General features: G+C 58.6%; 42 protein-coding genes and 1 pseudogene. 21 read left to right on the top strand and 22 right to left on the bottom strand.

Annotated elements, in window-relative coordinates; all coding sequences use genetic code 11:
* Both PY650_RS29735 and msrB read right to left on the bottom strand, forming a co-directional pair.
* Positions 1–165: peptide-methionine (S)-S-oxide reductase (locus PY650_RS29735; RefSeq protein WP_285883356.1), on the bottom strand; the 165-nt coding region annotated here is incomplete at its 3' end.
* Complete coding sequence (gene msrB, locus PY650_RS29730) at positions 162–611, bottom strand: peptide-methionine (R)-S-oxide reductase MsrB (protein ID WP_285883354.1); 450 nt, start codon at positions 609–611, stop codon at positions 162–164. The genes PY650_RS29735 and msrB, both read right to left, overlap by 4 nt.
* A 1,084-nt stretch (positions 612–1,695) precedes the next feature.
* On the opposite strand from msrB, the gene PY650_RS29725 reads away from it, so the two are divergent.
* Positions 1,696–1,953: a hypothetical protein gene (locus PY650_RS29725; protein ID WP_285883352.1), complete on the top strand. Its 258-nt coding sequence runs from the start codon at positions 1,696–1,698 to the stop codon at positions 1,951–1,953.
* A gap of 709 nt (positions 1,954–2,662) precedes the next feature.
* Entirely contained in the window at positions 2,663–3,685 is a 1,023-nt protein-coding gene (locus PY650_RS29720; RefSeq protein ID WP_285883350.1) for a helix-turn-helix transcriptional regulator, read from the top strand.
* Between the two features lie 414 nt (positions 3,686–4,099).
* Here PY650_RS29720 and PY650_RS29715 read toward each other — a convergent pair whose 3' ends face one another.
* From PY650_RS29715 to PY650_RS29670, 10 genes are all read right to left on the bottom strand, one after another.
* Positions 4,100–4,240, bottom strand: coding sequence for a DUF2474 domain-containing protein (locus PY650_RS29715; protein WP_285883348.1), 141 nt, complete (start codon positions 4,238–4,240; stop codon positions 4,100–4,102).
* On the bottom strand, positions 4,240–5,250 hold the full coding sequence (gene cydB / locus PY650_RS29710) for a cytochrome d ubiquinol oxidase subunit II (RefSeq protein ID WP_285883346.1): 1,011 nt from the start codon (positions 5,248–5,250) through the stop codon (positions 4,240–4,242). Before cydB ends, PY650_RS29715 begins: the two co-directional genes overlap by 1 nt.
* Positions 5,251–5,263: 13 nt before the next feature.
* Positions 5,264–6,688 (bottom strand): cytochrome ubiquinol oxidase subunit I, encoded by a 1,425-nt coding sequence (locus PY650_RS29705; protein ID WP_285883344.1) that lies wholly within the window; start codon positions 6,686–6,688, stop codon positions 5,264–5,266.
* 238 nt (positions 6,689–6,926) lie between these two features.
* Positions 6,927–7,328, bottom strand: coding sequence for an SPW repeat domain-containing protein (locus PY650_RS29700; protein WP_285883342.1), 402 nt, complete (start codon positions 7,326–7,328; stop codon positions 6,927–6,929).
* Positions 7,329–7,693: 365 nt separating this feature from the next.
* Entirely contained in the window at positions 7,694–8,071 is a 378-nt protein-coding gene (locus PY650_RS29695; protein ID WP_285883340.1) for an ACT domain-containing protein, read from the bottom strand.
* Positions 8,072–8,181: 110 nt separating this feature from the next.
* Positions 8,182–8,388 (bottom strand): hypothetical protein, encoded by a 207-nt coding sequence (locus PY650_RS29690; protein ID WP_285883338.1) that lies wholly within the window; start codon positions 8,386–8,388, stop codon positions 8,182–8,184.
* 321 nt (positions 8,389–8,709) lie between these two features.
* Positions 8,710–9,150 (bottom strand): pseudoazurin, encoded by a 441-nt coding sequence (locus PY650_RS29685; protein ID WP_285883336.1) that lies wholly within the window; start codon positions 9,148–9,150, stop codon positions 8,710–8,712.
* 158 nt (positions 9,151–9,308) lie between these two features.
* Positions 9,309–10,706, bottom strand: coding sequence for a glutathione-disulfide reductase (gene gorA, locus PY650_RS29680; RefSeq protein WP_285883335.1), 1,398 nt, complete (start codon positions 10,704–10,706; stop codon positions 9,309–9,311).
* Between the two features lie 231 nt (positions 10,707–10,937).
* Complete coding sequence (locus tag PY650_RS29675; RefSeq protein ID WP_285883333.1) at positions 10,938–11,261, bottom strand: hypothetical protein; 324 nt, start codon at positions 11,259–11,261, stop codon at positions 10,938–10,940.
* Between the two features lie 183 nt (positions 11,262–11,444).
* Complete coding sequence (locus PY650_RS29670) at positions 11,445–11,978, bottom strand: DUF1993 domain-containing protein (protein WP_285883331.1); 534 nt, start codon at positions 11,976–11,978, stop codon at positions 11,445–11,447.
* 510 nt (positions 11,979–12,488) lie between these two features.
* Here PY650_RS29670 and tkt point away from each other — a divergent pair.
* Positions 12,489–14,534, top strand: a complete 2,046-nt coding sequence (gene tkt, locus PY650_RS29665) for a transketolase (RefSeq protein ID WP_285883329.1) — start codon at positions 12,489–12,491, stop codon at positions 14,532–14,534.
* Between the two features lie 282 nt (positions 14,535–14,816).
* Here the strand turns inward: tkt and PY650_RS29660 are convergent, their stop codons facing one another.
* From PY650_RS29660 to PY650_RS29650, 3 genes are all read right to left on the bottom strand, one after another.
* Positions 14,817–15,446, bottom strand: a complete 630-nt coding sequence (locus PY650_RS29660; RefSeq protein ID WP_285883327.1) for a methylated-DNA--[protein]-cysteine S-methyltransferase — start codon at positions 15,444–15,446, stop codon at positions 14,817–14,819.
* A 197-nt stretch (positions 15,447–15,643) separates the two neighbouring features.
* On the bottom strand, positions 15,644–16,087 hold the full coding sequence (locus PY650_RS29655; RefSeq protein ID WP_285883325.1) for a hypothetical protein: 444 nt from the start codon (positions 16,085–16,087) through the stop codon (positions 15,644–15,646).
* Between the two features lie 213 nt (positions 16,088–16,300).
* Complete coding sequence (locus tag PY650_RS29650; protein ID WP_285883323.1) at positions 16,301–16,834, bottom strand: peroxiredoxin-like family protein; 534 nt, start codon at positions 16,832–16,834, stop codon at positions 16,301–16,303.
* 774 nt (positions 16,835–17,608) lie between these two features.
* On the opposite strand from PY650_RS29650, the gene PY650_RS29645 reads away from it, so the two are divergent.
* From PY650_RS29645 to PY650_RS29630, 4 genes are all read left to right on the top strand, one after another.
* Positions 17,609–18,526: an NADP-dependent oxidoreductase gene (locus PY650_RS29645; RefSeq protein ID WP_285883321.1), complete on the top strand. Its 918-nt coding sequence runs from the start codon at positions 17,609–17,611 to the stop codon at positions 18,524–18,526.
* Between the two features lie 92 nt (positions 18,527–18,618).
* Positions 18,619–19,896: an ergothioneine biosynthesis protein EgtB gene (egtB, locus tag PY650_RS29640; RefSeq protein WP_285883319.1), complete on the top strand. Its 1,278-nt coding sequence runs from the start codon at positions 18,619–18,621 to the stop codon at positions 19,894–19,896.
* A 48-nt stretch (positions 19,897–19,944) separates the two neighbouring features.
* Positions 19,945–20,973 carry a transaldolase gene (locus tag PY650_RS29635; RefSeq protein WP_285883318.1) on the top strand — a complete coding sequence of 343 codons (1,029 nt, stop codon included), beginning with the start codon at positions 19,945–19,947 and terminating at the stop codon, positions 20,971–20,973.
* A 103-nt stretch (positions 20,974–21,076) separates the two neighbouring features.
* Entirely contained in the window at positions 21,077–21,358 is a 282-nt protein-coding gene (locus PY650_RS29630; RefSeq protein WP_285883316.1) for a DUF427 domain-containing protein, read from the top strand.
* 123 nt (positions 21,359–21,481) lie between these two features.
* On the opposite strand, the gene PY650_RS29625 is transcribed toward PY650_RS29630, so the two are convergent.
* Positions 21,482–22,429 (bottom strand): helix-turn-helix transcriptional regulator, encoded by a 948-nt coding sequence (locus PY650_RS29625; RefSeq protein ID WP_285883315.1) that lies wholly within the window; start codon positions 22,427–22,429, stop codon positions 21,482–21,484.
* 910 nt (positions 22,430–23,339) lie between these two features.
* On the opposite strand from PY650_RS29625, the gene PY650_RS29620 reads away from it, so the two are divergent.
* The 6 genes and pseudogenes from PY650_RS29620 to PY650_RS29595 all read left to right on the top strand — a co-directional run bounded on the left by PY650_RS29620 (position 23,340) and on the right by PY650_RS29595 (position 27,237).
* The gene (locus PY650_RS29620) at positions 23,340–23,873 is read left to right on the top strand and encodes a DUF1993 family protein (protein ID WP_285883314.1); all 534 of its coding nucleotides are present in this window, start codon (positions 23,340–23,342) and stop codon (positions 23,871–23,873) included.
* Positions 23,874–24,283: 410 nt separating this feature from the next.
* Positions 24,284–25,039 (top strand): SDR family oxidoreductase, encoded by a 756-nt coding sequence (locus PY650_RS29615; protein WP_285883313.1) that lies wholly within the window; start codon positions 24,284–24,286, stop codon positions 25,037–25,039.
* An 83-nt stretch (positions 25,040–25,122) separates the two neighbouring features.
* Complete coding sequence (locus PY650_RS29610; RefSeq protein ID WP_285883311.1) at positions 25,123–25,542, top strand: cupin domain-containing protein; 420 nt, start codon at positions 25,123–25,125, stop codon at positions 25,540–25,542.
* Positions 25,543–25,561: 19 nt separating this feature from the next.
* Positions 25,562–26,018 (top strand): annotated as a pseudogene (locus tag PY650_RS29605) (carboxymuconolactone decarboxylase family protein).
* A 245-nt stretch (positions 26,019–26,263) separates the two neighbouring features.
* The gene (locus tag PY650_RS29600) at positions 26,264–26,719 is read left to right on the top strand and encodes a pyridoxamine 5'-phosphate oxidase family protein (protein WP_285883310.1); all 456 of its coding nucleotides are present in this window, start codon (positions 26,264–26,266) and stop codon (positions 26,717–26,719) included.
* 62 nt (positions 26,720–26,781) lie between these two features.
* The gene (locus PY650_RS29595; RefSeq protein WP_285883309.1) at positions 26,782–27,237 is read left to right on the top strand and encodes a DUF3788 domain-containing protein; all 456 of its coding nucleotides are present in this window, start codon (positions 26,782–26,784) and stop codon (positions 27,235–27,237) included.
* Between the two features lie 33 nt (positions 27,238–27,270).
* Here the strand turns inward: PY650_RS29595 and PY650_RS29590 are convergent, their stop codons facing one another.
* Positions 27,271–27,600 carry a hypothetical protein gene (locus tag PY650_RS29590; RefSeq protein WP_285883308.1) on the bottom strand — a complete coding sequence of 110 codons (330 nt, stop codon included), beginning with the start codon at positions 27,598–27,600 and terminating at the stop codon, positions 27,271–27,273.
* Between the two features lie 121 nt (positions 27,601–27,721).
* Between PY650_RS29590 and PY650_RS29585 the strand changes: the two genes are divergently transcribed.
* From PY650_RS29585 to PY650_RS29575, 3 genes are all read left to right on the top strand, one after another.
* Positions 27,722–28,921, top strand: a complete 1,200-nt coding sequence (locus tag PY650_RS29585; protein ID WP_285883307.1) for an efflux RND transporter periplasmic adaptor subunit — start codon at positions 27,722–27,724, stop codon at positions 28,919–28,921.
* On the top strand, positions 28,918–32,100 hold the full coding sequence (locus tag PY650_RS29580; protein ID WP_285883306.1) for an efflux RND transporter permease subunit: 3,183 nt from the start codon (positions 28,918–28,920) through the stop codon (positions 32,098–32,100). The genes PY650_RS29585 and PY650_RS29580 overlap by 4 nt, the downstream gene beginning before the upstream one ends.
* A gap of 605 nt (positions 32,101–32,705) precedes the next feature.
* A complete protein-coding gene (locus PY650_RS29575; RefSeq protein ID WP_285883305.1) occupies positions 32,706–32,984 on the top strand; it encodes an LbetaH domain-containing protein in 279 nt (92 codons plus the stop codon).
* 154 nt (positions 32,985–33,138) lie between these two features.
* Here PY650_RS29575 and PY650_RS29570 read toward each other — a convergent pair whose 3' ends face one another.
* On the bottom strand, positions 33,139–34,230 hold the full coding sequence (locus tag PY650_RS29570; protein WP_285883304.1) for a two-component system sensor histidine kinase NtrB: 1,092 nt from the start codon (positions 34,228–34,230) through the stop codon (positions 33,139–33,141).
* A 528-nt stretch (positions 34,231–34,758) separates the two neighbouring features.
* On the opposite strand from PY650_RS29570, the gene PY650_RS29565 reads away from it, so the two are divergent.
* From PY650_RS29565 to PY650_RS29550, 4 genes are all read left to right on the top strand, one after another.
* Positions 34,759–35,343 carry a cytochrome P460 family protein gene (locus tag PY650_RS29565; RefSeq protein WP_285883303.1) on the top strand — a complete coding sequence of 195 codons (585 nt, stop codon included), beginning with the start codon at positions 34,759–34,761 and terminating at the stop codon, positions 35,341–35,343.
* Between the two features lie 233 nt (positions 35,344–35,576).
* The gene (locus PY650_RS29560; RefSeq protein WP_285883302.1) at positions 35,577–36,206 is read left to right on the top strand and encodes an FMN-dependent NADH-azoreductase; all 630 of its coding nucleotides are present in this window, start codon (positions 35,577–35,579) and stop codon (positions 36,204–36,206) included.
* Positions 36,207–36,384: 178 nt separating this feature from the next.
* Positions 36,385–36,840 carry a (2Fe-2S)-binding protein gene (locus tag PY650_RS29555; RefSeq protein WP_285883300.1) on the top strand — a complete coding sequence of 152 codons (456 nt, stop codon included), beginning with the start codon at positions 36,385–36,387 and terminating at the stop codon, positions 36,838–36,840.
* Between the two features lie 4 nt (positions 36,841–36,844).
* On the top strand, positions 36,845–39,052 hold the full coding sequence (locus tag PY650_RS29550; RefSeq protein ID WP_285883299.1) for a xanthine dehydrogenase family protein molybdopterin-binding subunit: 2,208 nt from the start codon (positions 36,845–36,847) through the stop codon (positions 39,050–39,052).
* A 277-nt stretch (positions 39,053–39,329) separates the two neighbouring features.
* Here the strand turns inward: PY650_RS29550 and PY650_RS29545 are convergent, their stop codons facing one another.
* The 4 genes from PY650_RS29545 to PY650_RS29530 form a co-directional block, all read right to left on the bottom strand.
* A complete protein-coding gene (locus tag PY650_RS29545; RefSeq protein WP_285883298.1) occupies positions 39,330–39,941 on the bottom strand; it encodes a peroxiredoxin-like family protein in 612 nt (203 codons plus the stop codon).
* Between the two features lie 159 nt (positions 39,942–40,100).
* The gene (locus PY650_RS29540) at positions 40,101–40,616 is read right to left on the bottom strand and encodes a Dps family protein (protein ID WP_285883297.1); all 516 of its coding nucleotides are present in this window, start codon (positions 40,614–40,616) and stop codon (positions 40,101–40,103) included.
* A gap of 107 nt (positions 40,617–40,723) precedes the next feature.
* Positions 40,724–41,593, bottom strand: a complete 870-nt coding sequence (locus tag PY650_RS29535) for an ATP-binding protein (protein WP_285883296.1) — start codon at positions 41,591–41,593, stop codon at positions 40,724–40,726.
* 213 nt (positions 41,594–41,806) lie between these two features.
* Positions 41,807–42,592, bottom strand: coding sequence for an AraC family transcriptional regulator (locus tag PY650_RS29530; RefSeq protein ID WP_285883295.1), 786 nt, complete (start codon positions 42,590–42,592; stop codon positions 41,807–41,809).
* A 557-nt stretch (positions 42,593–43,149) separates the two neighbouring features.
* Here PY650_RS29530 and PY650_RS29525 point away from each other — a divergent pair.
* Positions 43,150–43,506, top strand: a 357-nt coding sequence (locus PY650_RS29525; protein ID WP_285883294.1) for a LysR family transcriptional regulator, incomplete at its 3' end; no start/stop codon positions are given.

Raw genomic sequence — 43,506 nt, 5'->3', positions numbered from 1 at the left:
GATCTCGATCGCTTCCGCATGGGTGCCATGATTGCGATAAGTCGCATTGCGAACCTCGCCGCCGGTATAGCCGACGCGGGTCGAGATGACGCCGTTATAGCGGCGGATGAGGTCCTGCATGCCCCAAAAACAACCGCCGGCGAGAACTGCACGTTCCGTAGTCATCGGATATCCTCCACTTGGCCGAGATAGGCACCATAACCTTCAGCCTCCATCTTGTCGCGATGCACGAAGCGAAGGGAGGCAGAGTTGATGCAATAGCGCAGGCCGCCGCGATCCATCGGTCCGTCGGGAAAAACATGCCCCAGATGGCTGTCGCCATGGGTGGAGCGCACTTCGGTGCGCAGCATGCCGTGCGAGAGGTCGGTGAGCTCGTTGATGTTCGCGGTTTCGATCGGCTTGGTGAAGCTCGGCCAGCCGCACCCCGAGTCAAACTTGTCGGAAGAGGCAAACAGCGGCTCGCCCGATACGATATCGACATAGATGCCCGGCTGCTTGTTGTTGAGATATTCGCCCGTGCCTGGACGCTCGGTACCGCTTTGCTGCGTCACGCGGAACTGCTCCGGCGTTAGGCGAGATAGGCCATCGGGATTTTTCGCGTAAACTTTCATGTGCTGTCCTCCGTTCGTGCCTATGAGATAAGGCTGCAGTCGCTGCCGGTCCAATGACGGGCGGGAATTGAATCAATGATAAACAGCGGAGCGATACGATGGCCCGATTAGCCTTTGCTGAACGCAGTAATGAAGGAGCGTTATGGGGCGCCGCTTACCGGAAAGGCAAAACAGCCATCGGAGCCTGTTAAACGGCGAGTGAAGAATCACGACGGAGCGATACGGAAGGCCAGCCAAATTAGAGTTTTAGCGAAAGCGGATACTCGGCAATGCCGGCTCAGTGCCTTCTTCGTTCGGGCTGTGGTTGCTATCGCTTGTGTCTTTGCACCCGGGTTCGTCACCCCAGGTACGGCGATTTCCAAAATGATCGCAGGAGATCAATGTTATGGCCTTACGTCCGAAATAAGCTTCCGGACAGCTCTTATGATCACGTTTCCTGGCGATAAGATTTAGGCATTCACTCCATAACCGCCCGGTATTTCACGCCGTTACAGAAGGCGCCTATAAGCTCACCCAATCACTATGAGCGTAAGGAGAGCTTCTATGTCTGACCTCACAATATCTGAGATTCTTAATGATCCAATGATTCACGTCATGCTCAATGCCGATGGGATATCTCGAAATGCGTTCGCCCAATTCCTGGAAAGCGCTGCTCGTGTTCTTGCACGACGGAACGAAACTCGAGGGGCCCGCCTGCCGAACCGGCACCGTCGCGCAGCTCACATCTGAGTTGCGATGCTAAACACCCTCTTTGGATCGTCAAATCCAAAGCATCCCGCCCGCAGCTTATAATCTGAGCAAAGCATCGTCGCCGTCTGCATCGATCCGGACGCCATCCGGTCGAGGCCTGCCTTCAGCAGTTGGTACTTAATTGTGGACCTTTTACGGTTTCGTCAGCCATGGGGAAGTCCATCAAAAGTTGAACGCGACCAAACACGGATCGCGATTGCCGGCGCCGCAATCGCGTTGAGAAGGTAGAATATTCGTTGGTTAACGGGAGCTTTTTCTGCGATTATCTAAGTGCCCGTCGAGACAGGAACCGGCCGATGTCCTCCGGGTTACCCGTCAACGAAAGGAGCCGACCATGCCGTTTCCATCACCACAATCCCATGATTTGCAGCGGCGCTCCCAGGAATTGAAGGTGGCGGCCAGATACGCCCTGGAAGAAGTCATCGCGTCAGCGAACGAAGCGGGGTGGGGCACTGGAGAGGTACTCGGTGCCATGGTCGAGGCGGCCCACTCTCTGGAGGACGCCAACAGTGCAGACCCGGATCCTGCTGATGATCCGCCAATCGGCGATGCAGTTCGCGAACAGATCGGGCACGGTGAGCAATTCGACTGAAGTGCGGTGCCGGTAAGACACGCACCAACGCATATCGCGATTGACAATGCGAGAGCTCGTTGCTCGTGACAAAAAAGCGAGGCAATCCGAAGGATTGTTTTGCGTCGAGATCGGCGCATGCGATCCGGTTTCAGTCTATCGCCTCCTGCATGAAGAAGCCTACGCCATAACGAGACTCTCGGAGATCTCATTGCGAAATCAAAATTGACGCAGCCGATATAAACAGGTCCTATGGCTTTAAGGGTGGCCGTGAAAGTCGAATGTCTGTTCGCCGAAGGCTCCTTCAAAACAGGATCGTGCTGACGAAGCTGGTGACTGCTAACTCCATCGCGCTCTCGCCAGTCCGTGCCAGCTACCGGCAACTTCCCTAACTGACTGGACCGAAAAGCGCTTCCCCGGCTAGGAAATCCGCGTTGAACTCCACGAGAATATGCCTGCCGACGGCAATCTGATGGAGCTGCTAATCCTGATGATATGCTGCGACGCTCGTCTGCCCGACGTAGCGTCGTAATCCTCACGTCGATTATGCCCACCAAGATCGGCGGCTGATCGGACGTACTGTGCGCCTCTTAGTATATCATGATATAAAGTTAATCTGGCCTCACGCAATTAATATGTGTCGTTCGGCGTCTGGCCTGAATTCGCCAGGCCTTATAGGACCACCACAGTCATGCGGAACATTTCGAAAGCGGTTTCAAGGCAGACACGCGTGGAACAGAAGGTTTTTCCGCCCACGGGCTCCAATGTCAAATTGTCTACAACTGACCTCAACAATTTGATGCAGGCTATCGACATCGACGTCATCGCGCTGATTGAGGTTCTGCTGCCGCGGGGCCATCGAGTCGCAATGGGGAAGATTGATGCATCCGCGATCCACTACAACTTGAGCGGCGTGGGACACATATCTATCAACGGCGGACCACAAATCCCGATAAGCCCTCATTTGCTCATCATTGTGCCGCCAAACGCTCCGTTTGCGATCGAGGTCGACGGAGGAAATGGGACGCCGAAGCTCATTTCGAGAGATTGCTGGACGCACCAAAATGGCATCCTTCGCGTGGCGGTGCCTAGCGAGCAGCCGGAAATTATTCAGATATGCGGCTATTTTACTGCGCTCTTTGGTCAGTCTGTGAGGCTGTTCGGAGATCTCCGCGAACCGGTTATCGAGCAGTTCGAACCAAGGGACAAGATTGATCTGAAGCTTCGCGAGGCCATGGAGGAGCTGCTACAGCAAGAAGTAGGCGTCGGAGCCATGACATCATCGCTGCTCAAGCAAATCCTTGTCTCATTGTTGCGACGTTCGCTCAGGTCATCCCAACAATGGACCGAGCGCTTCTCGATACTTGCCGACAGGCAGATCACCCGTGCTTTTGCGGATATGGTGGCGCGGCCCGGAGCCGCCCATTCAATTCAAAGCCTGGCACAGAGTGCAGGATTGAGCCGTTCTGCGTTCATGGCGCGATTCTCAAACATCTTTGGGCATTCCCCGATGGTCATCTTGCGAGACTTGAGAATGCGCCAGGCTGCGATCGATCTGACAACGACGACGATGCAAGTCGACGTCATTGCTCACAATGCAGGATACGAAAGCCGTTCAAGCTTTGTGCGAGCTTTCCGACAGGCATACGGACGAGATCCGAGGGATTATCGCCGGATAGCCAACGAGGAGAATGCCGAGCAAGGCATCAGAGATGCCGAGGTTTGCTCGGACCGAGAGCGCAGCCGCCGGTGACGACGCGGCGCCCGCTTTTGTTAGCAATTGGTTACATACTTTCCGCGATCTCAGCCCGTTTTAAGGTATTAAGTCTGCGCGGGCGACTTGCCCCGAGGTATTCCGCAGGACGCTCCACATCCTTGGTCACGACTTCGCATCGGTGCCGACTAGACCAGACGCCGCAACCATTCAGATATTTCTCCAGTTCTTGGGCAGATCAGCGCTCGTCGACGGCATTGATTTTCCACTTTTTCGCTCTCCCAAATCCCTGAATCTGCGGCCTACTATTCAGCGCCTAAGGGCGAGGAGCCGTGCGGAGAGTCCTGGAGAATGATTTGTACCTGCACTGGTTGATGAGCGCCTCACGGAATGAAGGACAATGAAAAATCCTTTCGCGAGGAGATAGGAGATGATCGATTAATCGGCAGGTCTTTAAACCGTCAATCCGCTAAAACTCATCAGCAGGCGGACGACCCCAGCGACTATCGCGAGCGCGAATACGCTCGCGGCCCAGATCACGACAAGCCACCCCAGCCTTCGCAGCCTGTTCCCGCGGCTTGTGACGGGAAGCATCAGTGGTACCCCTCGCCCGGCTTCACCTTGCCGCGGAAAACGTAATAGGACCAGGCGGTATAGGCGAGGATGAAGGGAATGATGAAGAGCGCGCCGACGAGCGTAAAGCCCATGCTCTGCGGCGGAGCGGCCGCATCCCAGATCGAGACCGATGGCGGAATGATGTTTGGCCAGAGGCTGATCGCCAGGCCGCTATAGCCCATGAACAGCATGAAGAGCGCCAGCACGAAGGGTCCAGCATGTGTCGTCTCGCGCTGGAGGCTCCTGACGATCGCGTAGGTCGCCAGCAACACCAGGATCGGGACGGGTGCGAAGAAGATCATGTTCGGGAGCGCAAACCAGCGGTCCGCAACTGCGGTATGAGCAAACGGCGTCCAGAGGCTGACGATGATAATGACAGCGAGAAGCGCAAGCGTCACTGGCCGGGCGAGTTCTTTCATGCGCCGCTGCAGTGTGCCTTCCGTCTTCATGACGAGCCAGGTCGAACCGAGCAGTGCATAGGAGACGAGCAGGCCAAGGCCCGTGAACAGGCTGAAGGGCGTCAGCCAGTCGAACAGCCCACCGGAATAGGCGCCGTTCGTGACCTCGAAACCGTTGATGAAGGCGCCCAGTGCCACGCCTTGCGAGAAGGCGGCGACATAAGAGCCCCAGGCGAACGCCTTGTCCCAGAAGGACTTGTGCGCTTCATCCGCCTTGAAGCGGAATTCGAAGGCGACGCCACGCCAGATCAGGCCGACGAGCATCAGCACCAGCGGCAGGTAGAGCGCGCTGAGGATCACAGAATAGGCGAGCGGAAACGCGGCGAACAGTGCCGCCCCGCCTAGCACCAGCCAGGTCTCGTTGCCGTCCCAGACCGGTGCGACGGTATTGACCATCGTGTCCCGATCCTCTCGGTTCGAAACGAAAGGAAAAAGGATGCCAATGCCGAGATCGAAACCGTCCATGATGACATACATCATCAGGCCGAAGCCTATGATGATGGCCCAGATGAGGGGAAGATCAATGCCCATAGCCTCAGGCCTCCTAGTGCCCGGAAAGATCGACGGACGGATCGATGTCGTCGGGAGCAGCCGACAGCGGCCGCGCCGGCCGGAGCGACTGCCCTTTGTCTTGCGGCGGATGATCGTCGAAGGGCTGCGGTCCCATGGCCACCAGTTTCAGCATGTAGCTGATGCCCGTGCCGAAGACGGCGAAATATACGACGATGAAGACGATCAAAGTGGTGGAGAGCGCCAAAGCCGAGTGGTTCGAAACCGCGTCCTTCGTGCGCATTACCCCATAGACGATCCAGGGTTGACGGCCGATCTCCGTCGTCAGCCATCCGGCGAGGATGGCGACCAGCCCGGCCGGACCCATCAGGGTAGCGAACCGCAGGAACAGCCTCGAGCCGTAAAGCCCACCGCGCCAGCGCAGATAGAGGCTCCAGACGCCAAGAAGGAGCATCAGCAGCCCAAGCCCGACCATCAACCGGAAGGTCCAGAAGACGACGGTCGAGTTTGGCCGATCCTCTGGTGCGAATTCCTTTAGACCGGGAATATGGCCATTGATGTCATGGGTCAGGATCAGGCTGCCGAGATAGGGGATCTCGATTGCGTAGCGCGTCGTTTCCACCGTCATATCGGGGACGCCGAAAAGGGTCAGCTGCACGCTCTCGCCGGGTACGTTTTCCCAATGGCCCTCAACCGCGGCGATCTTGGCAGGCTGATATTTGAGTGTATTCAAGCCATGCTGATCGCCGACAAGGATCTGGATTGGCGCCACGATGAGCACCATCCACATCGCCATCGACAGCATGGTGCGCACCGCCGGCGTCGCCCGACCACGCAGCAGATGCCAGGCGCCTGAAGCACCGACGAAGAGCGCGGTCGCGAGATAGGCGGCGATCGTCATATGCGCCAGGCGATAAGGGAAGGAAGGATTGAAGATCACCTTCAGCCAGTCGACCGGCACGACGCGTCCACCGATCACCTCATATCCCTGAGGCGTCTGCATCCAGCTATTGGAGGCAAGGATCCAGGTGGCCGAGATCAGCGTACCTATCGCCACCATGATTGTCGCGAAGAAGTGCAGGCCGGGGCCGACCTTGTTCCAGCCAAACAGCATGACGCCGAGGAAGCCCGCCTCGAGGAAGAAAGCCGTCAACACCTCGTAGGTCAGAAGCGGCCCCGTGATACTGCCGGCGAACGCCGAGAAATAGCTCCAGTTGGTGCCGAACTGGTAGGCCATGACCAGGCCTGAGACGACGCCCATCGCGAAGTTGACGGCGAAGATCTTCGACCAGAAGTGATACAGGTCGCGATAAACCGCCTCCTGCCTCCACAGCCACAGGCCCTCGAGCACCACCAGATAGCTGGCGAGCCCGATGGTGATCGCTGGAAAGATGATGTGAAAGGAAATTGTGAAACCAAACTGGATCCGCGCTAGCTCAAGCGCCGTTAACCCAAACATGAAGCTTCTCCTTCGATGGCGACCACCCTCGTCGTGGAGGAGGCGCCGTGTCATGTGCGAGAGGTCACGAAGCAGACCTTAAAGAAACGTTCTGCTCGCCCTTGTCGCCGCTCCCGCGGTTCGAAAGACTGAGAAATAGACCAACCGTTCCGGCGCTGCGAAGCGGCTCGCCGACACTACCAAAGCAGAAATGTCTCGGCGAGCTCTTCACAGTCGCCGGAAGCGGAGCAGCTGCAGTTCAGATCGCTTCGCGGGTGCTGATTGCACCATGCTCCGAGATCGATTCCTCAGAGGCGTTCAATACAGAAGTAGTAATGAGAACGGCGACGCCGAGGACGCCGTAGTACCAAGCGTCTATGCCAGTGAAATCAAACACGAAAACTGCCGCGAGGAATGCGATTCCGACGGCTCGGTCGATCCAAAGGTGGACTGGGTAGGGAATTATCTTCATAAGGCCGGTCGGGTGGTCGGTCAGCATCGGCAATATCAACGCCGCAACGCCTGAGACTACGGAAAGCCACATCGCAATCGGACTGTCGTGACCAAGCGTCAAAACAAACGGCGCAACTAACAGGATAATCGCTACAGGATAGTCGATGAGAAAGGCATGAACGGACTTGGTGATGAATCGGAACGACATGGCGGGTCCTCCAGGTGCGGTTGATGGGTCTTGATCGAATTCGCATCGCTGAAACGTCAATAGCGTCGACGCGGATCAGGCTAGCCCTACGAGCCAGACATATTGGATGCGGCACCCGTTGAGACTAATCTCCGGCTGAATCGATTAAAAATACCCTCTCGTTATCGATTTCATTCCGCCATCGCGCCCATGCGCCATTAATCGGCGGCGGACACCTGGCCATGCGACATCCGCAGATGCATCGCGGCCAGCGATCTCAAACGACGTTCGGCAACGGGACGCATCCTCGAAGACGCGACTTTGATCTTTCTCGGCAGGACAGCCTTCGAAGTAGCCGACATCGCACTTGGGAAAGGCGTGATCAGTCACGCGACGCGATGCCCGGCGGCACTCAGGGCATCAACCGCGACCGCGGCATCGCGGCTGCGCACCAGAAAATAGTTGCCGTTCAAAGTTGAAACCGCGAGCACGCCTATGCCGTTCTCCGACACCGGCGTCACCACCGAGAGAACGCCCGTCTCGCCGCTCACAAACGGATCGAGCACTTTGAAACAGGCCCAAGCACCTTCGCTTGTCACGCCCGCGGGCACGCGTTCCCTCAAACATATCACTGACAATTCATCTTCGCCACGGCTTATGTTGACGAAGCCCTCGCCGTCGCACCAGTAGGGGATCGGCGTGAGCACAGGAAGCCGGGCTATCGTGTATTCGCCAAACAGTTTCTTCAGCTCGACGGTAGTCACATCAAAATCCTCTTGTCGCCTAGCCGGCATAGGCCGTTCCCCCGCCACGCCAGGCCGATCAATGTTCATATTCAAGCAGACATGCTGCAAGTTCGATTGACCGCGCACGGTTATGCAAGCGGAGGGCCGACTCCGCTTTCCAATTCAAGGAGTAACAAGGTCAGGCGGGCGATTTCATCCTCGTGTTCAGCCACCTGACGCGCGGCGAGCGCCTCGGCCTGCTTGGCCGGCGCCGATTGCCTCGCCCGTCGCAACCCATCTCGCGCAATGGCGATTCGCTCCTCGATTTCATTTATTGCATCGGTGACGTCGCTCATTGCCGCTCCTTCGGTTGACTTACTACGTTTCAGACTGGCTGCGATGACCCGGCTTCTTCGTGAATGGGCACGTGCTATCGGTTTCATTCCCCGAAGCGGACATCCACAAAGTCTGTCTCGAAATATTCTCATCGCTATCAATCTGTGTGTGCCATCGCGCTGGAACGCGGATGTTTCGGTGCTACTCCGGTGACCGGTGTCCAGTGAGCAAGAGGCATGGCCTCCATACCCACATGCCGACACGCAGAGGCGAGGCGGCTGTGTCACCGTCCGACATCGCGGCGCGCACCGGCGTCAGAGCTCAGGCAGCAGCCGCGAACGTCATTGCATCTGCGAAACAAGGGTATCCATTCGTTTTTTGGCCAAGGGAGGCATTTTTGCCTGCTGGGCCGCCGCCGCGTTCACCGGTGTGTTGCCGACCTCGATCAGACCGACCATGCCCATTCCGAAATGGGGCACACAGCGATAGCCGTACAGGCCGGGCTGCTGAAAAGTGACATCCACGGCGTGGGAAATGGTGCCCTTCAGCGGCGACGCACCTTCCGGAAGCATGCCGGGTATCGTGTCGACATTGTGTCCTTTGTCGACCGGCATAAAATGCACCGTGTCCCCCGACTGGATATGTAGGAAGGCCGGCTCGAACGTCATCGCCTGTCCGTCACTGCCCTTGTTCAACATTTTAACCTCGTATTCAGCCGCCGGGGCTTCCGCGGGAATGAGGATCGAGAGCGCCATAAGCACAGTGACACTGAGGTTTTTCATTTTCGGTTCCTTCGTTATTCGGGGTGGATCAATATGACTTGCCGGGCGGCTGAAGCGTTACCGGATCGATCGGAATGCCGTAGCCTGATGGACGAAACCATGCATCGGTCGCCGATCTCACGACTGATCCGAGAGAGCCATGTCGACGGCTCTGTCGACTATCGGCGATCATACCGGACCGTCGGCGTCTGCAGTGCGAGTAGTTCCTCGGCGAATGTGGGATGCACCGCCATAGTCGACATGAAGTCGGCCCACGTCGCGCCGCTCTCCAATGCGATCGACAGGACCTGGATCAGTTCGCTTGCACCTTCAGCGAAGAGATGTACGCCGAGAATGCGATCACTCTCGCCGTCGACCACGAGCTTGAGCAGCGCGGTCCCGCAGTCTCCAGTCACACCCGCGGCCAGCGGGCGGATGCGGGCTTTGTAGACGTCAACGACAGCATATTCAGCGCGCGCTTCCAGTTCCGTCAGTCCGACCGTTCCAATCTCCGGACTCGAAAACACGGCCGTCGGCACGTTGGCGTAGTCGACCCGCCAGGGTTTGGCGCCAAAGACGCTGTCGGCGAAGGCGTGGCCTTCGCGGATCGCGACGGGCGTCAGGTTGATTTGGTTCGAGACATCGCCGACGGCAAAGATGTTGGGGACGCTGCTGCGCGAGTTCGCATCGACGATGATTGCACCTTTCTCATCTGTCCTTACCCCAACGCGATCTAGTCCAAGACCAATGGTGTTAGGCGTCCGCCCGAAAGCCAGCAGTACCTGATCGGCCTTGAGGCGCGCGCCTTGATCGGTGACGACATCGATTGTGGGTGGCTGCTTTCCGTCTTCACTCATTTTTTCGCTCGCCAGGCGCCTTATGCTGTCGCCCAGCAAGATCTTGATCCCGCGATTTGTGTAGGACGACGCAATCGCTTGACGCACGTCTTCATCGAAACCGCGCAAGACGTTGCTTCCGCGGCACACGATCGTGACGTCACTACCAAGTGCCTGGAATAATCCTGCGAACTCCATCGCGATATAGCCGGCGCCACCGATGACGAGGCGTCGCGGGAACTCCTTGAGGTCAAAGGCTGCGTCAGAGGTGATGCCCAGCTCAATGCCCTCGAATGCCGGAAGCTCGGGCTTTGCCCCAGTCGCAATCAAGATGGTGCCCGCTCGGACACTGCGCCCGTCGGCGAGGCGTACTGTGTGTGCGTCCACCAGCATTGCGCGCGAATGCACAACCTCTACACCGGCTTTGGATTGCCCCCGAGCATACAAGCCCTCGAGGCGAGCGATTTCCCTGTCCTTGGCCGCCACCAGCGAAGGCCAGTCGAAGCGGGGAAGCGAAACCTTCCAGCCGAAGTCACCGGCCTGATCGAGGGCATCGCCAAAACGGCTCGCATAGACAAAGAGCTTCTTCGGCACGCAGCCTCTGATGACGCAGGTTCCGCCTAGGCGTGACTCCTCCGCGAGCATCACGCGTGCGCCGTGGCTTGCGGCGACGCGCGCTGCGCGAATTCCGCCGGACCCCCCGCCGACCACGAAAAGGTCAATGTCAAAGTCGGGCGACACCCCCTCTCGCGATGCGGGATTGTCCGCAGACAGTGAAGGGAGGGTTGTCGGCCTCTGTTCGGAGTCTAAGTTGTTCACGCTGGTTCCAATCGGTTCGTATTAATTGCCGGCCAAGCTTTTGTCGCCACTTCCGCCATGAAATGGAGGGGCAGAAGTCGTTGGAGCTTCAGGATCGCAGCCGGCGTTTGCGACAGGCGTGGGGCTTCGGCCACCCCTCGCGACAGGCCACGCCTAGACGTTCGGCTTAGCATCAATGGAGTGGCGCGCAACTGCGGCGATCTTCTCGGGCAGGATACCGAAGTGGGATACGTCCGACCCAAGCGCCGAGACAAACAGGCTTTCTGCACCGCTGAGGTTACGCCGCAACTGTGTGCTGATCTCGCCAGCGCTCAGTTGCGATTCGACGAACCAGGTGTCGGTGCGAAACTCAACCACTTCATCGCCGAGCCTCTCGAGCTCTCGCTGGATGTCGCTATAGTTACACATGTACCCTCGATTGATATCGGACTGGAGTAACACCAGGAAAGTTGTCTTCTCACTGTGTGACGTACGCATTTGACGCCTCCGTTGATAAAGCCGTTTGTGCTGGCACCTGAGGACTTAATGCCACCTGCGGAGCCGCGGCACGGTCTTGACCGTCCGGAAACGCCCAAGATTCCCATGCGTCGGATAGGCAAATTTTCATTGTGCGCCTTCGGTGGCGTGGCCGCGGTCCGACGCTGTGGATTAGCTTGAAACTCAAGAATATCCACCAGGATTCTCCATATTGAGCCATCCGAGGTAGTCGCGCTTGCCCACGCGCGCGCCGAGATGCCGGAGGACGGCGTGCGCTGTGGCGACGTGAAAGTAGAAGTCAGGGATCACCAGATAGAAAATGTAGTCGGCGCCGCCGAACCAACCTCGCACGATCGGCGGTGTAATGTGGTATGTACGAGATTCCGCTCCGCTCAGTTGCTCAGCCGTTATCGAGTGCAGGTATGAGCGAACGCCTGTCATGCGGGCTTTGAGAGCGGTGTAGGTCTGCTCGACGTCATTGGGTGCAGTGGGATCCTCGCCAATGAGGAACGACACATGTCGTTCCACTTTGTTGGCGACGACACTAAATTGTTCTCCGAAGGTCAGCATGTCCGGTGCAAGCCGCGCCTGCAGCACTTCGCCGGGCCGGAGGCCGTTTTCTTCCTCAAACACCTTGCCGTGATCGAGATAGGTATCCAGCACGGCAAACCCATGTGCCATGCCGGGGATGATGGTGTCGAAGACACTGAAACTCATTGCCAGATTCCTTCTGAAATCAAAGCCATCACGGTCATCCCCGCTTCCCGTGGAAACATTGAAAAATCCTCTAGATGGCTTTCGCCGGCGTTGGCGGCGCGTTCGAGGACTCAGTGTAGGATCGGCTGTCGGGCCACGCCAATAACCGATGGAGATGGTTTCCATTCCCGCCGCCAACCGACAGCAGCGAGGCTATGCGAGACTCCCGGGCGATAATCCTTTAAGATGGTCGGGAGCGCCCGGCGATCAGATCCCGAGACGCTCATTGCGGGCCTTTCCATCGCAAAGATCGGCGCGTTCAAAACCGTGGTTATCGGATCTATTCCAACGTTTCATTGGCCCAGCTTTACTCGATCGGCTTTGCTGGGATGTCGCCTGCCTTAGGCTTGTGCGTATCGTTGGTAGCGCGACCAGTTGAGAGCGAGAAGCCGCCTCGGGGCCGCATCGACGACAAGCCAAATGAATGCCGAGCTTGCATTCCGAACTCCATCTCAAAAAAAGGCTCAAACTATGTCGACTGATGTAACGAGCGAAAAGCCCAAAAAATTTCCGGCCCCACGGGATCCGCTGCTGCGCGATATGGCCAACTGCATTCGGTTCATCGCCGCAGACGCTGTCCAGAACGCGAAGAGCGGACACCCGGGCATGCCCATGGGAATGGCGGACATCGCGACCGTGCTGTTTCGCGATTTCATGAAATTTGACCCCAAGGACCCTTCATGGCCGGATAGGGACAGATTCGTAATCTCCAATGGACACGGCTGCCTTCTGCTCTATAGCCTCCTCTATCTGACGGGATACGAAGGCATCACGATGGACGACATACGAAGGTTCCGACAGGTCGACAGCAAGACACCCGGACACCCCGAGTACTGGCACATCCCGGGCATTGAGACGACGACGGGGCCGCTCGGCCAGGGGGTAGGGAATGCTGTCGGCTTTGCGATCGCCGAGCGCATCCTCAACGCGACCTTCGGGGACGGCCTGCAAGACCATTTTACCTACGTCTTCATGGGGGACGGCTGTCTGATGGAAGGTATCAGCCAGGAGGCCATGTCGCTTGCAGGTCACCTGAAGCTCGGCAAGCTGATCGCGTTCTTCGACAATAATGCCGTCACGATCGATGGCCCCACTTCGCTAGCGGTCTCCGACGACCAGGCGGCGCGGTTTGCCGGGTCAAACTGGCACGTCCAGGAAATCGACGGGCACGACACCGATGCGATCAGGGAGGCTATACGCAATGCCCAGGCGGTCACGGATCGTCCGTCGCTCATTTCTTGCAAGACCGTCATCGGCTTCGGGTTCCCGACGATCTCCGGGACGCGCAAGGCCCATAGCGATACGCCGGGAGAGGACGAAGTCTCCGGTGCCCGCGAGCTGCTCGGATGGAATTCCAAGCCTTTCGAGATTCCGGAACCACTGATTGACGCGTGGCGCGCTGTGGGATCAAGGGGAGAAGCGGTTCGGCAGCAATGGCTGAACCGATTGGAGACCTCCCCCATTCCAGTCAAAATCGAGTTTGAGCGTCGAATGCACGGGTTGTTGCCGACACAGTGGCGGACGGCAATCGCGCAAGCCCTCGATGAGATGAGCGGTACGGATACCGAGATGGCGACCCGCAAGGCGAGCGGCTTGGTCCTCGAGCACTTGACCGCCGTGATGCCTGAACTGATTGGCGGGTCAGCCGACTTGACCCCATCCAACAACGTGAAGACGAACAGCCAGAAGGAAATAGCACCGGGGAAATTCTCGGGTTCGTACCTCCATTATGGCGTGCGCGAGCACGGCATGGCGGCGGCGATGAACGGGATCGCCCTGCATGGCGGCCTGCGGCCATATGGTGGAACATTTCTGGCATTTTCGGACTATTGCAGACCCAGCATCCGGTTGGCTGCGCTGATGCGCGCGCCGACCGTATTCGTGATGACGCACGACTCGATTGGCCTCGGCGAGGACGGACCGACGCACCAGCCTGTCGAGCAGTTGAGCGCCCTCAGAGCCATTCCCCACCTTGCGGTGTTCCGGCCCGCCGACGGCATCGAAACAGCAGAGTGCTGGCAAGCTATCCTCGAGCGCAAGGAAGGCCCATCGCTGATCGCGCTCTCCAGGCAGAACCTGCCGCCGGTCCGTCGGGACCATTCCCTGGGGAACAAGTCGGCGAAAGGGGCCTACGTGATCCTGGAAGCAGACAGTGAGGAGCCCGTGGTCACGCTCCTTTCCGGGGGATCGGAGCTACATCTGGCGACGGAGGCCCATGAGATCCTTCAGGCGGAGGGCGTGCCTACTCGCGTAATCTCCATGCCATGCAGACTGTTATTCGAGCAGCAGCCTGAGGAGTACAGGCGCGCAGTCCTCGGAAATTCCGGGATCAGGGTAGCGGTAGAGGCGGGAGTCCGGGACTCCTGGGACCGGTATATCGGCGAAAGCGGCTACTTTGTCGGTCTCACCGAATTCGGTGCTTCAGGCAAAGCGAAAGACGTTTTCGAGAAGTTCGGCATCACGACCGAAGCCATTGTGCGAATGGCCCACCACGGTATCTCGGAACACAAGCTGTAAGTGCACATGCATCGCGTCGCGGCACTCCGAATTGTGCCTCGGGCGACAGCGCGTGCCATCGCTGGCATCGAGAATCTCTAATCGAAGCATTCGCACCGGTGTCGAACGCGGGGCCAACTGTTTTCGGCCACGCTGTCGATGAAGAGGTGGTCGCGGGTTTCGGTAAGTTGCCGTTGCGTCGGCGCGAACGCATCAGATTCCCGGCGCTCTGGGAATTCTCTCCAGAAATCGCCAAACCCGTTTCGAGCCCGCTTGCCTCGAACGCTGGGCCTCGACATCACATTAAGGAAGCAGCACACCATTCAGTGCCTCTCGCTCGGCCGTCTTGTCGTCAAAGGTCGCTTTTTCGCGCGCCAGCAACACCATCTGTCTTGAACGACCCCACCTGTATCGTGACCCTAACTGCGCGCCCTCATCGACGACCCGATGACAGGGCACTACGACGGCCAACTCGTTCGCCGCACATGCCAGGCCGACTGCATACTCGTCGGTCGGCGCGCCGACTTGACGCGCGATAGCGGCGTAGGTTGAAGTCTCGCCGATGGGAATATCCCTGATTATCTCCCAGACACGGTGCTGGAATCGTGAACCGCGCAGGTCGAGCGGCACATTCAGCCCGCGAGAGGGGCGTTCGATGAAGTGCACGACACGCATTGCGAGCTCATCCTCCGGCCAATGCCCAGGCTGAACGTCGGCCAGCGGAAACCGCTCGCGCAGAAGCTTGGTCAGGGGAACAGTGTCAGCGCCCAGCAGGACCGTTGCGACCCCTTTCTCGCTCGTAGCCAGCAGCAGCACTCCGAGCGTGCTGTGCGAGAAGACATAGCTTATTGCCTCAGTTGTCGTGCGATCTTCCGGATAACCTGTCATGACGTGGCAGGCGTCACCGTTGATGTAGTCGGGCCGGTTTGGCATCAGGTTTTCCAATTGATTATTGCGGTAAAACTAGCAGTCCGATCAGCGTCTGAAAAATGCTAGAGCGCCTCCTTGCTCTCAAGCGGCAAGATCCCATCAAATGCGGAATCTACTTAGCTACTGCTGCCGAGAGACGGAGGCGAGTCGAGGGTTGCGGCCTGGAGATGGGAAGTCGCCAGGCAACAGCGGAGGTCTCGCTACGCTACGTCCTCGATCACAAGCTTCCTTCCGTTGAACTCCACGGTCTCGCCGGCCCGTGCTCCTTCGATCGCCTCGAAAATCGGGGCCTTTGTGGAAATCCCCATGACCTCTCGACCATCGCATATGAATTTGCCGGTGGAGACGGCAATGACGAAGTATCGCCCAGAGAGCCGCACGATCGCTCCTTCAGTGACGGTCGACTTTGGCCCGAAGTCGACCTCCCTCAACTTGTCGAGCTTATCGGTATGATCGTGGAGGGTATCGTCCAGAGCTTCGGAAAGATCACTGGCGATTTCCGCCTGGGCCTGCTCATCGTTTTCGATCGGTTCGCTTCGGTCGAGCCGAGCATTAGCAATATAGTCGAAGTATTTTTCGCGGGCGCTTTGAAGCGCCATACCTTCAAGCGAAAACATCGTCTTTTTGATGATATTCTTGTCCATCGTTACCTCCTTGAGGAACCTCGTTCCTCGCAATAGGTCTGGCTCCTGCAGCTTACCGAGCATCGGTTACAGCTGCCGGAGCATCTCATTCGTAATCGGGAGCTTCCGAGCCTTGATATGGGGTTCAGTTGAGTCGCGAATCCCGGAGTATGCTTGTAACTGACCAAACACATGTGTGATCACTGGTCCGGTAGCAGCTAAGCCGGCGGACGCTCAGAGCGGGCCGTCATACTCGCCACGGGCAGGATAATCGTTGACGACTGCGAAGTCGATTGCCTGAAGCAACTCCGAGAACAGCGGACGTGCGAACGGCATTGTTTGAACCGCGCCGTAATACAAAGTACCATCCGGTCGGACGAGGAGCACGCCTGGCTCCGAAAATAGCGGCGGCTCTTCGACGTTAATTGATGACTTTCCACGCGACGAGGAAATATAGAGTCCCCATCGGCGGGCAACCGTGAGCGGCAGCGAATATCCGAATCGCAGATTGGTGCCGACCTTGCTCGCCATTTCCTGAGCGCGCTCGCGAACGTCGGAGCTGACGGCGATGACCTTTGTGCCGCGGCGCTCATATTCAGGGATCAGCGATTCTAGGTCGCGCAGATATTTGAGGCAAACCGGGCAATGGAGACCGCGATAAAAGCATATCAACGTAAATAGTTTCGGTGCGTCGGCGGCAAGATCAAAGTCGCCATGAGCAAGGGTCGGCACGCGTAGTTCGGGAACTGGTCGACGAGGCAGCAGCATTCTCTTCTCCGTAGTTATTGCTTAAGTACGTTTTCAACCCAAGGACCAGGGGTGGACATACGGTGCGCGCGATACCACTCGTTGATTTCACCGCGGTCCACGCCTAGCTGCGAGCGAAGGGCGACGTGCGCAAACGCCCATAACTCATCCACTCGCGACTGAGCCGTTCTGGGGCGAGACTAAGTCAGTGCGATTTCACTGGGAAATGTCCGACAGCTATGGTTTCCATTCCCGTGTGTTACGGCGCCAATGATGCCGCCGCGACGACGGCTTCCGTGCCCTCTTGGAGCACATGGTCGAAACGGCCCGGTGAAGCGTCAGCGAGATGCACTCAATCGAAAGCCCAAGACAAAGTCTCTGACATTTTCCGCAGACATCTCACATGGTTTGAGAGATACATTGCCCGGTCCAGGCGATAAAGGTTGAAACTGACAACGTCTGTTCCGGCCAATTCTCGCGCGAACAAACTGCTACTTCGTCCATCAACGGATCGGCGAAGGCTCACGCCATAGCGCCGTCCCTCGTAGATCGCTTCGCTATAACCCTCGGGAAGCGCTCGCAGCACCTCCTCGAAATCAGCAGCCTCCATCCGGATATCGCTCCCTTTTGACGTGCGAAACATATGTTTGCACCGCCCGTTGTTTTTTGCGCTGCGCTGATGGCATCGATTCCATAGCCGCTGGTCATTGGACCATCGAATTTCCCCGCCCTATTTTCGAACATCTGCAAAGGAATTCGAAAGATGACCATATACCATAGACAGGGAGATGGACGATGAAGGCGATCGTAGTAACGGATGAGGCTGCCGGAACGGCCGGGATGAAGCTGATGGAGCGGCCCGTGCCGCAGCCGGCGATAAACGACGTCATCGTTGAGATTCATGCGTCGGGATTCGTCCCGACCGAGCTGACATGGCCCCCGACCTGGACCGATCGTGTCGACCGTGACCGGACACCGACGATCCCAGGCCACGAACTGGCCGGAGTGGTGACCGCGCTTGGCTATGGCACGACGGGTCTGTCGGTCGGACAGCGGGTGTTCGGCCTCGCCGACTGGTACCGCGATGGCACGCTCGCGGAATATGTGGCGATCGAGGCACGCAACCTGGCGCCGCTGCCAGGCGACGTCGACTTTACGATGGGTGCCAGCCTGCCGATCTCCGGCCTGACCGCGTGGCAGGGATTGTTCCAGCACGGCCGTCTTCAGGCAGGGCAAAGTGTGCTGGCGCATGGCGCCGCCGGCGCAGTCGGGACGATGGTGACGCAGCTCGCCCGCGAAGCCGGCGCCTATGTCATCGGTACCGGACGCGGCGCCGACCGTCAGAAGGCGCTCGACTTCGGCGCAAATGAATTCGTCGACCTCGAGAAGGACGCCCTGAAAGATATCGGCGGCGTCGATCTAGTGTTCGATGTCATCGGTGGCGACATACAAAAACAGTCTGCTGCGCTGATCCGAGCCGGAGGAACACTGGTGACCATCGTTGGACCGGCAGAGGCGCGACCCGCTGACGGCTTGGCGGTCGACTTCGTTGTCGAGGCCGATCGCGCACAACTGGTTGAGATCGTCCAGCGGGTGCGCGACGGGCGACTGCGCACGAACATCGGCACCATCGCGACCCTCGAAGAAGCCGTCGCCGCCTTCAACCCGACCGAGCGACGCTCGGGAAAGACGATCATCCGCGTTCGTCCGTGAGGACTCCGGGGAGGGCCACTCTGCCCTCCTCGTTGATCATTGCGACCTCCAGGCTTCGGTAGCTGGCGCAAAAACTCTTGAGAGGCCTTGCCATGAAAACTTCGCAGCTCTTCCAGACGGCGCTTGAGCCAGATGCTCTTCATATGTTCTTTCACGACGTTCGCCAGACCAGTGAAAGACTTGCCGAGCCGCTGTCCGATGCAGATGCGACGGTACAATCTATGCCCGACGCGAGCCCGGCTAAATGGCACCTCGCACATACGACCTGGTTCTTCGAAGCGATGGTGCTGAAGCCATTTGTCTCGGCGTACAAGACCTTTGACGAGGATTTCCATTTTCTCTTCAACTCGTATTACGAAACGCTCGGAGCGCGTCAGCCGCGGCCGCGACGTGGAATGATCACAAGGCCCGCGTTGAGCCACATTCTGGATTATCGAAAGCATGTCGACGATGCCCTCGACGCGCTACTGCGTACAACTGCGGGCCGGCGCATTACAGAGCTGGTCGAGCTCGGCTGTCATCACGAGCAGCAGCATCAGGAACTCTTGCTCACTGACATCTTGCATCTCTTCGCCCAGAATCCACTTCATCCGGCTTATCGTGATCCTGGGCCTGTCACCGTGGAGACTGCTGATCGACTGCCGCTCTTCTTCACCACGTTCGACGAAGCGATCGTTGAGATTGGGCATGGACCAGTTGGATTTGCGTTCGACAGCGAAGGCCCGCGACATCGCGTCCTGGTAGAACCCTTCCGGCTTGCCGATCGCCTTGTCACGAATGCCGAGTGGGCGGACTTCGTCAATGACGGCGGCTATAAGAAGTCGCTCCTTTGGCTGTCGGAGGGTTGGGCAAAAGTACAGGCCGAAGGATGGTCGCAACCTCTCTACTGGGAGGAGCGCGACGGACAAAAATGGACAATGACACTGAGAGGTTTCCAGCCGCTCGATCCCACCGCGCCGGTCACTCACATAAGTTATTTCGAGGCGGACGCGTTCGCCACATGGTCCGGAAAGCGCCTTCCAACGGAGTTCGAGTGGGAAACCGCGGCTCGGGGGATCGTAATCCAAGGCAATTTCCTCGATACGCATTGTCTTCGTCCCAAGCCGGCATCCCCTCATGTAGGCGGTCTTCAACAGATGTTCGGGGATGTCTGGGAGTGGACCCGAAGCGCGTTCTTGCCCTATCCGCGGTTTCGCACCGTTGAGGGCGCCGTCGGCGAGTACAACGGCAAATTCATGTCGGGCCAATTCGTGCTTCGCGGAGGCTCCTGCATAACGCCGCCAGGGCATATGCGCGCGAGTTACCGAAATTTCTTCCCCGGGCATGCCCGATGGCAGTTTTCGGGGCTGAGGCTTGCCGAGGATGCGTAAGGGGCCCGCAAGCCGAGATGCTTTGATGCCAATCTGAAGGAAAAGAACATGACATCAAAACTTGAACAGTTACGCACAATGTCGACGATTGTCGCCGATACCGGTGATCTCGAAGCCGTCGCGCGGCTGAAGCCAGTCGACTGCACCACGAACCCGACCATCGTCCTCAAGGCCATAGAAAGCGAACCTTACAGGGAGGTCGTCCAAGAAGCGCTGTCATGGGGACGCAAGTGTAACGGCGATCCCTCGCGAATTGCGGCGGCGACCGCAGACCGCTTGGCGATTTCTGTCGGCATCGAGCTTTTGCGTCGAGTGCCTGGATACGTCTCGACCGAGGTTGACGCCAACCTCTCCTTCAATGTCGTGGCCTCAACCGCCAAGGCTCGCCAAATCATAGCCGACTACGAGCAGCGGGGTATCGAGCGGGACCGGGTCCTCATCAAACTCGCCTCGACCTGGGAAGGGATACGCGCGGCCGAGATCCTGCAGCGGGAGGGCGTAAAATGCAACATGACGCTCTTGTTGAACCGCGCGCAGGCCATCGCGAGCGCCGACGCCGGCGCATTCCTGATCTCACCGTTCGTTGGGCGCATTTATGATTGGTACAAGAAAGTCGAAGGCAGGGATTTCACGGCCGGGGAAGACCCGGGTGTCCGATCCGTTCGTGACATCTACAACCATTTCAAGACCGAAGGCATTGAAACGATCGTCATGGCCGCATCGTTCCGGAATATCGGTCAAATTGAGGCGCTTGCCGGCTGCGACCGACTTACGATCGCGCCAAACCTTCTCGATGCCTTGGAATCGAACAGCGATCCGCTTCAGAGAGCATTGAAGCCTGGCGTGCATCCCGAGCAACCGCTGCGGCAGCAAGCGGATGCCATTTGCCACTGGTTTGTCAGCGAGGAAGCGGTCGACATCAAGCATCCGACGCCCAGCGAGCCGATCGATGAGGTCACCTTCCGCTGGATCATGAATGAAGATGCTATGGCCACCGAGAAATTGGCCGAGGGCATCCGAATATTCGCAAAGGACCTGCAGGCGCTGCGCGCACGAATTGACAGGCAGCTCCAATAGTCGGCTCTGGGACCATCTTAAAGATGGCGTCCACTCTGTGCCGACGGCTTCCAGCCCTGGCGAGATCGGCTCTTATCGCATGAAGAGGAATGAGGAATGAGAAATGGCAACCGCGACATGGAACGGCACAGTGATCGCAAAATCGGACAAGACCGTTGTCGTCGAAGGCAACCACTATTTCCCGCCCGAATCCGTCAATACGCAATATCTCACGCGGAGTGCGACGACCAGCCGGTGTCCATGGAAGGGCCTCGCGAATTACTATTCGCTTATCGTCGACGGAAAAACCAATGAAGACGCGGCATGGTATTACGCTCATCCATCCGATGCCGCCGCGGCCATCAAAGGTTACGTCGCCTTCTGGAGAGGCGTGGATGTAAGGTAATGGACGGACTGCCGCTTTTGAGAGGTTGGCCGCATCTGAAAGCAGCGACTAACCGAAGTTGGTGATCCATTCGTCCGGAGCCACAGGATTTTCCTAGCTCCTGAGACAAAGGGCCGACGGCAGCTAATCAGTCTGGGCACCGCTGTCTTCGGTCTCATACGCGACCAGGACACGTTTGGCTTCTGACCGATAGTCTGAAGGGACGGTCCCGTAGTGCTGCCGGAAGGTTCTAGTGAAGCTGCTGCGGCTCTGATAGCCAGCCTGAAGTGCGACCTGTTCGATGGAGAGTGCATTGGCAGCCAGCAGGTTCGCTGCATGCCGCATGCGAAGACGTCTGAGGACAGACATCGCGGATTCACCGAACGCAGCCGTGAATCTCGCCATGAACGCCGAGCGGCTCAACCCAACCGATCTGCACAGGGATTGAACGCTAAAGTCTGCCGCGGGACGTGACGCCATTTCGGCGAATGCGTGCGCTATTGGCGGATCAGTCAAAAGCGAAAAGCGCTCTACCCAATGGTTTGATGACGTCAGACAGCGGCGAAGCAGGGTCAGCAGCACCAGCTTGAACAGCGCAGACGCCATCGGACCCCCACCGATCTCGTGCGTAGCGAGTTCGACCATCGCATAGCTCATGACTTGGTCGAGCTGGTCATACGCATCAAAGGCTTCAACGATCGGCGAAGCGAGTGAAGCAAAGAGATCCAGTCCCGGACCGTAAACGGCATGGAAGCAACCGCAGACAAGCGCAAGCGATGCCTCGCCTTCGCCAATCTCGTAGGGGTGCACGGAGCCAGGAACGAAGATGCTTTTCTTAATGCTGCCGGGACCAGAACGAGAGCGGCCAAATGGTGAACCGCCCGCGACGATTTCGATCGACGTGTTTGCCGGCGTCACGACGAGCATGTGCGGAACGAGCTCGATTACTGTTTCGCCATCGACGATGATCAAACCGGAACCGGTAAGACAATAGTGTATGGTTGGCAGGTCGCCTCTCTCGACGTGGACGCAGGCTCCCGCGGCGAACAAGCACTCGGACAAGCGGGCCGACTCCACTTCCATCGTCCCCATCAGTTTGTCGAGATCAGCTCGCGATATTCGCCAAAGCGGTCCGCATGCCATATCCAGAAAGCCTCATGCTGCGCCAGCTCACATCAGCTCGACGATCGGAGACGCCGACCACCATCGCCTGACGCGGGATCCGCGCAGCGTTTCGTGTGAACGGCTTTATGCGCTCCGGTACGGCGGGCTGGTTGAGCATCAATAATGCCGTCATCTAATGAAGGCCCATGCACAATCGCTCAGCTGCATCGTTTGGTGTAGCCACTGCACCCGAATATGATAATTTCGGCCAGCTCATGAATGGGCGTTAAATGGAACTTTTTCGCCACCCGCATAGGATGAATTACGATATAACAACCGGCGGTTCAGTGACGAACGAGCCCGAATGAGCCGAATAATGCATCCCGCTCCTGCCAGGCCTCCGTAACCCTCCATCCTCCAGAATGGGCACATCTCGGGCAAATTCATTTTCAGCATGTTCGATGCTGCCATCTACATGACGCATAATTTCCCCTTTCGGTGATACGGCGGATGGCGGCCAGGACGAAGTCGCGACCGAAAGCGCCAGCATAGATTCTTGCCATGCACCGCGAGTCTACAATGCGTCTCCAATCGTCCGTCTGCGCGAGGCAACGGATTGTTATGATTATGGCTGGAGAAGAGGAGCTGTTTCGCCCAAACGTTGGCGGCCGCCGCTGTGATTTCGGAGTCGTTTGCCGACGATATCCGCTATTTATCGAAAGCATGACCAAACGGCATTTCCAATTCCATCAGCGACGCTCCACAGTCTTTCGTCCCCGATGCACAGGGTGAAAGGCACACCGGGGAAATTCGGTTTGCCGAAGAATCGGCTAAGGAGGGAGCTCTTTCCGCACTGACAAACCGCAGGCATAACGGTATCGGACATGATGGAGGTGACATGTCCTTTTCGATATATGACGTCACCGTGCCCGTGATGCTGCATGGGCTCGCGGTCATGGACGACTATCTGCTTCATGCCCAAAACCTGGAGCGCTCCAAATCCCTTGATCCGGGAAGCGTGCTCACATCCAGGCTCGCTCCCGACATGCTGACGTTCGGCGAACAATTGGAGGTCAACTGCAACAAGGTCGAGCTGCACATGACCAAGCTTATGGATCGAATCCAGGTAGCTCCGCGTAGCGTCGCGATGATCTATCCCGCTCTTCAGGGGCGTCTGCTGGAAACGCGCCGCTTCCTGCAAACAATCCGGCCAGAAGACGTAGAGAGCGCTCGGACACACGTTTATCAACTGACTCCGTCCGTTGCGCAGGGGTCGTGCGGCGCGGATGATTACATTCGACACGTCGTACTAGCGGAGTTCTTTTTTCATATCGCCGTGGCGCATGCGATTCTGCGCCATCTTGGAGCTCCCATAGGAAAGAAGGACTATCTTGGGCATTTCACGCCACATGGCGGAGACGACTATTCCTGAAGATCGGCGCGCGCCGAGCTGCCTGGCCGTTACTTCATTTCATCGCACTCCGATCTGAGGCTATCAGACAGAGGGTCACGCATTTTGGACGCCTGGATACAGGAGTTCGCGATATCGATGTTTAACGGCCGAATAGCTGGCCATATAGTTCGGTCCTCGCCAACTATTTGAAGGCCGATGTATGCGATATGTTCCGCTGAGAAAGGCCGGCCGGCATCCAACCCCTCTCTGCGTCAGCAGCATGACGTTTAGTGCGACGACAGGATCATCTGACTGCCAGGCGAGCTGCGTTCTAAAAATTTCATTCCTGCCTTATTCCGGATGTCCCGGGAAAGAACTCTGCGCCGTCTTCCAACCGCGCATCGAAACGATGATCAGCCGCTTCCGGCGACCAACAAAGGAGAGTAACCGTGAAGATAGTCGTGATTGGCGGCACTGGTTTGATTGGCTCGAAGACCGTTGCCATTCTGCGCCGAGGCGGCCAGCAGGTCGTCGCGGCGTCGCCCAAGACTGGTGTCAACACTGTCACCGGAGAAGGGCTCAAAAAAGCGGTGGCCGGCGCACAGGTGGTGATCGACCTCTCCAATGCGCCTTCGTTCGACCCGGAGGTCGTGTCGGAATTCTTCGAGACTTCCGGCCGCAACCTTGCAGCGGCGGAGACAGCGGCGGGCGTCAGGCACCATATCACACTATCCATCGTCGGTACCGATCGGGTACCCGACCAAAGTTACTACCGCGCCAAAGTCTCCCAAGAAAAGCTGATCGAGGCGTCCCGTATCCCGTACACGATCATCCGCTCGACCCAGTTCCTCGAATTCCTCGGCGGGATCGCCGATGCGAGCACGGATGGAAGCATCGTCAGGCTTCCGCCAGGCCTGCTTCAGCCGATCGCGGCTGACGACGTCGCCGCCTTCGTCGCCGATGTAGCCTTCACTAATCCACGAAACGGGATCGTCGAGGTAGCAGGCCCGGAACGAGCGGAGTTCAACGAAATCGTTACTCGTTATCTGAAGGGTATCGGCGACCCGCGGAAGGTCGTGAAAGATCCCCAGGCCCGATATTTTGGCGGGCGTCTCGATGAAAGGTCGCTCGTGCCGTTGGGCGAGGCGCGCCTCGGCCGCACCAATCTCGACGAGTGGCTACGACGCTTCCAGAAAAGAGCCTGATCAGGCCGTCGCGGGACGCGTCGACAATGCCCGATGCGGAGCCCACTACAAGCAGTTTCAGTGTTGAAGAAGGAGCAAGCCAAGTGAATTTCCGAACTGTTATCGCCGCTATCTCCATCACCTTTGCTTTGTCGATGGCCGGCGCGGTTTCCGCCCAGGACAGCGAAGCGCAAGCCGTCACGAAGAATTTCGACGCGGCTATTCCCAATATCCCGGGCAAATCCCTGATTGCCGTGGAAGTCGATTACGCGCCGGGCGGTGCGTCCACCCCCCACACCCACGCGAAGTCGGCTTTCATCTACGCTTATGTGATTTCGGGCGCGATCGAATCGAAGGTGAACAACGGCGAGACGCGCATCTACCGGGCAGGGGAGAGCTGGTCGGAAGCGCCGGAGGCGACGCATTCCATCAGCCGCAACGCGAGCAAGACCGAGCCGGCAAAGCTGCTCGCTGTCTTCGTCCTCGACACCAATGACAACCCTTTGACCACGCCCATCAAATAAGCTTCTGGGTAAGAGGCCAATGACCAGACGTCTGGATTATAACCAAATTGCTCCGAACGGCGCCAAGGCTCTCGGAGGTGTGTATGGCTACATCATGCAGAGCGACCTGCCCGCCGAGCTGATCGATCTTGTCTATCTCCGCGTCTCGCAGATCAACAACTGCGGCTATTGCCTGGACTTGCACACTCGCGATCTCACGAGGAGGGGAGTGCCGATCGAGAAGCTTGCCCTGGTTCAGGCGTGGGAGGAGGGCGGCGATCTCTTCAGCGAGACCGAACGCGCCGCTCTTGCCTGGGGCTGAGACGGTGACGCGGGTGGCAGAGACCGGCGTGCCGGACGACGCCTACCGGGCGGTGCGCGCGGTTTTCGGCGAGAAGGAACTCGTCGACCTCACGATCGCGATCAGCCTGATGAACGCCTACGACCGCATGGCGATTAGCTTCCGCAACACGCCCGACGCAGCCGTCAAAAAATGAGCAAAGAGCACCCCGGCGCGCTAAGCCTCTCTCAGCCATTCCAATAACGTTCGGCTATCGACTCCATGGCGAGAGGTGATTTTCTTTTCCACCCTCATAGATCCAATCTTCAAGCCTCGTCGCTCGCCCTCGTATGCGGATGAAAGTCGGCGTTCGGTTGAACGATCGCAGGCGGGGGCTGAGATCAACATTCTGATGAGTTCCGGCGAATGAGCGCGTGGAATAATATGCAAGCGAGGATGTCTATGATTGAAATCACTGCCGACATGGAGGCCATCATCAAGCAGGCGATACTGTCGTTCGTCGCCACGGTCAACGAGGATGGAACGCCCAATCTTTCGCCGAAGGCGTCCTTGACGGTCAGGAACGGTGTTCTCTATTTCGCAGATATCGCATCGCCCCGGACAATACTGAACTTGAGGCGTAATCCTGCCGTCGAGATTAACGTAGTCGACATCTTCCAGAGACGCGGTTACCGAGTCACGGGTCGCGGATCGATACTGTCGCCGGGCAATGAAGAGTATTTGATGATCGCCGACTGGGTTCGGGCGACGAATGGCCCGGAATATCCTGTCGATCACGTGGTCAAAATCGAAACCACTTCGATCACCCCCTTACTGTCGCCGGCCCATGTCTTCGCTCAACCTCCTCGAAGTCAGGACGAGATCAGGCGCACCTACTATCAAAAGTACACGGTGTGAGACCGATTCGAGGCATCGTAGTCAGAAGCTTAGGTGATTAACTTGTGGTGCAAGGAAAGCACATGGAACAGTCCCCCCAGATCGGCGACAGGATAGCCAATAAATCAGCGCCGCCCGATGACGGTGCCGTTCGCGCCTGGATCGGCCCCGAGGCATTCGAGCATTGGGCCGAGTTACAGAGCTGGATCGAGGCATCCTACCCCGGTGTTTTCGCGCCGGAGTGGCTCTATGGTGGCCAGAAGCGTGGTTGGTCCTTGCGCTACAAGAAGACCAGGGCGTTCTGCACCTTCCTGCCGGAATACAGGCGGTTTTCGGTGGTGGTGGTCTTTGGGACAGCAGAGCGAGAGAACTTTGAGGCGCGGCGCTACAGCTGGCGCTCGCAACTGGTCAAACTCTACGATGAAACCCGGACATATCATGACGGGAAATTTCTGACAGCTCCGATTGCATCCGCAGATGATCGGCACGAGGTGATGGAGCTTTTGACTATGAAGCGCCCTCCACCGTCACAGGGTTGATTTTCGCGAAAATCCTGACCGAAAGTCTTCGATTCAAAGCTTGAAAGACTCGGCACTTTCGCGAAAGGGATGGCATTGGCCGGCATCCCGCCGAGAACGAGCGTGGGAACGTCGGTAAATCTTGTGGCTGCCAGGCTGCATCTGTTGATTGCAGCGCTCTTTTGCGTGCGGCAGCAGCATTGTGTCCTTGGGGCTTTTGTTGGGCTTTGCGTCGTGGGCATCGATTCCATAGCCATAGGTCATTGGACCATCGAGTTTCGCCATCCTATTTTTGCTCGCCAGCAAAGGAGGTCGGAAGATGAAGAAATACTGCGAAAATCCCGAGGCCATGTTGCCGCTGAGGTGAGAGCAAATCGCCTTCATGAGCTCGTCGGATGAAGCGAGCCTTCGATCCCTGAACGAACATTCCATTTCAGCTGAACGACGAAAGACCGGAGCCTGGCGCTGGCCGCGGCTTCTCGACCAAACACGTCGGAGGTAACCGATGCAAATCCGCCATTCAACATCAACTTTGACACGCGCTGTGCTGCTTTTCGTGGCTCTCTTAGCGGGAGCTGCGCAGGCTCAGCAAACGCCTCCTCCACCGCAGGTGTCCGTGGCGAAGCCGGTCGTGCGAGAGATCGTCGACAACGACGAGTTCATCGGCCGCTTCCAGGCCTCCGAGCAGGTTTCTATCCGCTCCCGGGTCGGCGGGTACCTTCAAAGCATCAACTTCAAGGACGGCCAGTTGGTCAAGCAAGGCGACGAACTTTTCGAAATCGACCAACGCCCCTTCGTCACCGCCTACAACCAGGCCACCGCTCAGCTTGCGGTCGCCCAATCCACCCTGACCTATGCGCAGTCGGAATTCGACCGCGTGAACACTCTGGTAAAGTCCGGTAGCCAGACGGTGTCGACACTCGATGACCGACGCAAGGAACTGCAATCCGCGCAGGCGAACCTCCAGGGGGCCCAGGCAAGCGTTGAACGCGCGCAGCTCGATCTCACCTACAGTAAGATCACGGCCCCGTTGAGTGGACGTATCGACCGTCATCTGATTTCGGTCGGCAACCTCGTCCAGTCAGATCAGACTGAACTGACGACGATCGTCGCTCTTGATCCCATCGACTTCTATTTCGACATCGACGAGCGGCGTCTGCTCAACTATGCGGAGACGGCTCGCAAGAACGGCAACGTCCTCCAGGAGGGGGGCGGCGGCCTGAAGGTAAGCGTGCGTCTCGGGGACCGGGACCATACGAAGTTCGGGGGCACGCTGAACTTCGCCGAAAACACCATCGATCAGGCCACCGGCACGCTGCGCGCGCGCGCCCGTTTCGCCAATCCCGGTTTTGTCCTTCAGCCCGGTCTCTTTGGCCGTGTTGAGATCGAGGGCTCAAATTCCTACACCGCGGTCCTCATACCCGACGAAGCAATTTCCGCCGACCAGAACGAGCGCGTGGTCTACGTGCTCAGTCCCGACAATACCGTGACGACAAAATCCGTTCGCACGGGTCCCAAGCTTTACGGCTACCGGGTCATCCGCGCGGGTCTCACGGGCGATGAACAGATCGTCGTGAAGGGCGTGGTCCGGGTGCGTCCGGGAGCCAAGGTTACTCCGGTTACGGTGGAGCTGCCCAAGGAAAACCCGAACGATGTGCCAGCGACGGCGCAGGAAGCAGTGTCAGCAGCGGGAGCAGCCAAATGAGGTTCGCACACTTCTTTGTCGATCGGCCGATTTTCGCATCGGTCATTTCGCTCGTGCTCATCATCGTCGGCTCTGTCGCCTACCTGCAGCTGCCGGTCGCGCAGTACCCGGAAATCGCGCCACCGACGATCGTGGTGCGCACGTCCTATCCGGGTGCGGATCCGCAGACTATCGCAGACGCGGTATCGACACCGATCGAGCAGCAGATAAACGGCGTTGAAGACATGCTATACATGTCGTCCTATTCCAGCGGTGACGGCTCCTTGGCGCTGACGATCACCTTCAAACTGGGAACCGATCTCGATAAGGCGCAGGTGCTCGTCCAGAACCGTGTCGCCATTGCTCTGCCCCGCCTTCCGCAGGAGGTGCAACGCCTCGGCGTCACGACGGACAAGACCTCGCCGAACCTGTTGATGGTCGTCCATCTCCTGTCCCCGACCGGCCGTTACGACCAGCTCTACACATCCAACTATGCACGCAGCCGCATTCGTGACGTCCTCGTACGCCTGCAGGGCGTTGGCGACGTCCAGATATTCGGCGAGCGCCAATATTCCATGCGAATCTGGCTCGATCCGGAGAAACTATCAGCCTACGGTATGACGTCGACTGACGTTGTCAACGCGCTCAGGGACCAGAACGTCCAGGTGACGGGCGGCTCCATTGGAGCGCCTCCGGCCAAGACCGGCAACGCCTTCCAGTACACGGTCAGGACGGACGGCCGATTTTCCGACCCCCATCAGTTCCGATACGTGATCGTCAAGGCCGCTTCGGACGGCCGCCTGGTGAAGCTGGAGGATGTCGCGCGCGTCGAGCTCGGTGCGCAGGACTACGTCACGAACAGCTATCTGAACAACCAAACGGCCGTCGCGCTGGTTATCAACGCCCGACCGGGCACGAACGCGCTGGAGACGACTGGGCAGATCAAGTCAATGATGGCGGATTTGTCGAAGAACTTCCCGCCTGGTCTTGAGTACAGCATCGTGTACGACCCGACACAGTTCGTCGCCGAGTCCATCTCGGAGGTCTATCGAACAATCGGCGAGGCTGCTGTGTTGGTCGCAATCGTGGTCCTCGTGTTCCTGCAGTCGTGGCGCACAGCGATCATTCCGATCGTCGCGATCCCGGTATCGCTGATCGGTACCTTTGCGTTCCTCGCCGCCTTCGGCATGTCGCTGAACATGTTGACGCTCTTCGGTCTTGTCCTGGCGATCGGTATCGTGGTCGATGATGCGATCGTCGTCGTTGAAAATGTCGAACGCAACCTTGCAAAGGGTATGAGCCCGCGCATGGCCGCGCACGTCACGATGAACGAAGTCGGCACCGCCGTCGTGGCAATCTCCCTTGTGCTGATCGCGGTCTTCGCACCGACGGCCTTCATTCCGGGCATCGCGGGGCAGTTCTACAGGCAGTTCGCTGTCACGATCTCGATCGCGACCGCTATCTCGGCATTGAACTCGCTGACGCTATCCCCGGCGCTCGCCGCGGTCGTCCTGAAGAAGCACGATCACGCCAGGGAAAGACGGAACATCTTTTCAAGGCTGGGGCACGCTGCCGCGAACGGCTTCAACGGCGGCTTCGACGCACTCAGCCGTGGCTACTCGTCGGTCGTACGGTTGATTGTCCGATCCTGGATCGGGGTCGGCTGCGCACTGGTTGTCTTTGTCGGTCTTCTGGGGGCGACATGGCTCATAAGCACCAAGGTCCCTAGCGGCTTCATTCCCGTGATGGACCAGGGCTACGCCATTGTAGTCATCCAGCTTCCGGACGGCTCGTCGCTGGAAAGGACGGACGCGGTCGTACGCAAAGTCTCCGACATCGCCCGGCAGACGTCCGGCGTCAAGGATGCGGTGGAATTCGCGGGCTTCAGTGGCGCGACATTCACCAATGCCTCCAATGCCGGCGTCGTCTTCACGGCGTTCAAGCCTTTTGCCGAACGCGTGAAAACGGGAGACAATGCCAACAAGATCATCGCATCGCTCTACAAAAACCTTCAGAGCGTCGACGACGCCTTTATCATCGCGGTTCCGCCACCGCCCGTCCGGGGTATCGGCAACGCCGGTGGCTTCAAAATGCAGATCATGGACCAGGATAATTCCAACATGACGCGCGTGCTCGACGTCGCGCGCCGGATGATGGCCGCGGCCAACCATACGCCGGGGCTGACCGGAGTGTTCACGACCTTCTCGGAGTCCACTCCCGAGTTTTATCTCGATATCGACCGTGAAAAGGCCCAGTACCTCAACGTGCCGATCCCGAATATCTTCGACACGCTGTCGACGAACCTCGGCATTTCCTACGTGAACGACTTCAACGCCTTCGGACGTGTCTACCAGGTGCGCGCGCAGGCCGACAAGCAGTTCAGGATGGAGAAGGACGACATGTTGGATCTCAAGGTGAGGTCCTCTACCGGCGCGCTTGTCCCGCTAGGCACGCTTGCCGATATCCGCGACACCAGCGGCCCGACCCTCATCCAGCGCTACAACATGTATGTGTCGGTACCGCTGCAAGGCAACGCCGCCGCGGGCGTTTCGACCGGCGACGCCATCCAGAAGATGGAAGCACTTGCCACCAAGATGCTGCCGCCGGGCACGACGTTCGAATGGACTGATATCGCCTACCAGGAAACGCATACGGGCGGCAGCGCCGTATGGATCTTCGCACTGTCGGTCGTCTTCGTCTTCCTGGCGCTCGCGGCGCAGTACGAAAGCTGGATACTGCCGCTCGCGATCATCCTGATCGTGCCGCTCGCGGTTCTTGGCGCGCTGATCGGCGTCTATCTGCGGGGCATGGACAACAATGTCCTGACACAGATCGGCTTTGTCGTCCTGATCGGCCTCGCCGCCAAGAACGCGATCCTGATCGTCGAGTTCGCCCGCCAGGCGCAGGACGAAGGCAAGACAGCCGTAGAGGCCGCGATTAAGGCAAGCCATTTGCGCCTGCGCCCGATCCTGATGACGGCATTTGCATTCATCTTCGGCGTGCTGCCTCTGGCGGTGGCAGAGGGGCCGGGCGCCGAGATGCGCCAGTCACTCGGCACCGCCGTGTTCAGCGGGATGCTCGGGGTCACAATCTTCGGTCTTCTCCTGACACCGGTCTTCTATGTCCTGCTGCGCGCGCGCTACAAGCCGCGCAAGCATGAGGAAGAAGACAGCGAGGGCCTGCAGCAGGCAGCCCAGTAGCCAAAACGCATGTTGGCCCGTCAACTGCAAACGCTGGCGGGCCACAATTACGGCTGACGCGTTCCACATTGCACCGCGACTGAACGATGCGAACAATTCGCGACCGAGAATCTTGGCATAAACATTATTCATGAGACCGATATGTGCCGCATGATGGGTTCCAGGGCAGCTAGACAATAGACTGATCGCAGTAAAATCAGGCAGCTGGATTCAACTGGTTGGTCCAACTAGCTCGATATGGAACGGGTCCTCCATGCCTCTTCTCGATGCTACTGCGGTTCACCCGATCGCGCTGCCCGATGGCACTGTCTATTCGGATACGGTGTACCTGAAAAACGTCATCGACCATCCGCGCATCAAGGTCGGCGACTACAGCTATCATACGTATTCTGGAAAGCCCGAGGACACCGCCGCGATTCTGGCACCATATCTCGGTCATAGCGTCCGCGAGCGGCTGGTCATCGGCAGATTTGTCCAGATCGCAAGGGGAGGCTACTTCATCGCCAGTTCGGCCAACCATCCAATGACGGCTTCACCACCTACCCGTTCGGATCTTCGAACCCGAAACCTTCGGCTACAAGGATCTGCCCGTAAAGGATACGGTTGTGGGTCACGACGCATGGATTGGCCAGAACGCGGCGATCATGCCCGGCGTCCATATTGGGGCCGGTGCGATTATTGCGGCCGCCTCTGTGGTGACCCGCGACGTGCCGTCTTACGCTGTTGTCGAGGGAAATCCGGCAGCGATCATCCGGATGCGGTATCCAGACGAGATCACAAGTGAAATTCTCGATATCCCTTGGTGGGATTGGCCGATCGATAAAATCGAGGCCAATTTAACGGCACTCAACAGCGGCGACTTGGCCGCACTGAGGTTGGCCTGAATGACTGGCATCCTCGTCCGAAAGCGGGGCATTGGTGGCACTGGCTACATAACACCGAACCCGGACTGGGGACGCGCCCAGCCGTCGTACTTTAGCAGCTCTGCTCAGCGCCCGGCGAGCCAGGCAAATGGCGCGATGCGGGTCAAGGGACCGATCAAGCCTCCCAAAGGCATTCGCCGCATCCATCAATGGGACTGCGACGGTGCCCTTCCAAACAAGGACGCTGCCCCTTTGAGGGTACGACGTGAAAGACGCCCCCGTTTGGCGACGGGCTATATGCGATAGTCGAGTGAGCGGCTTGCGAGCAACTCTCGTCGCTGTTCGGCCCCCGAACCGGAACAGCATGCTCCGCGTCGGGCACACGCGGGAAAATCATCCGGATCGCGGTTCCGACGCCCAGCTCGGATTGCAATTCGATCCACCCGCCTTGGCGCTCGACAAACGCTCGAACCTGGGCAAGCCCAAGGCCAGTTCCGACGCCAGTTTCCTTGGTCGTGAAATACGGCTCGAAGACGCGACTCATGACCTCCTCGCTCATCCCCGAGCCGTTGTCACGGACGGAAATTGCGACCATTCCACCGAACCTATCATCCAATTCGGCAGCGACATTCGCGGCGGAGACGACGATCAGGCCGCCTTTGGGCATGGCAGCGTCGGCGTTGCGACACAGGTTCAGCAACGCATAAAAGAGCTCATCGGGGTCGGCCTTCACCGGCCACAGACCGGATTCGATCTGTATTTCCATCAGTATGTCCGGGCTTAACGATGGGCGCAAGTCCTCAATGACGACCGAGAGCTGCGCGGACGTCGTGCCGGAACAGCTGTGACGAGCGAGGGTTCCTTGATTCAGTAGCATTCGAGTCAAAATCGCGCCTCGGTCGACGGCGCCGTGCAAGCGGGTGAAGATCGCCTTGCGGGCATCGGCGTCGCTTTGACGTTCCAGAAGGCCTAGGCCGCCATCGATTACGGCCAGGAGATTGTTCATGTCATGTACAATGGACTCTGTAAGCTCGTCTCCCGAGCCGTGTGAAGCCGACTCGAGGTGCGCCGAGAGGGTGCCGAACCCAGCGATGGGCAGGACACGGCGCAGAATTCCCGAGACCTCACCGTTGGGACCCGCTATCGGGATGTCTACACACCGCAGCGCGGGCGCCGGTCGACGCTGCGCGCCACGCGGACGGGGGCCGACCGAGGCGGCGAAGAGGCGCCCCTGCCCGATTGCCACGCCTGCGCCTTCGGCCAGCACAACGATGTTCCGCGGAAGAACCTCGACAACGGGAGCGGCTTTCGAGCATGAGGCGGTCGCACGGCGTCTATCTGCATCCTGCATATCAATCTCCTGGTCCGTGAATCGAAGCCATCCGCTTGCACAACGGCGTGGCACCCGATGACACAGTGGATTCCGACGACCCGAAATGGAAATCACATGTCGCCATCAAGTTGATAGCCTGCCGTTATTGGGGGTCTCCGCCCCAGCACGATCGTCGGCAACCTGGTTCGCGGCTCGCAAAGGATCGATGAAAGCCCGCGCCGCGGGCTTTGTCGCCTCATTTGCCAATGTTGACGGTTACGAGATTTTCCATCGCGAAGACGGATATCCGGCGAAATCGATGCCACGGGAACAGCCCTGACAACGATGTGCGAGGACGGATGCGGCCGCATTCCTCACCGCTATTGAAACCATACAATCCAGCTATTGGAAAACTTCGTCCTGCGCTGCGACAACTGGAATGGTCAACGAATGCTACGAGTTCGCCAGTATAGGAACATTGCCATGAGAGTTATCGGTGCCTTGGGTGTCACCCTAGCAGGACTGTTCATGATCGGCGCCGTCGCCGTCACTGCCGATGCGCAGATGGATAAGCGCTCGCGGTATGAAGGAGCGACTGCAGCCGTTGTCGATGACAGAGGGAATCTGCACGTGCCTTCCGACTATCGGACCGCTTATCAGGTGCTGGGCACCTGGGCTGTAGCGAAAGACGACGGCCCGGGCTCAAAACAATTGCACGTGGTCTATGCGTCGCCCGGAACCATCGCCGCATACCGCAAGGACGGTCACTTTCCCGATGGCGCTGTTCTCGTGAAGGAAGTCTTCAATACGACCACGAACGAAATGACAACGGGAACCGTAAGCAGTGCCGGCACCCTGGCAGGCTGGTTCGTCATGGTGAAAGACAGCGCCGGGCGATTCCCAGGAAACAAGCTTTGGGGCGACGGCTGGGGCTGGTCTTGGTTCGACGCGGCCAATTCCCAGAAGACGACTTCCACCGACTACACGGCGGACTGTCAATCCTGTCACGAGCCGGCGCGACAGTCGGATTGGATCTACACTCAGGGCTATCCCGTCCTCAAGAAATAAGCGGGGCGTGGCGTCGATGCGTTGTTCCCCTTCGCATTCGAAGATTAGCCACGGCCTCTGGCATGACGTGCCGGACGGATTTCGATCCCTGTGACGTTTCCGCCAAAAAGACAAATGATCAAGGAGACACTTCCCATGACGGTCATCGTGGTTACGGCTGAGGGCGAAAGGGACAAAGGACCTGTTAAGGCACTGTCCGCAATTCGCTCCGTAAAGCCGTTGAGGTCGTTCGCATGAACATCCTCCATATTGATTGCAGCCCGCGTCTTGAATCGCACAGCCGGCAGCTTTCGGCTGCGATTGTCAAAAAGCTCCTTGAGCTTGCGCCCGATGCCAACATCAGCCGGCGCGACCTTGGCGCTTCTCCAGTGCCGCACGCCGGGTCCGATTACGCGAACACGCTGTCGTCACCGGCCACATTGGCGGCGCCGCTGAAGGGCGCTCTGGATCTCGCCGAAGCGCTTATTCATGAAGTCGAGGCGGCCGACGTGGTCGTCATTGGAACGCCCATGCACAACTTGACCGTTCCCTCAGTCCTCAAGGCGTGGATCGACCAAATCGTGCGCGCCGGTCGCACCTTCAGGTCGACGCCGGCCGGGAAGGTGGGAATGCTGCCGGACCGTCCGGTGTTTATCGGCATCGCTTCCGGTGGCGTCTTTAGCGGCGAACGAGCCAACCAGCCAGATTTTCTCACGCCGTATCTGTCGGTGCTGCTGGGCAGTATCGGGCTGAAAACCCTGCAATTCTTCGCCGTGCAGGCCACCGCGTTTCTAGACCGGGACCAGGCCGTATTAGCGAGGGAGAAAGCGCTCTCGGCGATCGACCTGACGGTCATAGGAGAGGTTCCGTGCCTGATCGAGTGAAGGGCGTTGCCGCATCCGAGAGGAATGAACCAGGAAGAGCCGTCGCTGCCTTCAACTCGAAGGAGCGACGCGGGGGAAAGACGATCGTCCGCGTTCGTCCGTGAGCGGCAGGCTCTCCCATTGATCCACGCAGCCGGCCGACCATTGTCCTATCAGCACCAGCCACCGAGAGGCACGCATGGCTTTCACGTTAAAGATCAACGGCACCCCCCATGACGTCGACGTCGACGGCGACATCCCGCTTCTGTGGGCGCTGCGCGACACACTTGGCATGACGGGGACCAAGTTCGGCTGCGGCCGGGGGCTATGTGGCGCCTGCACCGTTCATCTCGACGGTCAGCCGGTGCGCTCGTGCCAGACGCCAGTCGACAGCGTCGGCGACAGCGCGATCACCACGATCGAAGCGATCGGCCAGACGCCGCAGGGCGCGGCCCTGCAAAAAGCGTGGCTGGAGGTGGAGGTGGTGCAGTGCGGCTACTGCCAGTCCGGCCAGATCATGTCGGCGGCGGGGCTTTTGAAGGACACGCCGAAGCCGACGGATGACGACATCAATGCCGCCATGTCCGGCAATGTCTGTCGATGTGGCACCTATCAGCGCATCCGCGCTGCGATCAAGCAAGCTGCGGGAGTTTGACATAATGGATGAGCTTGTTCGGAAAGAGCAGATTGTCGACCAAACAGCGGTGTCGCGGCGCGGCTTTCTTCAGGGCACAGGGTTGGTGCTTGGTTTTGCCCTGACCGGTGTAAGCGCGGAGCCCGTCTTCGCGGCGTCTGCTTCGCAGATTGCCGAGAACGAGGTCACGGGTACTTTCGCGCCGAACGGATTTATACGGATCAATCCGACCGGCGCCGTGACCTTGGTCATGCCAATGGTCGAAATGGGGCAGGGGGTTTACACCTCGCTCTCGATGCTACTCGCTGAAGAACTGGAGGTGAAGCTTGACCAGATCCAGGTTCAGCATGCGCCGCCAAATCATGCGCTTTACGTCAATTCGATCATAGGCATTCAAAATACCGGTGGTTCCGCCTCGGTCCGCGCCTTCTGGACGCCGCTGCGTCAGGCAGGGGCAGTCGGCCGCAATCTGTTGATTGCGGCGGCTGCACAGCGCTGGAATGTCGATCCGGCGACTTGCCGCGCCATGGATGGCGTCGTGTTCGATGCGTTAGGCTCGAAGCATCTGAGTTACGGCGAACTTGCGATGGCCGCCGCGAAATTGCCCGTGCCGCCCGCGGCAACCGTCAAATTGAAGGAACCGAAGGATTTCACCCTGATCGGCACGCGCGCCAAGCGCGTGGATTCCCCGATAAAGATCGATGGGCGGGCGCTCTACGGCATCGATACGTGGCTGCCCGGCATGAAGGTTGCGGCGGTTGCTATTTCGCCGGTGGTCGGCGGCAAAGCGAAAACGATGGACGAGAAGGCCGCGCTCGCGGTCAAGGGCGTCCGGCAGGTGGTCAATATCGATGAAGCTGTTGCCGTGGTCGCGGATCACATGGGTGCCGCCAACAAGGGGCTTGAGGCCACCGCCATCACCTGGGACGATGGGCCGAACACCAAGGTCAGCAACGCCAATATCGTCAAGCAATTGGAGGAAGACTCCAAAAATCCGGGCGTGGTTGCCCGTAGCGATGGCGATGCGGCGAAGGCTCTTGCGGAGGCGGCACAACGGATTGACGCGGTCTATCAGGTGCCTTTCCTGGCTCATGCGGCGATGGAGCCGATGAACTGCACTGTTCATCTGCAGAAGGAACGTTGCGACATCTGGGTCGGGACACAGGCACCTACGATCACGCAGTCTCAGGTAGCCGACCTCACCGGCCTGCCAAAGGATGCGATCAAAATTCACAATCATCTGATTGGCGGTGGCTTCGGTCGAAGGCTGGAGCCCGATGGCACATTGTTGGCCGTCAAGATCGCCAGGCACGTCGATGGTCCGGTGAAGGTGATCTGGAGCCGCGAAGAAGACATTCAGCACGATATGTATCGGCCGTACTATCTCGACCGGCTATCGGCCGGACTTGATGCGCACGGCAAGCCGGTTGCCTGGACGCATCGGATCGCCGGCTCCTCCGTCATGGCTCGCTATTATCCCGCTTACGTCAAGGACGGATTGGATCCTGATGCCGTAGAGGCGGCGGCCAAACCGCCCTATGAATTGCCCAACATCCACGTCGACTACGTCCAGGTCGAGCCCGCGGGCGTCCGAACGTCGTGGTGGCGCGGCGTCGGACCGACGCACAATGTTTTCGTGGTCGAAAGCTTCATAGACGAGCTCGCCCATGCCGCGAACCAGGATCCCGTTGCTTATCGCAAGGGATTGCTTGCGCAAAATCCGCGTGCGCTTGCCGTTCTGTCGCTCGCCGCGGAAAAAGCCGGGTGGGGATCACCACTTCCCGAGCGTCATGGCCGCGGGATTGCGGTGCAATTCGCATACGGCAGTTACACGTCGCAGGTCGCCGAGGTCGAAGTGGCGTCCGATGGCTCCGTCAACGTCAAGCGGGTCATCTGTGCCATTGATTGCGGCATGTACGTCAATCCCGATACGATCGAAGCGCAGATTCAAGGTGGAACGGTTTTCGGGCTGACCGCTGCGCTCCATGGCTCAATTACCTTCAAGGACGGACGCGTCGAGCAGAGCAATTTCGACAGCTATCTGCCGATGCGCATCGATGAGGTCCCGGTGGTGGAGACTCACCTGATCAAGAACGCAGAACCTCCAGGTGGCGTTGGTGAGGCTCCGACCGCGATTGTCAGTGCTGCAGTAATAAATGCGATCTTCGCCGCCACTGGCAAGCGCGTGCGCACCCTGCCGATCGATAGGGATTCGCTGAAGTCGTCGTCATAATCCTTGCGCGTCATCCCGCGCGACGGACGCGCGCGGGATGACGGTCCGGACCTCGGACAGGCCTCTGCTCGCTACGTGGATCTGCACCAAGCGCGTCGCTTACCTTTTATGCGCTAGCTGCACTGGCCTGATGAGAAACGTTTCCGAACGACGCTCCCCACTGAGCGACCTCAAGGATGCCGAACCTCGGGCCTCCCAATCTTGCGTCCACCTCCGTCAAGCACGCCTAGCGGTATCTTGTGAAGAGCGTGAATAGTGCCGTGGCCGACCGCGGTGACTACGCGCCCGGCGCTCTCCAGACCCGATCGAGCACTGGCAGGAGGTCCGATGGGTTTGAGCGGTGAGTTTGATCCGGATCGACTTCCGAGTAGACGATGACACCGCGTTGATCGACAACGAAGCGTGCCGGAATTGGAAGCGTCCAACTATCCTCGCCATGAAGGCTCGGCAAATCGATTCCGCTCTTCAAATGCAATGTCTGAAGCAGTTCGGGAACGCGCCAACGAACGCCGAACTGCCGCGCGACCTTCCCGCCTTTGTCGCACAAGATCGGCAGCGATACCTGCGTAGTCCTTCGGGTTCTCGCATTCTCCTCAACGGTCTGCTGCGAAATCGCGACCAGCGAAGCTCCACGAGCCTCGATTGATGGACGGACCTCTTCCAGCGCCTTTAAACCGAGGACGCAACTGGGACACCAACCACCGCTATAGAAGATCAGAAGGAGCGGACCGCGCCGCAGCATCGATACCGCGGAGGTCTTTACGCCATCCTGGTCGGGGAAACAGAAGTCCGGCGCGCGTCGCCCCGCGGTTAATGCCTTTTCAGTTTGGCCGGTGGCCTTCAGGTATTCCGCAGCCTGCGCCAGGGCATTTATGATGTCTGTGTCCATTTCCGGTGTCCTGTATTCCGAACAGCCCGCGCTTCAACCCCCGAGCCGTAACCGCCAGCCCATCCAACCGAACGAGTCCGATGCCGAAGTTCGAGAGAGGATTGCTGCGGGGAGCGCATGCAATCACCCGCGCCTCGCGGGTGGGCACGCGCCTGGGGGTTAAACTCTCCTGGTCGCCTCGAAGAGGAACCATGTGCGACGTTCGGCCTCGTCGATCCAGCTTTCGATCAGGCTGGCCGTGGCGATATCGCCATGCTCGTCGCAGACATTGTGCGTCTGCCGCATGCGTTGAGTAAGCGCCAGATTGTTTTCCTTCAGTTCGGCCAGCATGTCTTCGGGTGTGACGAAATCGGCATCATTATCCTCGATATGCTTGACCCTGGCGATGTGGCCGATCGAGCGGATCGTTGTGCCGCCGATCTTGCGGCCTCTTTCCGCGATTTCGTCCGTCATCGCGAAGATCTGCGCGGCCTGTTCGTCGAGAAGGAGGTGATAATCCCGGAAATGCGGGCCCGATATGTGCCAATGGAAATTTTTGGTCTTGATGTAGAGTGCGAACACATCCGCCAGAAGTGCGGTGAGGGCGGCTGAAATATCCTTGGTGGCATTGGAGCCGAGATTGCTCGGCGTGTCGAGCGGCGCCTCGCGGCGCTTTCTTGCGTCTTCTATACTCATTTTGATCCCTCCTTCGGGTTTGCAGCCTTGCTGTTCGCCGTGGGATGGCTCCGAACTAGCAGTTTTGTGAAATTGAGTCTGCGGGTTTGCGAGGTGCGCCCCCCGCGTTAATGCGGCCTGGTCGATTCCGGCCTCAAAACGGGCGGCAGCATCATTCGCACCGCTGTTCCGATGCCGATCTCGGACTCGATCTCGATAGCGCCGCCGCTCCCCTGAACAAATTGCCGTACCTGGCCGAGGCCGAGACCCGAACCTTGCCCAACGGGCTTCGTCGTGAAATTGGTGTCGAATGCTCGCCGAAGCACTTCGTCCGCCATGTCGCCTCCGTTGTCCGCGACGATGATTTCTCCCGCTCCGGTCAATGCTCCCGGGCGCGGCACCATATTTTTCGCGGAGATTACGACCTCGCCACCGTCTTGGAGCGCAGCGCTCGCATTGCGGCACAAATTCAGAAGCGCGAAGTAAAGGTCCTCCGAATCGGTGGCAAAATCGGAGAGATCACCGGCGATTTCGGTGCGAAACGACCGGCCAGGACCGATGGCGTGGCGTAAGTCCTCCGTTGCCGCGACAAGGTCGCGCCGGGTCGTGATGTTCGTCCGTCGATTTTGTCGAATAAAATTTCCAGCCAAGAGCTTGCGACTTGAGACTGCGGCGCGCTGTAGCGCATGCCGCATTTGGCCGACGATCAGTTTCCTTCCCTCGGCTTCCGTCTGGCGCTCCAAGAGCCGCAGCCCGCAATCGACGGTGGCGAGCAGGTTTGTGATGTCGTGCAGGATCACTTTGGTGGCCTGGCCCATGATGACGCTGTCTTGATCTTGCGTCAGCGGAGTAGGACGCGCGGCTCTGGTCAGGGGTAAGTTGCGACACATCAGGCCGGCATCTCCCAAGTGAACGGCAGCCGGATCCCAGAATAGAGTAGCCTCGCCGATGCCTCCGCCGCGAGGCGTGACGACTTCAATGTCCTCGTTGCTTAGCATATCGACCCTCCTGGCTTTTCAATCTGACATGGTCGCCCGCGTGCTGATCGTGGCGCCGAAAGTGTTTGGTACGACAATGCTTGGAGAATGACTTCGCAACACCGGCGAGGGAAATCACCTCTCGCCATAGTGTCGATAGACGATCGTTATCGCCGGTCGCCGCCTGCGCGCGATGTGGTCACGAGCAATACCAAGAGCCGCGCTGGGGCTTTCTCATGTCGGCGGGACAGCTGCAGCCGGGAGATGATGAAGAAAGGCGGTCGGGGTCATTTTCGTTACTTGCCGGAACGCGTACGAGAACGCCGCGGTGCTACCGAAGCCCACGTCTGTCGCGACCTGCGAGATTGTACGCCCCACCGAAAGCCGATCGATTGCGAGGACTATTCTTGCTCTTTGCCGCCAGGCCTTGAAGGTCAATCCCGTTTCTGCCGGGAACATACGGCTGATCGTGCGAACCGATGTTGCCGCGCGACAGGCAAGGTCACTTACGCCGAGATGCATCCGCGAATCCGCTAAAGCGAGATCAGCGACGCGTCTGCCGATCGTGCTGGTTGGCATCGGAAGGAACACCAGAATGTCGGGTGTCTCGATAAGCTCGTGAAGAATCAATCGCACGGCAAGCTCGGCTTTTTCGGGCGATATATCGTCCTTGAAGGCCGAAAGGATCAATTCCCGTAGCAGCGGTGTGGCCGCGAGGGCGAATATGTAATCGAGCGGCCTATCCGGCGCCCACTTCCGTAAGGCCGATGGGTGCCAATAGATCATCCGCAATTCGGTATCGGAAATCATATCGACCCGATGGGATATGCGCGCTGGCATCCAGAGCGCAAGCTGGGGCGGGATAAACCACCGTCCAGATTCGGTGTAGACCTGTATCGTTCCCGAAGCAGCAAAGATCACTTGCGCTTCTGCATGCGCGTGCCATGCGACGGCCTCGCCCCGGGCAAATGTCCTGCTGAGAATGCTGAACGGCAGGGGTATCTGCGATTGGCGTGTCATATACGTCGATTGGCCACACATCGTTGACACGCCTTGGTATCATCGCGCCATGACTTGGTCGAGCGTCCTGTCGCTCAGACCGCGTCGCCTATGTCTGTCCCAACCCGTTCCAACGAGAGAGCTGATGGTGAAGAGAATGTCGGTCATTGGTGCGCAGCTATGGCCAACTCAACTGCTCCCGCGACATCAGGTATCGGACAACGGGCTCCGTTAGCGAGAGTAGGCGTAAAGTCGCCGGGCCAAAGTTGGCACCAGAGATGGCATCCCAATGGACCGTGTTGATTCTTTAACGGCGTCGAGGCCTATTGGAGCATTCACCGGATCGACGACAATGGCGAGCGCCAAAGAGACCGCGGATGCGGCCTTGCTCCACTTCCTGAAAAGGGTCGAAGAACTTGCAGGTTCTACCATCGATAAGTTGCCCGGGCGCCGGCGATCTTTGTCCTCTCAAAAAATGAGAAGCGGTGTCTCATGCTGGGGGTATTATCCTCGCAGAAGAGAGGTGGCATTTTGGTCCTGAGTCCCCGCGGGGAAATAGGAGTAACATTGGAAAAGCGATGAACGACCGACTTACAGCACTTAAACTGTTTGCCCGCGCAGGTCGCGTGGGGAACTTTTCGAGCGCCGGTCGTGAGCTCGGTCTCTCTCAGGCCTCGGCTTCACGCCTCATCGCCGCGTTGGAAGCCGATGTCGGGGCGACACTCTTCAGCCGGACAACCCGTGCGGTCACGCTGACGGAGGCTGGAGAAGCTTATTTAATGCGTGTGGAAACAATCCTGGCCGCGCTCGACGAAGCCGACCACGAGGCGCGCGGCACCGGAGAACTGCGGGGGGTGCTTCGCGTCGGCACGCCCATAAGTTTCGCGCTCAGGGAAATCATTCCGCGGCTTCCCGCGTTCATGCAGCAGCACCCG

Origin of the sequence: Martinezella calliandrae (genome assembly GCF_030272695.1) — a bacterium.
GTDB classification, from domain to species: domain Bacteria; phylum Pseudomonadota; class Alphaproteobacteria; order Rhizobiales; family Rhizobiaceae; genus Rhizobium; species Rhizobium calliandrae.
The sequence above is the reverse complement of the archived record's forward strand: the minus strand, read 5'-3'. Positions and strand labels throughout refer to the sequence as shown.

What these genes read in the sequence shown, in the direction of transcription:
- PY650_RS29545 (WP_285883298.1), bottom strand. Translation starts at nt 39,941, where the DNA reads ATGGACACAGACATCATAAATGCCCTGGCGCAGGCTGCGGAATACCTG.
- PY650_RS29585 (WP_285883307.1), top strand. Translation starts at nt 27,722, where the DNA reads ATGCAAATCCGCCATTCAACATCAACTTTGACACGCGCTGTGCTGCTT.
- PY650_RS29620 (WP_285883314.1), top strand. Translation starts at nt 23,340, where the DNA reads ATGTCCTTTTCGATATATGACGTCACCGTGCCCGTGATGCTGCATGGG.
- msrB (WP_285883354.1), bottom strand. Translation starts at nt 611, where the DNA reads ATGAAAGTTTACGCGAAAAATCCCGATGGCCTATCTCGCCTAACGCCG.
- PY650_RS29550 (WP_285883299.1), top strand. Translation starts at nt 36,845, where the DNA reads ATGGATGAGCTTGTTCGGAAAGAGCAGATTGTCGACCAAACAGCGGTG.
- PY650_RS29685 (WP_285883336.1), bottom strand. Translation starts at nt 9,150, where the DNA reads ATGAAAAACCTCAGTGTCACTGTGCTTATGGCGCTCTCGATCCTCATT.
- egtB (WP_285883319.1), top strand. Translation starts at nt 18,619, where the DNA reads ATGAAAACTTCGCAGCTCTTCCAGACGGCGCTTGAGCCAGATGCTCTT.
- PY650_RS29555 (WP_285883300.1), top strand. Translation starts at nt 36,385, where the DNA reads ATGGCTTTCACGTTAAAGATCAACGGCACCCCCCATGACGTCGACGTC.
- PY650_RS29675 (WP_285883333.1), bottom strand. Translation starts at nt 11,261, where the DNA reads ATGCGTACGTCACACAGTGAGAAGACAACTTTCCTGGTGTTACTCCAG.
- PY650_RS29655 (WP_285883325.1), bottom strand. Translation starts at nt 16,087, where the DNA reads ATGGACAAGAATATCATCAAAAAGACGATGTTTTCGCTTGAAGGTATG.
- PY650_RS29645 (WP_285883321.1), top strand. Translation starts at nt 17,609, where the DNA reads ATGAAGGCGATCGTAGTAACGGATGAGGCTGCCGGAACGGCCGGGATG.
- PY650_RS29725 (WP_285883352.1), top strand. Translation starts at nt 1,696, where the DNA reads ATGCCGTTTCCATCACCACAATCCCATGATTTGCAGCGGCGCTCCCAG.
- PY650_RS29625 (WP_285883315.1), bottom strand. Translation starts at nt 22,429, where the DNA reads ATGGGGACGATGGAAGTGGAGTCGGCCCGCTTGTCCGAGTGCTTGTTC.
- PY650_RS29595 (WP_285883309.1), top strand. Translation starts at nt 26,782, where the DNA reads ATGGAACAGTCCCCCCAGATCGGCGACAGGATAGCCAATAAATCAGCG.
- PY650_RS29670 (WP_285883331.1), bottom strand. Translation starts at nt 11,978, where the DNA reads ATGAGTTTCAGTGTCTTCGACACCATCATCCCCGGCATGGCACATGGG.
- PY650_RS29590 (WP_285883308.1), bottom strand. Translation starts at nt 27,600, where the DNA reads ATGAAGGCGATTTGCTCTCACCTCAGCGGCAACATGGCCTCGGGATTT.
- PY650_RS29560 (WP_285883302.1), top strand. Translation starts at nt 35,577, where the DNA reads ATGAACATCCTCCATATTGATTGCAGCCCGCGTCTTGAATCGCACAGC.
- PY650_RS29705 (WP_285883344.1), bottom strand. Translation starts at nt 6,688, where the DNA reads ATGTTTGGGTTAACGGCGCTTGAGCTAGCGCGGATCCAGTTTGGTTTC.
- PY650_RS29540 (WP_285883297.1), bottom strand. Translation starts at nt 40,616, where the DNA reads ATGAGTATAGAAGACGCAAGAAAGCGCCGCGAGGCGCCGCTCGACACG.
- PY650_RS29635 (WP_285883318.1), top strand. Translation starts at nt 19,945, where the DNA reads ATGACATCAAAACTTGAACAGTTACGCACAATGTCGACGATTGTCGCC.
- PY650_RS29660 (WP_285883327.1), bottom strand. Translation starts at nt 15,446, where the DNA reads ATGCCAAACCGGCCCGACTACATCAACGGTGACGCCTGCCACGTCATG.
- PY650_RS29530 (WP_285883295.1), bottom strand. Translation starts at nt 42,592, where the DNA reads ATGACACGCCAATCGCAGATACCCCTGCCGTTCAGCATTCTCAGCAGG.
- PY650_RS29650 (WP_285883323.1), bottom strand. Translation starts at nt 16,834, where the DNA reads ATGCTGCTGCCTCGTCGACCAGTTCCCGAACTACGCGTGCCGACCCTT.
- PY650_RS29690 (WP_285883338.1), bottom strand. Translation starts at nt 8,388, where the DNA reads ATGAGCGACGTCACCGATGCAATAAATGAAATCGAGGAGCGAATCGCC.
- tkt (WP_285883329.1), top strand. Translation starts at nt 12,489, where the DNA reads ATGTCGACTGATGTAACGAGCGAAAAGCCCAAAAAATTTCCGGCCCCA.
- PY650_RS29565 (WP_285883303.1), top strand. Translation starts at nt 34,759, where the DNA reads ATGAGAGTTATCGGTGCCTTGGGTGTCACCCTAGCAGGACTGTTCATG.
- PY650_RS29600 (WP_285883310.1), top strand. Translation starts at nt 26,264, where the DNA reads ATGATTGAAATCACTGCCGACATGGAGGCCATCATCAAGCAGGCGATA.
- PY650_RS29630 (WP_285883316.1), top strand. Translation starts at nt 21,077, where the DNA reads ATGGCAACCGCGACATGGAACGGCACAGTGATCGCAAAATCGGACAAG.
- PY650_RS29700 (WP_285883342.1), bottom strand. Translation starts at nt 7,328, where the DNA reads ATGTCGTTCCGATTCATCACCAAGTCCGTTCATGCCTTTCTCATCGAC.
- PY650_RS29715 (WP_285883348.1), bottom strand. Translation starts at nt 4,240, where the DNA reads ATGCTTCCCGTCACAAGCCGCGGGAACAGGCTGCGAAGGCTGGGGTGG.
- PY650_RS29580 (WP_285883306.1), top strand. Translation starts at nt 28,918, where the DNA reads ATGAGGTTCGCACACTTCTTTGTCGATCGGCCGATTTTCGCATCGGTC.
- cydB (WP_285883346.1), bottom strand. Translation starts at nt 5,250, where the DNA reads ATGGGCATTGATCTTCCCCTCATCTGGGCCATCATCATAGGCTTCGGC.
- PY650_RS29535 (WP_285883296.1), bottom strand. Translation starts at nt 41,593, where the DNA reads ATGCTAAGCAACGAGGACATTGAAGTCGTCACGCCTCGCGGCGGAGGC.